Annotated in this window: 45 protein-coding genes, 6 tRNA genes, 1 rRNA gene and 1 pseudogene; 31 read left to right on the top strand and 22 right to left on the bottom strand. The window is 61.2% G+C overall.

The features are described from left to right. The first annotated feature begins 9 nt into the window (after window positions 1–9). The 4 genes from rrf to OO258_RS02310 all read left to right on the top strand — a co-directional run bounded on the left by rrf (window position 10) and on the right by OO258_RS02310 (window position 3,887). Window positions 10–125 (top strand): 5S ribosomal RNA (gene rrf, locus OO258_RS02325). 199 nt (window positions 126–324) lie between these two features. After that, window positions 325–984 (top strand): paraquat-inducible protein A, encoded by a 660-nt coding sequence (locus tag OO258_RS02320; protein ID WP_110747743.1) that lies wholly within the window; start codon window positions 325–327, stop codon window positions 982–984. Further along, window positions 971–1,594 carry a paraquat-inducible protein A gene (locus OO258_RS02315; RefSeq protein WP_186689420.1) on the top strand — a complete coding sequence of 208 codons (624 nt, stop codon included), beginning with the start codon at window positions 971–973 and terminating at the stop codon, window positions 1,592–1,594. The genes OO258_RS02320 and OO258_RS02315 overlap by 14 nt, the downstream gene beginning before the upstream one ends. After that, window positions 1,587–3,887, top strand: a complete 2,301-nt coding sequence (locus OO258_RS02310) for a PqiB family protein (RefSeq protein WP_110747740.1) — start codon at window positions 1,587–1,589, stop codon at window positions 3,885–3,887. Before OO258_RS02315 ends, OO258_RS02310 begins: the two co-directional genes overlap by 8 nt. A gap of 183 nt (window positions 3,888–4,070) precedes the next feature. Here OO258_RS02310 and rpsT read toward each other — a convergent pair whose 3' ends face one another. Next, a complete protein-coding gene (gene rpsT / locus OO258_RS02305; protein WP_003247625.1) occupies window positions 4,071–4,349 on the bottom strand; it encodes a 30S ribosomal protein S20 in 279 nt (92 codons plus the stop codon). Window positions 4,350–4,599: 250 nt separating this feature from the next. Here rpsT and murJ point away from each other — a divergent pair, with 250 nt between their 5' ends. From murJ to ispH, 6 genes are all read left to right on the top strand, one after another. Then, entirely contained in the window at window positions 4,600–6,138 is a 1,539-nt protein-coding gene (murJ, locus tag OO258_RS02300; protein WP_266028717.1) for a murein biosynthesis integral membrane protein MurJ, read from the top strand. A gap of 118 nt (window positions 6,139–6,256) precedes the next feature. Then, window positions 6,257–7,207, top strand: coding sequence for a bifunctional riboflavin kinase/FAD synthetase (gene ribF / locus OO258_RS02295; RefSeq protein ID WP_266028716.1), 951 nt, complete (start codon window positions 6,257–6,259; stop codon window positions 7,205–7,207). Further along, entirely contained in the window at window positions 7,204–10,035 is a 2,832-nt protein-coding gene (gene ileS / locus OO258_RS02290) for an isoleucine--tRNA ligase (RefSeq protein ID WP_110747732.1), read from the top strand. The genes ribF and ileS overlap by 4 nt, the downstream gene beginning before the upstream one ends. Next, complete coding sequence (gene lspA, locus OO258_RS02285) at window positions 10,028–10,543, top strand: signal peptidase II (protein ID WP_014589581.1); 516 nt, start codon at window positions 10,028–10,030, stop codon at window positions 10,541–10,543. The genes ileS and lspA overlap by 8 nt, the downstream gene beginning before the upstream one ends. Further along, window positions 10,536–10,973 carry an FKBP-type peptidyl-prolyl cis-trans isomerase gene (gene fkpB, locus OO258_RS02280; protein ID WP_003247607.1) on the top strand — a complete coding sequence of 146 codons (438 nt, stop codon included), beginning with the start codon at window positions 10,536–10,538 and terminating at the stop codon, window positions 10,971–10,973. Before lspA ends, fkpB begins: the two co-directional genes overlap by 8 nt. Before the next feature lie 14 nt (window positions 10,974–10,987). Further along, a complete protein-coding gene (gene ispH, locus OO258_RS02275) occupies window positions 10,988–11,935 on the top strand; it encodes a 4-hydroxy-3-methylbut-2-enyl diphosphate reductase (protein WP_110747727.1) in 948 nt (315 codons plus the stop codon). Between the two features lie 76 nt (window positions 11,936–12,011). Here ispH and OO258_RS02270 read toward each other — a convergent pair whose 3' ends face one another. Further along, a complete protein-coding gene (locus OO258_RS02270) occupies window positions 12,012–12,494 on the bottom strand; it encodes a GspH/FimT family pseudopilin (RefSeq protein ID WP_266028715.1) in 483 nt (160 codons plus the stop codon). A 109-nt stretch (window positions 12,495–12,603) separates the two neighbouring features. On the opposite strand from OO258_RS02270, the gene OO258_RS02265 reads away from it, so the two are divergent. The 5 genes from OO258_RS02265 to thiO are packed head-to-tail and all read left to right on the top strand — an operon-like array spanning window position 12,604 to window position 15,425. Further along, a complete protein-coding gene (locus OO258_RS02265; protein WP_266028724.1) occupies window positions 12,604–12,786 on the top strand; it encodes a prepilin-type N-terminal cleavage/methylation domain-containing protein in 183 nt (60 codons plus the stop codon). Continuing rightward, window positions 12,783–13,421 (top strand): PilW family protein, encoded by a 639-nt coding sequence (locus OO258_RS02260; protein WP_266028714.1) that lies wholly within the window; start codon window positions 12,783–12,785, stop codon window positions 13,419–13,421. The genes OO258_RS02265 and OO258_RS02260 overlap by 4 nt, the downstream gene beginning before the upstream one ends. Further along, window positions 13,418–13,882, top strand: coding sequence for a hypothetical protein (locus OO258_RS02255; protein WP_266028713.1), 465 nt, complete (start codon window positions 13,418–13,420; stop codon window positions 13,880–13,882). Before OO258_RS02260 ends, OO258_RS02255 begins: the two co-directional genes overlap by 4 nt. 1 nt (window position 13,883) lies before the next feature. Further along, complete coding sequence (locus OO258_RS02250; protein WP_266028712.1) at window positions 13,884–14,273, top strand: type IV pilin protein; 390 nt, start codon at window positions 13,884–13,886, stop codon at window positions 14,271–14,273. Between the two features lie 54 nt (window positions 14,274–14,327). Next, window positions 14,328–15,425, top strand: a complete 1,098-nt coding sequence (thiO, locus tag OO258_RS02245) for a glycine oxidase ThiO (protein ID WP_004577282.1) — start codon at window positions 14,328–14,330, stop codon at window positions 15,423–15,425. Between the two features lie 144 nt (window positions 15,426–15,569). Here thiO and OO258_RS02240 read toward each other — a convergent pair whose 3' ends face one another. From OO258_RS02240 to OO258_RS02195, 10 genes are all read right to left on the bottom strand, one after another. Further along, on the bottom strand, window positions 15,570–16,979 hold the full coding sequence (locus tag OO258_RS02240; RefSeq protein ID WP_266028711.1) for an amidase: 1,410 nt from the start codon (window positions 16,977–16,979) through the stop codon (window positions 15,570–15,572). A 1-nt stretch (window position 16,980) separates the two neighbouring features. Further along, window positions 16,981–18,258: a Zn-dependent hydrolase gene (locus OO258_RS02235; RefSeq protein WP_266028710.1), complete on the bottom strand. Its 1,278-nt coding sequence runs from the start codon at window positions 18,256–18,258 to the stop codon at window positions 16,981–16,983. Between the two features lie 152 nt (window positions 18,259–18,410). Then, window positions 18,411–19,106 carry an ABC transporter ATP-binding protein gene (locus OO258_RS02230; RefSeq protein WP_266028709.1) on the bottom strand — a complete coding sequence of 232 codons (696 nt, stop codon included), beginning with the start codon at window positions 19,104–19,106 and terminating at the stop codon, window positions 18,411–18,413. Further along, on the bottom strand, window positions 19,106–19,858 hold the full coding sequence (locus tag OO258_RS02225) for an ABC transporter ATP-binding protein (RefSeq protein ID WP_266028708.1): 753 nt from the start codon (window positions 19,856–19,858) through the stop codon (window positions 19,106–19,108). Before OO258_RS02225 ends, OO258_RS02230 begins: the two co-directional genes overlap by 1 nt. Beyond that, entirely contained in the window at window positions 19,858–20,877 is a 1,020-nt protein-coding gene (locus OO258_RS02220) for a branched-chain amino acid ABC transporter permease (RefSeq protein WP_266028707.1), read from the bottom strand. Before OO258_RS02220 ends, OO258_RS02225 begins: the two co-directional genes overlap by 1 nt. A gap of 1 nt (window position 20,878) precedes the next feature. Then, window positions 20,879–21,739, bottom strand: a complete 861-nt coding sequence (locus tag OO258_RS02215) for a branched-chain amino acid ABC transporter permease (RefSeq protein ID WP_266028705.1) — start codon at window positions 21,737–21,739, stop codon at window positions 20,879–20,881. 65 nt (window positions 21,740–21,804) lie between these two features. Then, window positions 21,805–23,007 (bottom strand): ABC transporter substrate-binding protein, encoded by a 1,203-nt coding sequence (locus OO258_RS02210; protein WP_110747695.1) that lies wholly within the window; start codon window positions 23,005–23,007, stop codon window positions 21,805–21,807. Between the two features lie 90 nt (window positions 23,008–23,097). Further along, on the bottom strand, window positions 23,098–23,862 hold the full coding sequence (locus OO258_RS02205) for a FadR/GntR family transcriptional regulator (RefSeq protein WP_110747692.1): 765 nt from the start codon (window positions 23,860–23,862) through the stop codon (window positions 23,098–23,100). Between the two features lie 268 nt (window positions 23,863–24,130). Beyond that, window positions 24,131–24,361, bottom strand: a complete 231-nt coding sequence (locus OO258_RS02200; RefSeq protein ID WP_016713394.1) for a PP0621 family protein — start codon at window positions 24,359–24,361, stop codon at window positions 24,131–24,133. 93 nt (window positions 24,362–24,454) lie between these two features. Next, complete coding sequence (locus OO258_RS02195) at window positions 24,455–25,474, bottom strand: outer membrane protein assembly factor BamD (protein ID WP_266028703.1); 1,020 nt, start codon at window positions 25,472–25,474, stop codon at window positions 24,455–24,457. A 147-nt stretch (window positions 25,475–25,621) separates the two neighbouring features. Between OO258_RS02195 and rluD the strand changes: the two genes are divergently transcribed. From rluD to OO258_RS02155, 8 genes are all read left to right on the top strand, one after another. Beyond that, window positions 25,622–26,584, top strand: a complete 963-nt coding sequence (gene rluD, locus OO258_RS02190) for a 23S rRNA pseudouridine(1911/1915/1917) synthase RluD (RefSeq protein ID WP_266028702.1) — start codon at window positions 25,622–25,624, stop codon at window positions 26,582–26,584. Then, complete coding sequence (gene pgeF / locus OO258_RS02185) at window positions 26,581–27,321, top strand: peptidoglycan editing factor PgeF (RefSeq protein ID WP_266028701.1); 741 nt, start codon at window positions 26,581–26,583, stop codon at window positions 27,319–27,321. Before rluD ends, pgeF begins: the two co-directional genes overlap by 4 nt. A 229-nt stretch (window positions 27,322–27,550) precedes the next feature. Beyond that, complete coding sequence (gene clpB, locus OO258_RS02180; RefSeq protein WP_266028700.1) at window positions 27,551–30,115, top strand: ATP-dependent chaperone ClpB; 2,565 nt, start codon at window positions 27,551–27,553, stop codon at window positions 30,113–30,115. A 439-nt stretch (window positions 30,116–30,554) separates the two neighbouring features. Then, window positions 30,555–30,630, top strand: a tRNA-Asn gene (locus tag OO258_RS02175). 3 nt (window positions 30,631–30,633) lie between these two features. Further along, window positions 30,634–30,710, top strand: a tRNA-Pro gene (locus OO258_RS02170). 6 nt (window positions 30,711–30,716) lie between these two features. Then, window positions 30,717–30,792, top strand: a tRNA-Lys gene (locus tag OO258_RS02165). 48 nt (window positions 30,793–30,840) lie between these two features. After that, window positions 30,841–30,917 (top strand) — tRNA-Pro (locus OO258_RS02160). Between the two features lie 5 nt (window positions 30,918–30,922). Beyond that, window positions 30,923–30,998, top strand: a tRNA-Lys gene (locus tag OO258_RS02155). Between the two features lie 115 nt (window positions 30,999–31,113). Here OO258_RS02155 and OO258_RS02150 read toward each other — a convergent pair. The 3 genes from OO258_RS02150 to OO258_RS02140 all read right to left on the bottom strand — a co-directional run bounded on the left by OO258_RS02150 (window position 31,114) and on the right by OO258_RS02140 (window position 33,429). After that, window positions 31,114–32,409, bottom strand: a complete 1,296-nt coding sequence (locus OO258_RS02150) for an NAD(P)/FAD-dependent oxidoreductase (RefSeq protein ID WP_110747811.1) — start codon at window positions 32,407–32,409, stop codon at window positions 31,114–31,116. Between the two features lie 84 nt (window positions 32,410–32,493). Beyond that, window positions 32,494–32,667, bottom strand: coding sequence for a DUF3094 family protein (locus OO258_RS02145; RefSeq protein ID WP_033744188.1), 174 nt, complete (start codon window positions 32,665–32,667; stop codon window positions 32,494–32,496). A gap of 132 nt (window positions 32,668–32,799) precedes the next feature. After that, window positions 32,800–33,429, bottom strand: a complete 630-nt coding sequence (locus OO258_RS02140; RefSeq protein ID WP_003247546.1) for a DUF1780 domain-containing protein — start codon at window positions 33,427–33,429, stop codon at window positions 32,800–32,802. A gap of 141 nt (window positions 33,430–33,570) precedes the next feature. Here OO258_RS02140 and OO258_RS02135 point away from each other — a divergent pair, with 141 nt between their 5' ends. Next, window positions 33,571–34,278 (top strand): energy-coupling factor ABC transporter permease, encoded by a 708-nt coding sequence (locus OO258_RS02135; protein ID WP_110747814.1) that lies wholly within the window; start codon window positions 33,571–33,573, stop codon window positions 34,276–34,278. 136 nt (window positions 34,279–34,414) lie between these two features. Here OO258_RS02135 and yacG read toward each other — a convergent pair whose 3' ends face one another. Genes yacG through OO258_RS02115 form a run of 4 tightly spaced genes read right to left on the bottom strand, consistent with a single transcriptional unit; the run spans window position 34,415 to window position 37,312 of the window. After that, window positions 34,415–34,615 (bottom strand): DNA gyrase inhibitor YacG, encoded by a 201-nt coding sequence (gene yacG / locus OO258_RS02130; RefSeq protein WP_266028698.1) that lies wholly within the window; start codon window positions 34,613–34,615, stop codon window positions 34,415–34,417. Next, complete coding sequence (coaE, locus tag OO258_RS02125) at window positions 34,612–35,235, bottom strand: dephospho-CoA kinase (protein WP_266028697.1); 624 nt, start codon at window positions 35,233–35,235, stop codon at window positions 34,612–34,614. The genes yacG and coaE overlap by 4 nt, the downstream gene beginning before the upstream one ends. Then, window positions 35,235–36,101 (bottom strand): prepilin peptidase, encoded by an 867-nt coding sequence (locus OO258_RS02120; protein ID WP_110747823.1) that lies wholly within the window; start codon window positions 36,099–36,101, stop codon window positions 35,235–35,237. Before OO258_RS02120 ends, coaE begins: the two co-directional genes overlap by 1 nt. 2 nt (window positions 36,102–36,103) lie before the next feature. Then, window positions 36,104–37,312, bottom strand: coding sequence for a type II secretion system F family protein (locus OO258_RS02115; protein ID WP_110747826.1), 1,209 nt, complete (start codon window positions 37,310–37,312; stop codon window positions 36,104–36,106). Between the two features lie 215 nt (window positions 37,313–37,527). Here OO258_RS02115 and OO258_RS02110 point away from each other — a divergent pair, with 215 nt between their 5' ends. The 4 genes from OO258_RS02110 (at window position 37,528) to OO258_RS02095 (ending at window position 40,326) form a co-directional block, all read left to right on the top strand. Then, window positions 37,528–37,938 (top strand): pilin, encoded by a 411-nt coding sequence (locus tag OO258_RS02110; protein ID WP_266028695.1) that lies wholly within the window; start codon window positions 37,528–37,530, stop codon window positions 37,936–37,938. 71 nt (window positions 37,939–38,009) lie between these two features. Then, window positions 38,010–38,085: transfer RNA gene (locus OO258_RS02105), tRNA-Thr, on the top strand. A gap of 468 nt (window positions 38,086–38,553) precedes the next feature. Then, entirely contained in the window at window positions 38,554–39,468 is a 915-nt protein-coding gene (locus tag OO258_RS02100) for a hypothetical protein (RefSeq protein ID WP_266028693.1), read from the top strand. A 408-nt stretch (window positions 39,469–39,876) separates the two neighbouring features. Then, window positions 39,877–40,326, top strand: coding sequence for a GNAT family N-acetyltransferase (locus OO258_RS02095; protein ID WP_266028692.1), 450 nt, complete (start codon window positions 39,877–39,879; stop codon window positions 40,324–40,326). Between the two features lie 72 nt (window positions 40,327–40,398). On the opposite strand, the pseudogene tnpC reads toward OO258_RS02095, so the two are convergent. After that, window positions 40,399–41,637: pseudogene (gene tnpC, locus OO258_RS02090) on the bottom strand (IS66 family transposase); the annotation flags it as partial. Window positions 41,638–41,936: 299 nt separating this feature from the next. Between tnpC and OO258_RS02085 the strand changes: the two are divergent. Then, on the top strand, window positions 41,937–42,167 hold the full coding sequence (locus tag OO258_RS02085; protein ID WP_266028691.1) for a hypothetical protein: 231 nt from the start codon (window positions 41,937–41,939) through the stop codon (window positions 42,165–42,167). 1,682 nt (window positions 42,168–43,849) lie between these two features. On the opposite strand, the gene OO258_RS02080 is transcribed toward OO258_RS02085, so the two are convergent. Continuing rightward, entirely contained in the window at window positions 43,850–44,239 is a 390-nt protein-coding gene (locus tag OO258_RS02080) for a tautomerase family protein (RefSeq protein ID WP_266028690.1), read from the bottom strand. Window positions 44,240–44,342: 103 nt separating this feature from the next. Between OO258_RS02080 and OO258_RS02075 the strand changes: the two genes are divergently transcribed. Then, window positions 44,343–45,185, top strand: coding sequence for a LysR family transcriptional regulator (locus OO258_RS02075; protein WP_266028689.1), 843 nt, complete (start codon window positions 44,343–44,345; stop codon window positions 45,183–45,185). 579 nt (window positions 45,186–45,764) lie between these two features. Further along, window positions 45,765–45,992, top strand: coding sequence for a hypothetical protein (locus OO258_RS02070; RefSeq protein WP_003247523.1), 228 nt, complete (start codon window positions 45,765–45,767; stop codon window positions 45,990–45,992). 64 nt (window positions 45,993–46,056) lie between these two features. On the opposite strand, the gene OO258_RS02065 is transcribed toward OO258_RS02070, so the two are convergent. Continuing rightward, the gene (locus OO258_RS02065; RefSeq protein WP_266028688.1) at window positions 46,057–47,442 is read right to left on the bottom strand and encodes a GntP family permease; all 1,386 of its coding nucleotides are present in this window, start codon (window positions 47,440–47,442) and stop codon (window positions 46,057–46,059) included. Between the last annotated feature and the right edge of the window lie 310 nt (window positions 47,443–47,752).

Raw genomic sequence — 47,752 nt, 5'->3', positions numbered from 1 at the left:
ACAGAATTTCTTGACGACCATAGAGCATTGGAACCACCTGATCCCATCCCGAACTCAGCAGTGAAACGATGCATCGCCGATGGTAGTGTGGGGTTTCCCCATGTGAGAGTAGGTCATCGTCAAGATTCATTTCGCAAAACCCCTATCTGCACATGCAGGTAGGGGTTTTGTCTTTGTGGTCTGAGAAACCTTCAAACCTCGCGCGCGTCTGCAACCTGGCACAGATCACTGTGGAGGCTTCTGCAGGTCTGCGTGCCATAGTCGCCTCCCACAATCCGAGCCAGACCACTAGAATAGGCTCACGCACCTATTCAGAAGCGCTATATGTCCAATTCTGTTGAACCTGAACCACTGGCCGAGTTGCCGCTGGACGAGCTTGTCGCCTGCCACGAATGCGATTTGCTGCTGCGCAAGCCTGTGCTTCAGCATGATGAAAAAGCCCAATGCCCGCGCTGCGGCTACGAGCTGTACGCGCATCGGCACAATGTGGTCAATCGCAGCCTGGCCCTGGTGCTGACGGCCCTGTTGCTGTTCATTCCGGCCAACTTCCTTCCGATCATGCAGTTGCACCTGCTCGGCCAGACTTCGGACGATACCGTCTGGAGCGGTGTGCTGGGGCTATACAACTCGGAGATGCGTGGCGTCGCCGCAGTGGTGTTTTTGTGCAGCATGGCCATACCGTTGCTCAAGTTGTTATGCCAGCTGACCGTGTTGTTGAGCATTCGCCTGAACATTGGGCGGGACTATGGGTTGGTGTTCTACCGCCTCTATCACCACGTGCGTGACTGGGGCATGCTCGAGGTCTATTTCATGGGCGTGCTCGTGGCCATCGTCAAACTGGTGGACCTGGCTGAACTGACCGTGGGCCTGGGGTTGTTCTGTTTTATCAGTCTGTTGTTGATCCAGGTGTGGCTTGAAGTAGTGATGTCACCGCACCAGATCTGGAGTGCGCTATCAGGGGAGGACCTGCATGCGGGCGATTGATGCAGGCATTCTGGTCTGCAATGAATGTCACGAGCTGAACCGGCAAGAGCCAGGCAGTACTTCGCAAACCTGTACACGTTGCGGCGCTATCGTGCATGCGCGCCGACCCAACAGCATTGTGCGTACCTGGGCGCTGCTGATTGCCGCCTCGATCCTGTACATCCCGGCCAACATGTTGCCCATCATGACGGTGAGCACCCTTGGTCAAGGCAGCCCGGACACGATCATGTCCGGGGTCATTACCCTGCTCAAGCACGGCATGGTGCCGATTGCGGCTGTGGTGTTCATCGCCAGTATTCTGGTGCCCACGTTCAAGCTGGTGGGCATTGGCTTGCTGCTGTACTCCGTGCAGCGCCGGCAACCGTTATCCGCCCGACAACGGATACTGATGTACCGCTTCATCGAGTTCATTGGGCGCTGGTCCATGCTGGATATCTTCGTCATTGCCATTCTGGTGGCGGTGGTGAATTTCGGCCGGATAGCCAGTGTCGAAGCCAACCTGGGCGCTGTCGCGTTCGCAACTGTGGTGATCCTGACAATGCTTGCCGCTTTAACTTTCGATCCCCGACTGATTTGGGATAACACGGAGTCGGATGACGACCATGAGTGACCTGCCAACGGCCAAAACCCGCCCAGCCTCGAACTGGTCGGCCATCTGGATCCTGCCTTTGATCGCTCTGATGATCGGTGGCTGGCTCGCGTGGCAGGCCTACCGCGATGCCGGCGTAGAAATCGAAGTCCGCTTCGAGTCGGGCGAGGGTATCGTCGCCAACAAGACCGAGGTGATTTACAAAGGCATGCCGGTTGGCAAGGTGAAGAGCCTGGTACTCGACGCCAAGGGTGAGAATCAGGGGGTGATTGCCACCATCGAGATGAACAAGGCCGCCGAGCCGCACCTGACCAAGGGCACGCGCTTCTGGCTGGTGAAGCCCAGTGTCAGCCTGGCGGGGATCTCCGGCCTTGAAACACTGGTGTCAGGTAACTACATTGCCGTCAGCCCAGGGGAGGGTGAGCGTACCAAGCGCTTCACTGCATTGAAGGTGGCGCCGCCGCTGTCAGACAGCGAGCCCGGTTTGCACCTCACTCTCAAGGCTGACCGCCTGGGGTCGCTCAACCGTGACAGCCCGGTGTTCTACAAACAGATCCAGGTTGGCCGGGTGAAAAGCTATCGGCTGTCCGAGGACCAGAGCACCGTAGAGGTCAAGGTCTTCATCGAGCCGGCCTATGCCAGCCTGGTGCGCAAGCACACGCGTTTCTGGAACGCCAGCGGCGTCAGCATCGATGCTTCGCTTTCGGGTGTGAAGGTACGCAGCGAGTCGTTGTCGAGCATCGTGGCGGGTGGTATCGCCTTTGCCACCCCGGAGTATCGCAAGGACAGCCCGCCCACCGACCCGAGCCTGCCGTTCCGCCTGTATGAAGACTTCGATGCGGCCCAGGCGGGTATCCGGGTCAAGGTTAAGCTGAGCGATTACGAGGGGCTGCAGGCAGGTCGTACGCCCGTCATGTACAAAGGTATCCAGGTGGGTTCGCTTAAAACCCTCAAGATGGAGGATAACTTGGGGAGTGCATCGGCTGAGCTGACGCTGGACCCGCTGACCGAAGACTACCTGGTCGAGGGCACCCAGTTCTGGGTGGTGAAACCGTCGATTTCCCTGGCGGGTATCACGGGGCTCGAGGCGCTCGTAAAGGGTAACTATATCGCCATTCGCCCGGGCGAGAAGGGCGCACGGCCCGAGCGGGAGTTCGAGGCTCGAGCCAAGGCACCGCCTCTCGACCTCAAGGCACCGGGCCTGCATATGGTCTTGTTCGCCGATACCCTGGGCTCGCTGGAGGTGGGCAGCCCCGTGATGTACCGCCAGGTGAAGGTGGGTAGCGTGCAAAGCTACCAGTTCGCCCGCAACAGCAGCCGCATCCTTATTGGTGTGCATATCGAGAAAGAATACGAAAAGTTGGTCAACGGCTCGTCGCGTTTCTGGAATGTCAGTGGTATCACCCTCACCGGTGGTCTGTCGGGCATCAAGATCAAGAGCGAGTCGCTCCAAACGCTGATGGCCGGCGGTATCGCTTTCGATACGCCGCGGCCCGACGTGGCGCTGAAGCGGCATATTCCGCGCTTCCGCCTGCATGACAGCCAGGAAGCGGTCAACCGCGCTGGCACGTTGATCACCATCCGCGTAGATCGTGCCGACGGCTTGAAGCCGGGTACGGCCATTCGCTTCCGCGGCCTGGATGTTGGCAGTATCGAAAGTGTCGACCTCACCGACGACCTGCAGGCAGTGCTGCTGCGAGCGCGTATTACCGAAGCGGCAGACCGCATTGCCCGGGCCGGTACGCAGTTCTGGGTGGTCAAGCCAGCGCTGGGACTGGTGCGCACCGAGAACCTGGATACCTTGATTGGTGGGCAGTACCTGGAAGTGCAGCCCGCGGCCAAGGATCGCGGTCCGCAGCGTGACTTCATCGCCTTGGCCGATGCCCCGCAGGTGGCAGGGCCTGAGGTTGGCCTGCCCTTGACGCTCAGCGCGCCGCGCCGTGGCTCGATCAAGCCAGGTGTGCCGGTAACCTACCGTGAGGTTGCGGTGGGCAAGGTCACGGGCTTCGAGCTGGGCCAGAGCGCTGACCGGGTACTGATCCATATCCTCATCGAGCCGCGCTATGCCACCTTGGTGCGTAGCGGCAGCCGCTTCTGGAACAGCAGTGGCTTCGGTTTCGACTGGGGGCTGTTCAAGGGCGCTACAGTGCGGACCGAGTCGGTGGAGACCCTGATCGATGGCGGTATCGCCTTTGCAACGCCGGAGGGTGAGCAGATGGGTAACCCGGCCCGGCCGCAGCAGACCTTTGCCTTGTTCGACAAGGCCGAAGATCAATGGCTGCAGTGGGCGCCGAAGATTCAGATAGCCAAGTAACGTAAAAGTAGGGCCGCCAAGCGCGGCCCCGCTCCCACAGGGATCGAGTCCCATAAGGTGCTGTGCCCGCAGTCATAAATCGCAGGCAACAAAAAGCCGACCCTAGGGTCGGCTTTTCGACAGTCATAAATCGCAGGCAACAAAAAGCCGACCCTAGGGTCGGCTTTTCGACTTGCGCGTCGCTTAGGCAGCTGCAGCTTCTTTCAGCGCCTTGATGTGGCCATTCAGACGGCCTTTGTGACGAGCAGCCTTGTTCTTGTGGATGATACCTTTGTCGGCCATACGGTCGATTACAGGTACAGCCAGAACGTAAGCGGCTTGTGCTTTTTCAGCGTCTTTTGCGTCAATGGCTTTAACTACATTCTTGATGTAGGTGCGGACCATGGAACGCAGGCTGGCGTTGTGGCTGCGACGCTTCTCAGCCTGTTTTGCACGTTTCTTGGCGGAAGGTGTGTTGGCCACCGTCGAGCTCCTCGAAAGACTTTAGGTAAATAGCAAACAAAATAGGCCGCGAATCATGCCGATCAGTCGAGCGGATGTCAAGGCCACCTGCAAGGTTCCGCCGAGCGGTGCGCCAACAAGCGGGAAAGATTCCTTTCTGCTGCGCGACCTGTACACTCGGGAATTTTTGGCTCCCCTGCGAAGGCGCGGGAGTATCGCACATTCGGACGCTGTCTGGCAGCGTCCTCTGTCATTGGCGTGAATCTTTTCGATGAACCTGCTCAAATCCCTGGCTGCAGTAAGCTCGATCACCATGATTTCGCGGGTGCTGGGCTTCGTTCGCGACACCATCCTGGCGCGTATCTTTGGTGCCGGCGTCGCTACCGACGCCTTCTTCATTGCGTTCAAGCTCCCCAATCTGCTGCGGCGTATCTTTGCCGAAGGCGCTTTTTCCCAGGCCTTCGTGCCGATCCTGGCCGAATACAAGACCCAGCAAGGCGAGGAGGCGACCCGCACCTTCATTGCCTATGTCAGCGGCCTGCTGACCCTAGTCCTGGCACTGGTGACCGCCATCGGTATCCTGGCGGCGCCGTGGGTGGTGTGGGCAACGGCCCCGGGCTTTGTCGACAGCGCCGAAAAATACCAGCTGACCACCGACCTGCTGCGGGTGACCTTTCCTTATATATTGCTGATCTCGCTGTCTTCCCTGGCCGGCGCAATCCTCAATACCTGGAACCGTTTCTCGGTACCGGCCTTTACCCCGACGCTGCTCAACGTGGCGATGATCGCCTTCGCCGTGTTGCTCACGCCGTACTTCAACCCACCGATAATGGCCCTGGCGTGGGGGGTACTGGCCGGTGGGCTGGCGCAGCTGTTGTATCAACTGCCGGCGCTGAAAAAGATCGGCATGCTCGTACTGCCGCGGCTGAACCTGCGCGATGCCGGGGTCTGGCGGGTACTGAAGCAGATGCTGCCGGCGATTCTCGGGGTATCGGTGAGCCAGATCTCGCTGATCATCAACACCATCTTCGCCTCGTTCCTGGTAGCCGGCTCGGTGTCGTGGATGTACTACGCCGACCGCCTCATGGAGCTGCCTTCGGGCGTGCTGGGGGTGGCCCTGGGGACCATCCTGCTACCGACCCTGGCCAAGACCTACGCCAACAAGGACCGCGAGGAGTACTCGCGGATTCTCGACTGGGGCCTGCGGTTGTGCTTCCTGCTGGTACTGCCGTGTACCCTGGCGCTGGCCATTCTTGCCGAGCCGCTGACCGTCGCGCTGTTCCAATATGGCAAGTTCAGTGCGTTTGATGCGGCCATGACCCAGCGGGCGCTGATGGCCTATTCGGTAGGCTTGCTGGCGATCATTCTGGTCAAGGTACTGGCACCCGGCTTCTATGCGCAGCAGAATATCCGCACACCGGTGAAGATCGCGGTCTTCACCCTGGTCTGCACCCAGCTGTTCAACCTGGCGCTGGTTGGCCCGCTCGCACATGCCGGTCTGGCATTGGCGATCAGCCTCGGCGCCTGCCTGAATGCCGGCTTGCTGTTCTGGAAGCTGCGCAGCCAGCAGTTGTTCGAGCCGCAGCCGGGCTGGGCCATGTTCCTGCTCAAGCTGGTGTTGGCTGTGACGCTGATGTCGGCCGTGCTGCTGGCGGGCATGCACTATATGCCGGCCTGGGAGCAGGGCATCATGCCTGAACGCTTCATGCGCCTCGGGGCGCTGATCCTGGCGGGTGTCGTAGCCTATTTCGGTTGCCTGTACCTGTGCGGTTTCCGGCCCCGGCATTTCGCCCGCAAGGCCTTGCACTAAGGCTTCGGGCGGGTCAGGCGTCGGTTTTTAGCATTCCACGCCGCCCTTGGGCGCTGCTGCCTGTCACCGGCGCCCGGGTGTGGTTATAATCGGCCACTTTATGAGCAAGAAGCGCGTTATGCAGCTGGTTCGAGGTCTTCACAACCTGCACCCCGAGCACCGGGGCTGTGTCGCCACCATTGGCAACTTCGACGGGGTTCACCGCGGCCACCAGGCAATCCTGGCGCGCCTGCGCGAGCGCGGCCAGGCCTTGGGCCTGCCGACCTGCGTGGTGATTTTCGAACCGCAACCACGCGAGTATTTCGCCCCCGATACCGCACCGCCGCGCCTGGCCCGCCTGCGCGACAAGGTCGAGTTGCTGGCCGCCGAGGGCATCGATCGAGTGTTGTGCCTGGCGTTCAACCAGCGCTTGAGCAAGCTCAGCGCCGATGCCTTCGTCAAGGCCATCCTGGTGGATGGCCTGGGCGTGCGGCACCTCGAAGTGGGCGATGACTTCCGCTTTGGCTGCGACCGCGCGGGCGACTTCGCCTTCCTGGTCGACGCCGGCAACCGGTACGGTTTCACCGTCGAGGCTGCCAACACGGTGATCCAGGACGGGCTGCGGGTCAGCAGTACCGAAGTGCGCACGGCCCTGGCCGAAGGCGACTTCGAGCTGGCCGAGCACCTCCTGGGCCGCCCATACCGCATTACCGGCCGCGTGCTGCACGGCCAGAAGCTGGCCCGCCAGCTCGGCACACCTACCGCCAACATCCAGCTCAAGCGCCGCCGCGTACCGCTGTCCGGGGTCTACCTGGCCAGCATCGAAATCGACGGCAAGGCCTGGCCGGGTGTGGGCAATATTGGCGTGCGTCCCACCGTTGCCGGTGATGGGCGCCCGCACCTGGAGATTCATCTTCTGGATTTTGCCGGCGACCTGTATGGCCGGCGTCTGACGGTGGAGTTCCACCACAAGCTGCGTGAAGAGCAGCGATTCGCCTCCCTGGAGGCGCTGAAGTCGGCGATCGATGCGGATATCGCCGCCGCACGTGCACATTGGCACGCTCAACCGCTAACGAAGAGCCTGAAATGACCGACTACAAAGCCACGCTTAACCTTCCGGACACCGCCTTCCCCATGAAGGCCGGCCTGCCTCAGCGCGAACCGCAGATACTGCAGCGCTGGGACAGCATTGGCCTGTACCAGAAGCTGCGCGAAATTGGCAAGGATCGTCCCAAGTTCGTCCTGCACGACGGCCCGCCCTATGCCAACGGCAAGATTCACATCGGTCATGCGCTGAACAAGATCCTCAAGGACATGATCGTCCGCTCCAAGACCCTGGCCGGCTTCGATGCGCCGTATGTACCGGGCTGGGACTGCCATGGCCTGCCGATCGAGCACAAGGTCGAGGTTACCCACGGCAAGCACCTCTCTGCCGACCGCACCCGCGAGCTGTGCCGCGAGTACGCTGCCGAGCAGATCGAAGGGCAGAAGACCGAATTCATTCGCCTGGGCGTGCTGGGTGACTGGGACAACCCGTACAAGACCATGAACTTCGCCAACGAAGCTGGCGAAATTCGCGCACTGGCCGAAATGGTCAAGCAAGGCTTCGTGTTCAAGGGCCTGAAGCCGGTGAACTGGTGCTTCGACTGCGGTTCGGCCCTGGCCGAGGCGGAAGTCGAGTACGCCGACAAGAAATCCCAGACCATCGACGTGGCCTTCCCGGTCGCCGACGAAGCCAAGCTGGCTGCCGCCTTCGGCCTGGCGTCGCTGGCCAAGCCTGCCGCCATCGTGATCTGGACCACCACCCCGTGGACCATCCCGGCCAACCAGGCGCTGAATATCCATCCGGAGTTCACGTACGCCCTGGTCGATACCGGCGAGCGCTTGCTGGTGCTGGCTGAGGAGCTGGTCGAGTCGTGCCTCAAACGCTACAACCTGGAAGGCTCGGTCATCGCTACCGCCCAGGGTTCGGCGCTGGAGCTGGTCAACTTCCGTCACCCGTTCTACGACCGCCTGTCGCCGGTGTACCTGGCCGACTACGTCGAACTGGGCGCCGGCACCGGCGTGGTGCACTCCGCGCCAGCCTACGGTGAAGACGACTTCGTTACCTGCAAGCGCTATGGCATGGTCAACGACGACATCCTCACCCCGGTGCAGAGCAACGGTGTGTACGTCGAGTCGCTGCCATTCTTCGGCGGCCAGTTCATCTGGAAGGCCAACCCGGCCATCGTCGACAAGCTGAGCGAAGTCGGTGCGCTGATGCACACCGAAACCATCAGCCACAGCTACATGCACTGCTGGCGTCACAAGACCCCGTTGATCTACCGCGCCACCGCGCAGTGGTTCGTCGGCATGGACAAGCAGCCAAGCACTGGCGAGCCACTGCGTGAGCGCGCACTGAAAGCCATCGAAGACACCAAGTTCGTCCCGGCCTGGGGCCAGGCGCGCCTGCATTCGATGATCGCCAACCGCCCGGACTGGTGCATCTCGCGTCAGCGCAATTGGGGCGTGCCGATCCCGTTCTTCCTGCACAAGCAGACCGGCGAGTTGCACCCGCGCACCGTCGAGCTGATGGAAGAGGTGGCCAAGCGCGTCGAACAGCAAGGCATCGAAGCCTGGTTCAAGCTGGACGCCGCCGAACTGCTGGGCGCTGAAGCCGACCAGTACGACAAGATCGCCGACACCCTCGACGTGTGGTTCGACTCCGGTACCACCCACTGGCACGTACTGCGTGGCTCGCACGACATCGGCCACGCCACCGGCCCGCGCGCTGACCTGTACCTGGAAGGTTCCGACCAACACCGCGGCTGGTTCCACTCGTCCTTGCTGACCGGTTGCGCGATCGACAACCACGCGCCGTACCGCGAGCTGCTGACCCACGGCTTCACCGTGGACGAAAACGGCCGCAAGATGTCCAAATCGCTGGGTAACACCATCGAGCCGGAAAAGGTCAACAACACCCTGGGTGCCGACATCCTGCGCCTGTGGGTTTCGGCCACCGACTATTCCGGTGAAATGGCGGTTTCCGAGCAGATCCTGCAGCGCAGTGCCGACGCCTACCGGCGTATCCGCAATACCGCACGCTTCCTGCTGTCCAACCTGTCCGGCTTCGACCCGGCCCGCGACCTGCTGGCCCCGGAAGACATGCTGGCGCTGGACCGCTGGGCCGTGGACCGGACCCTGCTGCTGCAACGCGAACTGGAAGAGCACTACAGCGAGTACCGTTTCTGGAACGTCTACTCCAAGGTGCACAACTTCTGCGTACAGGAGCTGGGCGGCTTCTACCTCGACATCATCAAGGACCGCCAGTACACCACCGGCGCCAACAGTGTCGCCCGCCGTTCCTGCCAGACTGCGCTGTACCACATCAGCGAGGCGCTGGTGCGTTGGATCGCGCCGATCCTGGCGTTCACCGCCGACGAAATCTGGCAGTACCTGCCGGGCGAGCGCAACGAGTCGGTCATGCTCAACGGCTGGTACCAAGGCTTGAGCGAGCTGCCGGAAGGCACCGAGCTGGACCGCGCCTACTGGGACCGCGTCATGGCCGTGAAGGCATCGGTCAACAAGGAGCTGGAAAACCAGCGCACCGCCAAGGTCATCGGCGGCAACCTGCAAGCCGAAGTGACCCTGTTCGCCGACGAAGGCCTGAGCGCCGACTTGGGCAAGCTGGGTGACGAACTGCGCTTCGTGCTGATCACCTCGGCCGCCAGCGTGGTGCCATTCGCCCAGGCCCCGGCCGAAGCGGTCGCCACCGAAGTCGAAGGCCTGAAGCTGCAAGTGGTCAAATCCGGCCACACCAAGTGCGGCCGTTGCTGGCACTTCCGCGCCGACGTCGGTAGCCACCCGGAGCATCCGGAAATCTGCGGCCGTTGCGTCGACAACCTGACCGGCTCGGGTGAGGTACGCCACTATGCCTAACCCTGCAGCGGGGCGCTTCGGGCGCCTTGCATGGCTGTGGCTGAGCTTGCTGGTCCTGGTCGTCGACCAGGCCACCAAGCTGTACTTCAACAACGCCCTGACCATGTACCAGCAGATCGTGGTCATTCCTGACTACTTCAGCTGGACCCTGGCCTACAACACTGGTGCCGCCTTCAGCTTCCTGGCTGACGGCGCAGGTTGGCAGCGCTGGTTGTTCGCCCTGATCGCCGTGGTGGTCAGCGCGGTGCTGGTGGTGTGGCTCAAGCGCCTGGGGCGCAATGAGACCTGGCTGGCCGTGGCGCTGGCGCTGGTGCTGGGTGGGGCGATTGGTAACCTGTACGACCGCATCGTACTGGGCCATGTGGTCGACTTCATCCTGGTGCACTGGCAGAACCGCCATTACTTCCCGGCCTTCAACGTGGCCGACAGCGCCATCACCGTTGGTGCGGTGATGCTGGCGCTGGATATGTTCAAGAGCAAGAAGTCCGAGGATCCGGTCCATGACTGACACCCGTATCGGCCAGAACACCGAAGTCACCCTGCACTTCGCGCTGCACCTGGAAAACGGCGACACCGTCGACAGCACCTTCGACAAGGCCCCGGCTACTTTCAAAGTGGGCGATGGCAACCTGTTGCCTGGCTTTGAAAACGCCCTGTTCGGCTTCAAGGCCGGTGATAAGCGTACGGTAGTGGTAGCGCCGGAGAACGCCTTCGGCCAGCCCAACCCGCAAAACGTGCAAGTCATGCCGCGGTCCAATTTCGAGGGCATGGAGCTGTCCGAAGGGCTGCTGATCATCTTCAACGACGCCGCCAACACCGAGCTGCCGGGTGTGGTCAAAGCGTTCGACGATGACCAGGTGACCATCGACTTCAATCACCCACTGGCTGGCAAGACCCTGACCTTCGAGGTGGAGATCCTCGAGGTGAAGGCCCTGTAAGCCTGGAGCCGATCATGCAAATCAAACTCGCCAACCCTCGCGGCTTTTGCGCTGGGGTCGACCGGGCGATCGAGATCGTCAACCGCGCGTTGGAAGTCTTCGGCCCGCCAATCTATGTGCGCCACGAAGTGGTGCACAACAAGTTCGTGGTGGAAGACCTGCGTAACCGTGGCGCCGTCTTCGTCGAAGAGCTGGACCAGGTGCCGGACGATGTCATTGTCATCTTCAGTGCCCACGGTGTTTCCCAGGCGGTGCGCCAGGAAGCCGCTGGCCGTGGCCTGAAGGTGTTCGATGCCACCTGCCCGCTGGTGACCAAGGTGCACATCGAGGTTGCCAAGTACAGCCGCGATGGCCGTGAGTGCATTCTCATCGGCCACGAGGGGCACCCGGAAGTCGAAGGCACCATGGGCCAGTACGACCCCAGCAATGGTGGCGCTATCTACCTTGTCGAAGACGAGGAAGATGTGGCCAACCTGCAGGTGCGCGACCCGGACCACCTGGCCTTCGTCACCCAGACCACGCTGTCGATGGATGACACCAGCCGTGTTATCGACGCCTTGCGTGCGCGCTTCCCGAATATCGGCGGCCCGCGCAAGGACGACATCTGCTACGCCACGCAAAACCGCCAGGACGCCGTCAAGCAACTGGCCGGTGAAAGCGACGTGGTACTGGTGGTCGGCAGCCCGAACAGCTCGAACTCCAACCGCCTGCGCGAGCTGGCCGAGCGTATGGGCACCCCGGCCTACCTGATCGACGGTGCCGAGGACTTGCAGCGCGACTGGTTCGACCAGGCCGCACGGATTGGCATCACCGCCGGTGCTTCGGCCCCCGAAGTGCTGGTGCGTGGCGTGATCGAGCAGCTCAAGGCCTGGGGCGCTACCGGCGCTGAAGAGCTGGACGGGCGTGAAGAGAACATCACCTTCTCGATGCCCAAAGAGCTGCGGGTTCGCTCGCTGATCTGACGGGGTGTACCGCCGCCCATGCAGGGGCTGCTTTGCAGCCCTTGCGCGACCCAAGACCGTTCCTGCAATGACCACGCTAGCAGCGGTCATTGCTCCGGTCCTGCGTAAGCACCCTGACTCTGCCGCTTGATGCCAACGCCACTTGATATCGGCTGCGAGCAGAGGCGCGTTCGCACATTTCCAGTGTCGCGCCCAACCAGCTGTTGCCCGGCGTCACTGGCACGCCCAGCGCACTGAATTTGAACTGCTCACCGCGATTGCTGGTTATTTTCAGCGGCTTTGCAAGGCGCTGTTCGCGTAGCACCTGGCGGTTATGCTCCAACACTACCCGCCAACCATTCCCCCAATTACCGTCCAGCGCCGACACCAGCACCGGCTGGCTTTGCAGCATGGCATGGCTGCGTGCACTGCGCAGCGCCTGCGCCAGATCACGGGCAGCCGCCGCCCGGTGTAGGTCATCGCTCATTCGGGCGTAGGCCGGCATGCCCAGCTGAGTCAGCAAGACCGCCACGGCCAAGGCCGACAACATTTGTATCAGTGTTACGCCACGTTGCTTCACCGTGCATTCCTTCCTGGACGTGCTTGGCTATAGCTTCCTGGCGGTTGGACAAGAGGTCCAGTCGCCCAAGTTGAAAGCAATGACGGGAAAAGTCGCAGGAGGTGCAGGGATGCACGCAAGGCAAGGGGGCATGACGCTTCTGGAGGTGTTGTTGGCGGTCGTGGTCGTGGCCGCAGGCCTGTTCGCAACGGCTGCGATGCAGTTGCAGGCATTACAGGCAGCGGACAGCGCGCGCCGGGATGCGCAGGCGGCGATGGCGCTGCACAGCGACCATGAGCGCAGGCGGCGATGAGGCGCTGCCAGGCAGGGTTTGGATTGCTTGAGATGGTGCTGGCGCTGGCGATCGGATTGGTGCTGCTGGCGGCGGCCAGTCAGCTTTTTGTCTCTGCGCACCAGACTTGGCGCCTACAAAGTACGGCAGTGCGTATGCAGGATGATGCGCGACTTGCATTGCTGCGCATGGCGCAGGATATCCGCATGGCCGGGATGTTCGGTTGCCTGCGCCTGGGCCCAGACGACTTTCTGGTCCCCGGGTCGGAGCAGGCCTTTGCCCGGCCCTTGGCGAGCGGCCCGTCAAGTTTGAGCCTGGTCGTCGCTGAGTTACCAGGGTATGCCGGCGACCCCGACTGGACCTTGCTGACAAACTGTATCAACAAGGTGGAGGTACACCAGGCGCGCGCGCAAGGTAGCGACAAGCTTATGGCTGTGCCTGTCAGCCGGCATCGCTATGTTCAGGTTGGAAGTACGCTTTACTTCGCGCGGCGCGGTCGCAATCAGCCCTTGGTCGATCACGTGCGCGAACTGCGTGTGGTGCAGGTGGCTGGAGAGCGCATCGATCTTCAGCTGACATTGTATGAGCCGACCTTGCAGCTTGAGCAGCACCATGCGCTGAGCGTGGCATTGCGTAACCCGGTGCCGGCTTCATGAACCGCCAGCGGGGTGTTGTCCTGTTGTTGGCGTTGGTGCTCAGCGTCCTACTGGGCCTGCTTGCCACATCTGCCCTGCGTGACGCGCTGGTGGAAACGCGGATGACCGGTTACCTGAGCGATGGCCTGCTGGCGCTGGAAGAGGCTGAGGCCACTTTGCTGGCCGGGGAGCGCGAACTTGAACGAGCGCCCCCTGACGATTGTAACGCGTGCCTGCCGCCGCCCAGGCCGCACGATCTGGTTGGGCAGTGGCAAGGTACCCAGACCGGCTTTTTCCAGCTGCAGAACCTGGGCGTCAGCACATGTGCCGCGCACATGCCCGAACGGCAGCCGGTTCGCCTGTTCCGGATTACCGCTGTCAGCAAGCAAAGCCGCTCAAGGCATGTACTGGAGGCGGTCTACGCAGTGGCAGGCAATCGAACCCAACGCATCACCTGGCGGCAAAGATTGCGAGGAGACTGACATGCAGCAAGGCTTGAGCCTGATCGAGTTGTTGATTGTGCTGGCCGTGACCGGCATTCTGGCAGCCATTGCCTACCCCAGTTACAGCGACCAGCTTCGGCGAGCCGCGCGCAGCGAAGTGGTTGGCCTGCTGCACGATGCTGCCCTGCGTCTGGAGCGCCACCGCGTGCGCACTGGCCAATACGCCGAGGGCGACCTGGTCTTGCCCGAAGGCACCCGCTACTACAGCCTGCAGGCCCAGCGCGACAGTGACACCTTCACACTGCGCGCCCGGCGGCTACCGCATGGGCTGATGGCGCAGGATGGCTGTGGCGATTTCCAGCTCGACCAGGCTGGCGTGCAGCGCAATCCGGGCGCTGTTGAGCACAGCACGCACTGCTGGGGAAGCTGAAGGTTCAATGATGCCCGGCGCATCGCGGTTTTACTTCAGGTGTTGGATCGACAGATGAGCAAGCAAGTAGTGGTGGTCGGCGGCGGGGTGATCGGCCTGCTGACGGCATTCAACCTGGCAGCCAAGGTCGGCCAGGTGGTGGTGTGCGATCAGGGTGAGGTTGGCCGAGAGTCGTCCTGGGCTGGCGGAGGCATTGTTTCGCCGTTGTACCCGTGGCGCTACAGCGCCGCAGTGACCGCTCTGGCGCACTGGTCGCAGGACTTTTATCCACAGCTGGGCGAGCGTCTGTTCGCCAGCACTGGCGTCGACCCCGAAGTTCACACCACCGGGCTGTACTGGCTCGACCTGGACGACGAGGCCGAAGCGTTGGCCTGGGCCGCGCGCGAGCAGCGGCCGCTGAGTGCCGTGGATATTTCGGCGGCCTACGATGCGGTGCCGGTGTTGGGCCCGGGCTTCAAGCACGCCATCTACATGGCTGGCGTGGCCAATGTGCGCAACCCACGCTTGGTCAAATCGCTGAAAGCGGCGTTGCTGGCGCTGCCAAACGTGACCTTGCGCGAACACTGCCAGATCACCGGCTTCGTGCAGGAAAAGGGGCGCGTGACCGGTGTACAGACGGCTGATGGCGTACTGGCGGCGGATGAGGTTGTGCTCAGTGCAGGCGCCTGGAGTGGCGACCTGTTGCGTACCCTTGGCCTTGAACTGCCTGTGGAGCCCGTGAAGGGCCAGATGATCCTGTTCAAGTGTGCTGAAGACTTCTTGCCGAGCATGGTGCTGGCCAAGGGGCGTTATGCAATCCCGCGACGTGACGGGCACATTCTGGTGGGGAGCACGCTGGAACACGCCGGGTATGACAAGACCCCGACCGGGGATGCGCTGGAAAGCCTGAAGGCATCGGCGGTGGAGTTGTTGCCAGAGCTTGAAGGCGCCACAGTGGTGGCGCACTGGGCGGGACTGCGGCCGGGGTCGCCAGAAGGCATCCCTTACATTGGGCCTGTGCCGGGGCATGAAGGGTTGTGGCTGAACTGCGGGCATTATCGCAATGGGCTGGTGCTGGCGCCGGCTTCGTGCCAGCTGTTTACCGATTTGCTGACAGGGGCCGAGCCGATTATCGACCCGGCGCCGTATGCGCCAGAAGGGCGTTTGGGCTGAGGGCCTCTTCGCGGGTGAACCCGCTCCCACACGAGCGGGTTCACCCGCGAAAGGGCCGCAGAGGCCAATACAGATTTCAGCCAGTAATCGGTGTGTGTAGGAGCGGGTTCACCCGCGAAAGGGCCGCAGAAGCCAATACAGATTTCAGCCAGTAATCGGTGCTTGCAAGTGCCGGCTCGGATAATGCTGCTCATACACCTTGCACACCCGCAGCACTTGCTCATCGGCAAAGCGCCCGGCCACCACCTGCAGGCCCACCGGCAACCCCTCGCGGGTAAACCCGCAGGGCACCGAAGCCGCCGGCTGCTGGGTCAGGTTGAACGGGTAGCTGAACGGCGTCCACTCCATCCATTGCGCCATTCCCGACCCAGGCGGCACGTTGTGTCCGGCTTCGAACGCCACCAACGGCAGCATCGGCGATACCAGCACGTCATATCGCTGATGAAAGGCATTCATCTTCGCAATCAATTCTGCCCGTGCCTCTAGCGCCTGGGTGTATTCGCCAAGGCTGATGTGTGCGCCTTGTTCGGCAATCCAGCGCAGCCCTGGGTCAAGCAACGCTTTCTGCTCATCGCTCAAGGCACTGGCCAATCGCGCAGCCCCGGCAAACCACAGGGTATTGAAGGTTTCCAGCGGGTCGCTGAAGCCCGGGTCCACTTCCTCTACCTGCGCACCCAACCGCGCCAGGCGCTGCACCGCTTGCGCCACCAGTGCCTGGATCTGTGGGTCGACCTGCACGTAACCGAAGTTGGCGCTGTACGCGATGCGCAGGCCGCTCAGATCTTGCTGCTGGCTGAGCCACGGCGCCTGCCGGGGCGCGCCGGCCAAACCGTCGCGGGCATCGGGGCGGGCTACGCAGTCGAGCATCAGCACCGAGTCGTCCACGGTACGCGTCATCGGCCCCAGGTGCGACAGCACGGTCATGGCGCTGGCCGGCCATTGCGGTACATAGCCGAAGGTCGGTTTGATGCCGAAGGTGCCGGTAAAGGCGCAGGGGATGCGAATCGAGCCGCCAGCATCGCTGCCCTGGTGCAGTACGCCCAGGTTCAGTGCCGCTGCTGCTGCCGCACCGCCGGACGAGCCCCCGGCAGTCAGCCTGGTATCCCACGGGTTGCGGGTAATGCCGTACAGCGGGTTGTCGGTCACGCCTTTCCAGCCGAACTCCGGCGTGGTGGTCTTGCCCACCAGTACTGCACCGGCTTCACGCATGAAGGCGCTGAAGGGCGCATCGATTTCCCACGGCCCGGTACCCGAGGTCGTACGCGAGCCCTTGCGGGTGGGCATGCCACGCGTCAGGGTCAGGTCCTTGATCGAAGCGGGCACGCCATCCAGTCGGCCACAGGGCTCGCCGCGCTGCCAGCGTTGTTCGCTGGCGCGGGCTGCGGCGCGGGCACCTTCGCCATCGACATGGCAGTAGGCGTTGACTGCCGGGTTATGCAGGTCGATGCGCGCCAGCACATCGTCGACCACTTCGACCGGGGACAACTGGCGGCGCTGGTACAACGCGAGCAGTTCGACGGCGGTGAACTCGCCAATCGCGGTTTTCTGGCTCATTTCAACGGGCTCCTGAGTTGGCGGCCTGGAACATGGCACGCAGCAGCACGTCGCAGCCGTCGGCCAGGTCCTGCGGCGCGGCATTTTCGATTTCGTTGTGGCTGATGCCACCTTCGCATGGCACGAAGATCATCCCGGCCGGGCCCAGCTCGGCGAGGAAGATCGCATCGTGGCCGGCGCCGCTGACGATATCCATGTGGCTCAGGCCCAGCGCACGCGCGCCTTGGCGCACGGCATCCACGCACTGCTCGGCGAAGTACAGGGGCGGGAAGTCGGCTGTCGGGGTCAGCTGATAGCTCAGGCCATGCTTCACCGTGCTGGTTTCGAGAGCTGCGCGCACTTCGCTGACCATGGCGTCGAGGTGCCCAGGGTCGAGGTGGCGCAGGTCGATGGTCATGTGCACCTGGCCGGGGATGACGTTGCGCGAGCCTGGGTGCAAGGTCAGGCAGCCGACCGTGCCGCAGGCATGTGGCTGGTGCGCGTGAGCAACGCGGTTGACCGCAGCCACCACCTCGGCAGCGCCGACCAATGCGTCCTTGCGCAAGTGCATGGGCGTGGGGCCTGCATGCGCCTCGACGCCGGTAAGGGTCAGGTCGAACCATTTTTGCCCCAGGCAGCCTTGGACCACGCCGATGGTGGTGCGCTGGTCTTCCAGCACCGGGCCTTGCTCGATATGCGCTTCGAAGTAGGCGCCCACGGCATGCCCGGTGGGCACGCGCGGGCCGGCGTAGCCGATGCGCTGCAGCTCGGCGCCGACCGACAGACCCTGGTCATCGACCTTGGCCAGGGTTTCCTGCAGGCCGAACTTACCGGCGAACACACCTGAGCCCATCATGCACGGCGGGAAACGCGAGCCTTCTTCGTTGGTCCACACCACCACTTCCAGCGGGGCGTCGGTGGCCAGGTCAAGGTCGTTGAGGGTGCGCATGACTTCAAGGCCGGCCATGACGCCATAGCAGCCATCGAACTTGCCGCCGGTGGGTTGGGTATCGATGTGGCTGCCGGTCATCACCGGTGCCAGGGCAGGGTTGCGGCCGGGGCGGCGGGCGAAGATGTTGCCGATGGCGTCGATGCTGACGGTGCAGCCGGCTTCTTCGCACCAGCGCACGAACAGGTCGCGCGCCTGGCGGTCGAGGTCGGTCAGGGCCAGGCGGCACACGCCGCCCTTGGCGGTGGCGCCGAGCTGGGCCAGGTCCATCAATGATTGCCAGAGGCGCTCGCGGTTGATCAGAGGGCCTTGGCCGAGCAGGTGCAGCGAGGGATCGATGCGGGTGTTCATGGTTCAGCTCTCCTGAAATTACTGGGTGGCTCGTACCGGCCTATTCGCGGGTGAACCCGCTCCTACAAAGGCCTCGCAGGGCTGAGGGTGGTGACATCTTTGTAGGCGCGAGTTTGCCCGCGAAAGGGCCGGTACAGGTAAGCACGGTCGGGTCAGGCGCTAAGGGCCAGGTAACGGTTCTTGATACTTGGGTCTTCGCGGAACTGCGCCGCACTGCCCTGGTAGGCGACCCGGCCCTGCTCCAGCACATAGTGGCGATCAGCAAGGGCATCGCAGACCATCAGGTTCTGCTCCACCAGCAGGATCGAAAGACCTTCGTCCTTGATCCGCCGCAATATCTTCACCAGTTCATCGACAATCACCGGGGCCAGGCCTTCGGTGGGTTCGTCGAGGATCAGCAGCTTGGGGCCGTTGAGCAGGGCGCGGGCGATGGCGAGCATCTGTTGCTCGCCACCGGACAGGGCAAAACCACCGTTGCGGCGACGCTCCTTCAGGCGCGGGAACATGCTGTACACGTCCTCCAGCTGCCAGCGGCTGGCCTTGCGTACGGCAATCTTCAGGTTCTCCTCGACGCTGAGCTGGCGAAAGATGCCGCGGTGCTCCGGCACCAAGGCAATGCCCTGCCGGGCGATATCGAAGATTTCGCGGCCGACCAGTTGCTGGCCGTTGAAGCTGATCTGCCCCTGCCGTGGGCGGACGATGCCGAGGATGCTGCGCAAGGTGGTGGTCTTGCCGGCACCGTTGCGCCCCAGCAGGGTCACCAGTTCGCCAGCCTCGACCTTGAGTGAGACACCTTCAAGCACATGGCTCTTGTCGTAGTAGGAATGGATCGAATCGACGTTGAGCATCAGGCGGCCTCTCCAAGGTAAGCGGTGCGCACGCGCTCGTCGTTGCGCACCTGTTCAGGGGTACCCTCGACCAGGATCTGGCCGTGGCTCATCACCGTGATGCGCTGGCTGATCGACATGACGATGCTCATGTTGTGCTCGATCAGCAGCACGGTGTGGTCGCGGCCAAGGTCGTTGATCAGGTCGGTCATCACCGGGATATCGTCTATGCCCATGCCCGAGGTGGGCTCGTCGAGCATCAGCAGGGTGGGCTTGGCGCAGATCGACATGCCCACTTCCAGCACCCGCTGCTGACCGTGCGACAGCTCGCCGGCAAGGGTCTCGGCGCGCCCCGTCAGCTTCAGGCGCTCCAGCACCTGGTCGGCGGTGTTCCAGTGGCTGCGCTTGTGCTCGACGCTGCGCCAGAAGTTCAGCGCGCCCAGGCCGTCTCGGCCCTGGGCAGCCAGGCGCAGGTTTTCGCGCACCGACAGGTTCTGGAACAGGCTGGTGAGCTGGAACGAACGGGCCATGCCCAGTGCCACGCGCCCGTGGGATGGCTTGCGGATGATGTCCTGGCCGTTGAACAGGATCTTGCCCGCGGTGGCCTGGCGCTCGCCGGTCAGGCAGTGGAACAGGCTGGTCTTGCCGGCGCCGTTGGGGCCGATGACCGTGTGGATGGTGCCGGCGCGCACTTTAAGGTCCACGCCTGCGACAGCTTTGAACGGGCCATAGGCCAGCTCCAGCTGGCGGGTTTCCAGGAGGTAGTCGCTCATTACAGGGTCTCCTTGGTCTTGGCCTGGGGTTTGTCATGGGGGTTACGGGTGGCCAGCAGGCGCTTGCCCAGGTCGGCCAGGCCGCCCCACAGGCCGCCGCGCATGAACACCACCACCAGGATCAGGATCACCCCCAGCAGCATCAGCCAGCGTGGCCACAGCTCTGACAGCACATCGCCCAGCAGCACGATGGCACCGGCCCCCAGCAGCGAGCCGAACAGCGAGCCAGTGCCGCCGACGATGGTCATGATCAGGATGTTCTCGCTCATCATCAGGTCGATGTTCGACAGCGGTGCAAAGTGCAGCAGCATGGCGTACAAAGCCCCCGCCAGCCCGGTAATGGCGCCCGACAGCATGAACACCAGAATCTTGAAGTGGCGGGTGTCGTAGCCGATGGCGGCGGCACGGGTCTCGTTTTCGCGGATGGCCAGCAGGGTGCTGCCGAACGGCGAGCGGATCACCCGCAGGGCGCCGGCGAAGATCAGCAGGAACAGCACGGCTACAAACACGTAGAAGTGCCTTGGGTCGGCCAGGTCGACCAGCACATGGCCGGCGATTTCGATATTCGGCCGTGGCACATCAAGCAGGCCGTTGTCGCCCCCGGTCCAGCCGCTGAGGGTATAGGCCAGGAAATAGGCCATCTGGCTGAAGGCCAGGGTCAGCATGACGAAGTAGATGCCCGTGCGACGGATCGCCAGTGCGCCCACCAGCAGCGCGAGGACGGCGCCGAACACAGCTGCCCCCAGCAGCGCGGCGAACATGCCCCACTGCAAGTGAATCATCAGCAGCGCTGCGCCATAGGCGCCCACGCCAAAGAAGATCCCTTGGCCGAACGACAGCAGGCCGGTGTAGCCGAGCAGCAGGTTGCAGGCCAGCGCGGCCAGGGCAAAGATCAAGATCTCGGTGGCCAGGGTGGCGGAGGGCAGCAGCAGCGGCAGTGCCACCAGGCTGGCGACCACCAGCAACAGCAGCGCCGGGGCGCGGCCCTTGGCGACCGGCAATGGGTTCTTTTCGCTCATCTCAGGCTCTCCCGAACAGGCCATAGGGGCGTACCAGGATCACCGCCGCCATGGCGCCGTAGATCATCAGGCTGGCGCCTTGCGGCCAAAGACTGGTCATCATGCTTTGCACCACACCCACCAGCAGGCCGCCGACCAGCGCACCGCCGAACGAGCCCATGCCGCCGATCACCACCACCACGAAGGCGATGCCGAGGATTTCCGGGCCGACGAAAGGCTGTGCACCGCGCAGGGGGGCGAACAGCACCCCGGCCACCCCGGCCAGGCCTACACCCAGGGCGAAGGTCAGGGAGAACAGGCGGAAGATGTTGGTGCCCAGCAGCGATACGGTTTCGGTGCTTTCGCTACCGGCCCGCACCAGCGCGCCAAAGCGGGTGCGCTCCAGCAGCAGCCACAGGCCAACGCCGATCAGTGCGGCGAAGCCGATCAGGAACAGGCGGTAGTAGGGGTAGATGAAATCACCGACGATCAGCACCCCACGCAGCTCGGGCGGCACGGCGATGTTCTTGCCCACCGGGCCCCAGATCAGCACCGAGGCCTCCTGGATGATCAATGCGATGCCCAGGGTGACAAGGATCTGGAAGGTGTGTGGCAGGTGGTAGATGCGTTTGATCAACACGCGCTCCACCGCCCAGGCCAGCGCGGCCACCGCCAGCGGTGCAATCAGCAGTGCCAGCCAGAAGTTGCCGGTGATGGCCACGGCGGTGTAGCACAGGTAGGCGCCCAGCAGAAAGAACGCACCGTGGGCGAAGTTGACGAAGTTGAGCAGGCCGAAAATGATCGTCAGGCCTACGGCGATGAGGAAGTAGATCATCCCCAGGCCCAGGCCGTTCAGCAGTTGGAACAGGTACAAATCGAGCATGTGCGTGCCCTCGACAGCGCGCTGGGCGGCTGCCTGTACGAGTGTGGGTGTCTAACGCCGCGGCTTCAGGCCAGGGCGCAACCGGTGTGGTCGACCTCGACGAACGAGCGGCCCGAGCTGATGATTTCGGCCAGGTCGTCCTCGTCGCGCATCTGCCCCTGGGGCTTGCCGCGCAGCAGGTAGTAATCCTTGAGCACCTGGTGGTCGCCTGGCCGGATCAGCTCTTCGCCGGTCGGGCCCTGGAAGCGCATGCCCTGCAGTGCTGCAGATACGGCGGCACCGTCCAGGCTGCCAGCCTTGACGATGGCTTCGAGCATGACCTTGGTGCCGATGTAGTCGGCGGCCAGCGGGTAGTTGGGGTTGATGCCATAGGCCTTGCGGGTGGCGGCGACCAGCTGCTTGTTCAGCGGCGTATCGACCTGGTGCCAGTACTGTGCACCCAGGTACACGCCTTCAAGCACGTCGCTGCCCAGCTCCTGAAACTGGTCGAGGCCGGCTGACCACACCATCAGCACTTTCATGCGGTCCTTGATGCCGAAGTTGACCGCCTGGCGCAGCGCGTTGGAGGCCTGGCTACCGAAGTTGAGCAGTACCAGCACGTCGGGTTTGGCGGCGATGGCGTTGGTGAGGTAGCCGGAGAACTCCTGCTCCTGCAGCGAGTGATAGCTGTTGCCGATATGTTCCACGCCAAGCTCCGCGAACACCTTGCGGGCGTTGTCCAGCAGGGCGTCGCCGAACACGTATTGCGGGGTGATGGTGTACCAGCGCTTGGCCTGCGGCAGCTGGCGGATCATCGGTACCAGGGTTTCGCGAATGGCGCCGTAGGTGGGCACCGACCAGCGGAAGGTGGATGCGTTGCAGTCTTTGCCAGTGATTTCGTCGGCGCCGACCGGGGTCATGAATACGCCGCCGGCCTTGTGGATTTCCTTCGACACCGCCAGCGCCGAGGACGACAAGGTACAGCCCTGGAAGAAGCGGGCGCCATCCTGGCCGATGGCTTCCTGCACCTTGCGCACCGCTTTGCCGGCGTTGCCTTCGGTGTCGATGACCTTGTACTTGAGCGGCTGGCCGAGTAGCTGCGGGTACTCGGCGATGGCCAGGCGCGAGCCCATGTCGGCGTACTTGCCGTAGCTGGCGAAGGCGCCCGACATGGACTTGAGCCCATAGAAGGTCAACGGTTGGTCGGCGAATGCCCGGTGCGCTCCCAAGGGGAGGCTACCTAAGGCACCCAGGGCAAGGCCTGCCTTGAGCAGGGTACGTCTTTGCATGAGTAACTCCTTGGTTGTGGTTATTAGGCAGGAGTGGCAATGACAAAGCGGGTACGGCTGGGCCTGTGTGCAGGCCTCTTTGCAGGCGCATCAGTGGTGGTGGTTGAACTCCAGCAGGAAGTTGCGGGCAACCTCGCCTTCCAGCGCGGTCATGTGGTGCTCGGCGTCGCACATGTGTTCGTGCATCAGCCGGCGTACGGCGGGTTCGTCGCTGGCGCGCAGGGCGCTCAGCAGTTGCTTGTGGTAGTCGATGTTGGCCGCGGCGAACTGCTGGCGCTTGGGCAGGTAGGCTTTTTTCAGCACCACCAGGTCGCGCAGCAGGTCGTTGAGGAACACCGCCATGAAACGCAGCAATGGGTTGGGGCAACGGTCGGCCAGCAGGGTGTGGAACTCCAGCTCTGCCAGGCGCTGTTCGCGCTGGCCCTCTTCGCTGTCTTCCGGCGCGCTGCAGAAGTCGATGTTGGCCTGCAGCGCGGTGTAGTCGGCTTCGCTCAGCTTGCCCATCACCGATACCGCCAGCTCTACCTCGATGACTTTGCGCAGCTGGTACACCTGTTCGCCGTCCAGGTGCTGAAAGTGCAGGTAGTTGCGCAGCGCACGGCTGGCCGGCTCGGTGCCCACTTCGTTCAGGTAGGCGCCACCGGTAGGGCCGGTGCGGGTGCTGACCAGGCCTTCGACTTCCAGCGCCTTGAGGGCTTCGCGGGCGGTGCCCTTGGAGCATTCGAAATGTTCCATCAGCTCACGCTCGGTGGGCAGGCGGTCGCCGGGATGCAGCGCTTCGGTGACGATCGAGCGCTTGACCGACTCGACGATCACATCGGACAGCTTTTGGCGCTTGCGTTTGGCTTTGAGCATTTCGCTATTTTTCATATTTATGCGGATAAATAGGATTTAGCGAATTTTGCCGGTGTGGGTCAATGCTGGCGGCGGGGGAGAGGTCGTAAATGGTGTGAAAGGGTCGGGGAGGGATAAGTGGAACACGAAACTGCAGATAAACACTGTGGGCGCGGGCGTGCCCGCGAACACCGGCGAAGCCGGTGCCATACACCGCGGTGCCTGCTTCGCGGGCAAGCCCGCTCCCACAGATTTCGAATGGGTTTTCAGGATTGAACAGACGTTGTGTTCAGCCTTGGCGGCCTGGGCCTTGCTGCAGGTGTGCCTGGCTGCAATACCACTCGTTGCCTTGCTGCAGCGCCCGATCGTTGGGCAGGTGCACGCCGCAATGGGCACAGCGCACCATCTTCAGCGGTGCGTCCAGCTTCGCCTCGGGGTGCGACTGCTGGCTGACTTTGAACTTGCGCCACAGCCAGAACGCGGCGGCGATCAGGGCGATCCAGAAAAGTAGGCGAACCATGGTGTCCAGCTTGTTGGTTGAAGAAGCGGACAGTCTAGGACGCGGCCAATAAAAAAGGGAGGCCCAAGGCCTCCCTTTCATTCACCGCTGAGGTCAGTCGAACAGACCAAAGGTCATGTAGCTGAACCAGGAGCGGTCTTTCTCGGCTTCCTTCGGGCCTTCCGGCACGATCGGGTTGCCGTTCTCGTCTTTTGGCAGCAGCTCTTGCGGCATCTCGTCGCGGGCATCCTGGAACTGCTTGACCACGTCCTGGTTGGCGCGGGTTTCGCCCGGCGGCAGCGGGGTGTCGGTCTCGATCAGGCCCAGGGTGGCCTTGGACAGCCAGCCGCGGCCGTCAGACTCGGTCTGCTTGGGCTGGAACTCGCCATCCACCAGGCTCGGGTGGTCCGGGTAGTTGAGCTTGAGGGTTTCCAGGCTGCTGGCCGCCAGTTCGTCCAGGTGCATCTTCTGGTACGCCTCGACCATGACCGCCAGGCCGTCGCCGACCGATGGGGTTTCCTGGAAGTTTTCTACCACGTACCGGCCGCGGTTGGCGGCAGCCACATAAGCCTGGCGGCTCAGGTAGTAGTCGGCCACGTGGATTTCGTACGAAGCCAGCAGGTTGCGCAGGTAGATCATGCGCTGCTTGGCGTCTGGCGCGTAACGGCTGTTAGGGAAGCGGCTGGTCAGCTGGGCGAACTCGTTGTACGAGTCGCGCGCGGCACCCGGGTCACGCTTGGTCATGTCCAGCGGCAGGAAGCGCGCCAGCAGGCCGCGGTCCTGGTCGAACGACGTCAGGCCTTTCAGGTAGTAGGCGTAGTCGACGTTCGGGTGCTGCGGGTGCAGGCGGATGAAGCGCTCGGCAGCCGACTTGGCAGCCTCGGGCTCGGCGTTCTTGTAGTTGGCATAGATCAGCTCGAGCTGCGCCTGGTCGGCATAGCGGCCGAACGGGTAGCGCGATTCCAGGGCCTTGAGCTTGTTCACGGCGCTGGTATAGCTGGAGTTGTCCAGGTCAGCCTGAGCCTGTTGATACAGCTCGGCCTCGCTGAGGTTCTCGTCGATGACTTCCTTATTCGAGGAACAGGCCGCGGTGAGCCCAAGGATGGCGATCAGCAGCAGGTGTTTCACTTGCATGGCGGCTTGCGTCCCTTTGACGGCCGCTGTTTTGGGCGGTGCCGTCCTGTTATGATGAGCGCCCCGGCCAACCCCGGGACAAAAGAAGCCGTATTTAACCACAAGCTCGCAGCCGAAACCAAAGGCTGTGCGCCCGCCGAATCGAGCATGTCCGAGATCATTCAACTTAGCGCAGAGGTACCGTCCGAACTGGGCGGTCAACGCCTCGACCAGGTCGCCGCCCAATTGTTCGCCGAGTACTCGCGTTCGCGGCTAACTTCGTGGATCAAAGAGGGCCGCCTGACGGTCGATGGTGCCGTCGTGCGCCCTCGCGACATCGTCCATGGTGGCTCGCAGCTTATCCTAGAGGCCGAGCAAGAGGCCCAGGGTGAGTGGGTCGCCGAAGATATCGAACTGGATATCGTCTACGAAGACGACCATATCATGGTGATCAACAAGCCTGCCGGGCTGGTTGTGCACCCGGCCGCCGGGCATGCCAGCGGCACCCTGCTGAATGCGCTGCTGCACCATGTGCCAGACATCGTCAACGTACCGCGCGCCGGTATCGTGCACCGCCTGGACAAGGACACCACCGGCCTGATGGTGGTAGCCAAGACCCTGCAGGCGCAGACCAAGCTGGTCGAGCAGATGCAGGCGCGCAAGGTCAGCCGCATCTATGAGTGCATCGTGATCGGCGTGGTCACCGCCGGCGGCAAGATCGACGCCCCGATCGGCCGCCACGGCGGCATGCGCCAGCGCATGGCGGTGACCGACGGCGGCAAGCCAGCGGTCAGCCACTACCGTGTGCTCAAGCGCTTCCGGTCGCACACCCATGTGCGGGTAAAGCTGGAAACCGGCCGTACCCACCAGATTCGCGTGCACATGGCCCATGTCGGTTTCCCGCTGGTCGGCGACCAGACATACGGCGGGCGCTTCCGCATTCCGCCGGCTGCCAGCCCAACCATGGTCGAGGCGGTAAAAACCTTCCCGCGTCAGGCCCTGCATGCGCGTTTCCTCGCCTTGGCCCACCCGATTACCGGTGAGATCATGAAGTGGGAATCGCCACTGCCGGACGACTTCGTCTGGTTGCTGTCGCTGCTCAACCAGGACCGCGAGAGCTTTATCGGATGAGTGGGCTGACGCAGTCGCTGCTGTTCCCCGACTGGCCGGCCCCGGCCTCGGTACGCGCCTGCGTCACCACCCGTCAGGGCGGCGTAAGCCTGCCGCCCTACGAAACCTTCAACCTTGGCGACCATGTTGGTGATGACCCTGCCGCGGTCGCCGAGAACCGTCGCCGCCTGAGCGATCAGTTCGCCATCCAGCCGGCCTGGCTCAAGCAGGTGCATGGGCTGGTGGTGGCAGATGCCAACCCGGCTGTGGTGGCCGAGGCCGACGCCAGCTTCACCGACCGGCCGGGTATTGCCTGTACGGTGATGACCGCCGATTGCCTGCCAGCGCTGTTCTGCGACCGTGCGGGTACCCGTGTGGCTGCCGCGCATGCCGGCTGGCGTGGGTTGGCTGGCGGCGTGCTGGAAGCCACATTGGACCGCCTGGCCCTGGCGCCCGAAGACGTGCTGGTGTGGTTGGGGCCGGCGATTGGCCCCAAGGCATTCGAAGTCGGGTTGGAAGTGCGGGACGCCTTTACTGCCGTGCACCCCGAAGCGGCCCGGGCCTTTGTCGACGGCGAGCGGCCGGGCAAGCTGATGGCGGATATCTATGAACTGGCGCGTATTCGCCTGGCTGCCCGTGGAGTGACTGCTGTTTATGGCGGTGGTTTGTGCACGGTCAGTGATGCGCGGTTCTTCTCCTATCGCCGTACCCCGCAGGGTGGGCGTTTTGCATCGTTGGTCTGGCTGGACCCGCGCTAGCCTGTACCGGCCTCTTCGCGGGCACGCCCGCTCCCACAGAGATTCGTGTACCTGCGGGGGCGGGCATGCGCGCGAATGGCCCTCGTTAATCCAACAGGTTGACTTCGGTCAACCCCGCTACGCTTGAATCTTCCAGAATCAGCCTTATCTATAAAGTCATCTCAGGCAGGTTTCTTTATAAACAGGCGCTGTCCATCGCTCCGACCTGCCCTTTAAAGGAAGGTACACCATGCGAATAGACCGTTTGACCAGCAAGCTGCAATTAGCAATTTCCGATGCCCAATCCCTGGCCGTTGGCATGGACCACCCAGCCATCGAGCCCGTGCACCTGTTGCAGGCCCTGCTCGAGCAGCAAGGTGGCTCGATCAAGCCCCTGTTGATGCAGGTAGGTTTCGACATCAACAGCCTGCGCCAAGCGCTGGTGAAAGAACTCGACCAGCTGCCGAAAATCCAGAACCCCACCGGCGACGTGAACATGTCGCAGGACCTGGCGCGCCTGCTCAACCAGGCCGACCGCCTGGCCCAGCAGAAGGGCGACCAGTTCATTTCCAGCGAGCTGGTGGTGCTGGCCGCCATGGACGAGAACAGCAAGCTTGGCAAGTTGCTGCTGAGCCAGGGCGTAAGCAAGAAGGCCCTGGAAAATGCCATCAACAACCTGCGCGGCGGCGCGGCGGTGAATGACGCCAACGCCGAGGAGTCGCGCCAGGCCCTGGACAAGTACACCGTCGACCTGACCAAGCGTGCCGAGGAAGGCAAGCTGGACCCGGTGATCGGCCGTGACGACGAAATCCGCCGTACCGTGCAGGTGCTGCAACGCCGTACCAAGAACAACCCGGTGCTGATCGGTGAGCCTGGCGTGGGTAAAACCGCCATCGCCGAAGGCCTTGCCCAGCGCATCATCAACGGCGAAGTGCCCGACGGCCTGAAAGGCAAGCGCCTGCTGGCGCTGGACATGGGCGCGCTGATTGCTGGTGCCAAGTACCGCGGTGAGTTCGAAGAGCGCTTGAAAAGCCTGCTGAATGAACTGTCCAAGCAGGAAGGCCAGATCATCCTGTTCATCGACGAACTGCACACCATGGTCGGCGCCGGTAAAGGCGAGGGCGCCATGGACGCCGGTAACATGCTCAAGCCGGCCCTGGCCCGTGGCGAGTTGCATTGCGTTGGCGCCACCACGCTGAACGAATACCGCCAGTTCATCGAGAAGGACGCCGCCCTGGAGCGCCGCTTCCAGAAGGTGCTGGTCGAAGAGCCGAGCGAGGAAGACACCATCGCCATCCTGCGTGGCCTGAAAGAGCGCTATGAAGTGCACCACAAGGTGGCCATCACCGACGGTGCCATTATCGCTGCGGCCAAGCTCAGCCACCGCTACATCACCGACCGCCAGCTGCCGGACAAGGCCATCGACCTGATCGACGAAGCGGCCAGCCGCATCCGCATGGAGATCGACTCCAAGCCGGAAGTGCTCGACCGCCTTGATCGTCGCCTGATCCAGTTGAAGGTGGAATCCCAGGCGCTGAAGAAGGAAGAAGACGAAGCCGCTAAAAAGCGCCTGGAGAAACTGACCGAGGAAATCGAACGGCTGGAGCGTGAGTATTCCGACCTGGAAGAAATCTGGGCGTCGGAGAAGGCCGAAGTGCAGGGCTCTGCGCAGATCCAGCAAAAGATCGAACAGGCCCGCCAGGAGCTGGAAGCCGCCCGTCGCAAAGGCGACCTGAACCGCATGGCCGAGCTGCAGTACGGGGTTATCCCCGACCTGGAGCGCAGCCTGCAGATGGTCGACCAGCACGGCAAGACCGAGAACCAGTTGCTGCGCAACAAGGTGACCGAGGAAGAAATTGCCGAAGTGGTGTCGAAGTGGACCGGCATTCCGGTTGCCAAGATGCTGGAAGGCGAGCGCGAGAAGCTGCTGAAAATGGAAGAGCTGCTGCACCAGCGCGTGATCGGCCAGGGCGAGGCAGTAACTGCCGTGGCCAACGCCGTGCGCCGCTCGCGGGCCGGGTTGTCCGACCCGAACCGGCCAAGTGGTTCGTTCCTGTTCCTTGGCCCGACCGGTGTGGGCAAGACCGAGCTGTGCAAGGCGCTGGCCGAGTTCCTGTTCGACACCGAGGAGGCGATGGTGCGCATCGACATGTCCGAGTTCATGGAGAAGCACTCCGTGGCTCGCCTGATCGGTGCACCACCAGGCTATGTCGGTTATGAAGAGGGCGGTTACCTGACCGAGGCTGTACGGCGCAAGCCTTACTCGGTGGTGCTGCTGGACGAGGTGGAAAAAGCCCACCCGGATGTGTTCAACGTGCTGTTGCAGGTGCTGGAAGACGGCCGCCTGACCGACAGCCACGGGCGCACCGTGGACTTCCGCAACACGGTGATCGTGATGACCTCCAACCTGGGCTCGGCGCAGATCCAGGAGCTGGTCGGTGACCGCGAGGCACAACGTGCGGCCGTCATGGATGCCGTGGGGGCGCACTTCCGTCCGGAGTTCATCAACCGCATCGACGAAGTGGTGGTGTTCGAGCCATTGGGCCGCGAGCAGATTGCCGGCATTACCGAAATCCAGCTGGGCCGCCTGCGCAGCCGTTTGCTGGAGCGCGAACTGTCGCTGAGCCTGAGCCCAGAGGCGTTGGACAAGCTGATTGCCGTGGGTTACGACCCGGTGTACGGCGCACGGCCGCTGAAGCGGGCGATTCAGCGCTGGATCGAAAACCCGCTGGCGCAGCTGATTCTGGCAGGCAAGTTCTTGCCGGGTTCGGCGATCACCGCCAAGGTCGAAGGCGACGAAATCGTCTTTGGCTGATTCCGTTGCACCATGAGCCCCGCCTTGGCGGGGCTTTTTTTTGCCGCTTTCACAGGTATCTGCGCTTTCGCTGAGCCTGAGGCAGGGCCTTAAGGCGTCAAACCGCCGCGAAGAGGCAGGCACAGCCCCAGCAAATTCGGGCGTTTCAGACGTGCAGGGATAACCTGCTGAAATTTTTGAAATTTCTGCTTGCATCAAAAAACGAGTGCCCCTAATATACGCCGCGTTGTCAGGCACTAAGCGAATCACCAGCAACAACGGTGACCGCAAAACAACTTACAAATCAGTAAGTTGAATGAAAAAAAGTGGTTGACAAGCAAAACGAAGAATGTAGAATAGCCGGCCTCAGCAGCGACAAAGCGAAAGCAGCGAAGCTCTAGAGTCCGAAGCGAACACAGTCTTCGGAGTAGCAAATCGGAAAGTAGTACCGAAGTTCAGTTCCGCGATAGCTCAGTCGGTAGAGCAAATGACTGTTAATCATTGGGTCCCTGGTTCGAGTCCAGGTCGCGGAGCCATCTCGGGGTGTAGCGCAGTCCGGTAGCGCGCCTGCTTTGGGAGCAGGATGTCAGGAGTTCGAATCCCCTCACCCCGACCATTTTCCGGGTCGTTAGCTCAGTTGGTAGAGCAGTTGGCTTTTAACCAATTGGTCGTAGGTTCGAATCCTACACGACCCACCATGTAGAAAAGGGCATCTCCAATTGAGATGCCCTTTTTTTTGAAGCACTCGGGGTGTAGCGCAGTCCGGTAGCGCGCCTGCTTTGGGAGCAGGATGTCAGGAGTTCGAATCCCCTCACCCCGACCATTTTTGGGTCGTTAGCTCAGTTGGTAGAGCAGTTGGCTTTTAACCAATTGGTCGTAGGTTCGAATCCTACACGACCCACCATGAACAAAGGGCATCTCGCATGAGATGCCCTTTTTCTTTTGCCCCGGGAAAAATCCCGAAGGTTACCCCTGTGGTAACGGGTAAACCCGCTCCCACAGGGTTTACCCGTTGCCTGTCAGTGCAACTTCAGGCGCGGCTCGGTGCCCCGGCCAATCTTGCTGCCCAGCATCATCAAAGCCGTGCGGAAGAACCCGTACAGCGCCATCTGGTGCATGCGGTACAGCGACACATAGAACATCCGCGCCAGCCAGCCTTCAAGCTTTACGCTGCCCATCAGGTTACCCATCAGGTTGCCTACCGCCGAGAAGCGCGACAGCGACACCAGCGAGCCATAGTCCTTGTACGCGTAAGTCGGCAAGGCCTTGTTCTCTAGCCGGGCCTTCAGGCTTTGCGCCAGCATCGATGCCTGCTGGTGCGCCGCCTGTGCGCGTGGCGGCACGTTACGGTCGCTGTCAGGTTGCGGGCAGGCGGCGCAGTCGCCGAAGGCGAAAATATCGTCGTCGCGGGTGGTCTGCAGGGTGGGGCGTACCACCAACTGGTTGATGCGGTTGGTTTCCAGGCCGTCGATGTCTTTCAGGAACGCGGGTGCACGGATACCCGCCGCCCACACTTTCAGGCTGGCCTGGATCACTTCACCGTCCTTGGTTTTCAGGCCATCTTCAGTCACTTCACTGACGGCTGCGTTGGTCAGCACCTTCACGCCGAGTTTTTCCAGGGTTTTGTGCACCGGTACGCTGATGCGCTCTGGCAGTGCCGGCAGCACCCGCGGGCCCGCTTCGATCAGGGTGATGTGCATGTCCTTGGGCTGGATGCGGTCCAGGCCGTAGGCCGCCAGTTCGTGGGCCGCGTGGTGCAGTTCGGCCGCCAGCTCCACACCGGTGGCACCGGCACCCACGATGGCGACGCTGATCTGCTCGCTGGCCACATCGCCGGCGTGGGCCCGCAGGTAATGGTTGAGCAACTGCTGGTGGAAGCGTTCGGCCTGCTTACGGGTATCCAGGAACAGGCAGTGCTGCGCTGCGCCCAGGGTGCCGAAGTCGTTGGTGTTGGAGCCCACGGCGATGACCAGGGTGTCGTAGCCCAAGGTACGCGCAGGCAGCAGCTCGCGGCCATCTTCGTCGAGGGTAGCGGCCAGCTGGATCTGCTTGCCTTCACGGTCCAGGCCGCTCATGCGCCCCAGCTGGAAGTTGAAGTGGTTCCACTTGGCCTGGGCCACGTAGTTCAGTTCGTCTTCCGAGGAGTTCAGCGAGCCGGCCGCCACTTCGTGGAGCAGTGGCTTCCAGATGTGGGTGAGGTTGGCGTCGACCAGGGTGATTTCGGCCTGCTTGCGCTTGCCCAGGCTTTTACCCAGGCGGGTCGCCAGTTCCAGGCCGCCGGCGCCGCCGCCGACAATCACGATGCGATGAGTCATGGAAATATCTCATAAGGTTTACGGAATTCGTGCCCCTGTGGGGCGGCCGCAAACTGCACGAGGGGAGGGCGAGCGCGAAGCAGCTCATAGCACCAGTCCACTCAGCAGGCGGCTGACAAGGCCCAACCCGATGGTCACGGCCACCACCAGCACAAGGAGCAGCCATGGCCGGAAGGGCCGGCGCTCGACTTGGTGCTGGGGGGCGCGCAGATACTCATCGACACGACGCTGATCTTCCGGGTTCAGGCGGCTAGTCATGGTGGGCCTCGTCAGGTAGACGTCTGTGACTGCGCAAACGCTACAGCGTTCGCGCAAGCGCTTGAAACAAATGATAATGCTTTCTATCCCTGGCGCCGAGTGTACGCCATCGCAAACAATCGCTGCACTGGATCAAAGACTGATGCCCACGTCGAAGACGATGCTGCGGCCCAGGTTGCCGCGCAGGAAGTCCGGCGCGTCGGGGTGGGCGAACAGCACCCGGGCAAATGTCGGCCCCACCAGCGACAGCGAGCGCCAGCCCTGGCGCAGGTATTCAGTGGGCGGCGGGAAGTGGGTGTTGAGGTCGAGCACTTCGCGCTTCAGGCTGGAGAAGGCAATGATGTCCAGCTCGTTCAGCTCCAGCCCGCGCTCCCGGTAGTTGTGCGCTTTCTTGCGCAAGGTCGGCGCCAGGCGCCCGAGCAGCTCGGTGGCACTGATGCGCCGCGGGCGCGCTTCGCGGCGCACCAGCTGGGCCAGGGAAAACGCACTGCGTCGACGCTGCAGTTCTTCGCGCCACTCATCATTCAGACGGCGGCCCTCGTCGAGCACGAAAAACACTTCGAACGCGGCATCGCGGAACAGCACGTCGGGCGGCTCTTGCCCGGCCGGGGTGAAGTCCTCGCTGCGGTAGGGGATGTTCAGCCCCTGCAACAGCCGCTGGCACACCCACCGCTCCCGCTCCCACTTGCGGGCGTTGGAGAGAAAGGCATTGGCTTGTTCGGCCTGGATGGTAAGCAGGCGCAGGTAATCTGAGTCATCCATGCAGACAAGCTTAGCCGCTAATCGATGACGGTAAGATGCTGTTCAAGCGTAGAAATCAGCAATGCTCCCAGCATCGAACGAGGGCGCCAGCCCGCCGCAGCCGAAGGAAATGGAGAAAGGGTGTAAACTCGACTTATCCACATGGCGGCAGGGGGTATTGCCCAGGTGATCAGCGCGCAGGTGTTGTCCGGCACCACCCTTACCCTTGGTTGGCTGGGTTACGTGCCGTTGCTGATCTGGGCGGTCAGCCGGGTTCGCTGGGTTGAGCTGTTCACCGACCGGCGCCGTCAGCATCTGCTGTTTGGCACGGTGTTCTGCCTGTTTGCGCTATGGCTGGTGAGGCGCGATTTCGATACCGGGGTGTCGTACCACTTTATCGGCATGACCGCGGTTACTCTGTTGCTGGACTGGCCGCTGGCGGTGCTGGGCGGGTTCATGGCCCAGTTGGGCTTGCTGGCGTTGGGGCGTCAGGATTTGGCGGCGCTGGGGGTGAATGGCCTGTTGCTGGTGGGCTTGCCGGTGCTGATTACCGAGGTGTGCGCGATATTGGTCGAACGTGCGCAGCCACGGAACCTGTTCGTTTATATCTTCTGCTCGGGGTTTTTCCCTGCCGCGCTGACGGTGCTTGTCTGCGTGCCGGCAGCGCTGGGGGTGTTATGGCTGGACGGGCGCTTTGCCCTGCCGGAGTGGCTCAGCGACTTTGTCGGTTACCTGTGGCTGATGATGTTCCCGGAGGCGTTTATCAACGGCATGGTCATCAGTGCGCTGGTGGTGTTTTGCCCGGAATGGCTGGAAACCTTCAACCGCACGCGGTATTTGCAGGCGCCGTGGAAGGAAGATGAGCGGTGAATGTATTGTGGCTATGCCGGCCTCTTCGGGGGTAAAGCACAGCACTTAGAGGTTGCACTCTCACTGAGGGAGCGGGGTTGCCCGCTCCCACAGCTACCGCGCGGGTTGTGGGCCCGCGTTGTATGTGTGCATCAGGTCAATGCCGCGGCTCGAGGTCCCCCGAATAAAGCTCATCCTCGGAATCTTCCGCCCCAGGAATCTTGTGCTCCTCAGCCGCCCAGGCACCCAGATCGATCAGCTTGCAGCGATCGGAACAAAATGGGCGGAACGCGCTTCTATCGGTCCATTCCACAGGTGCGCCACAGGTCGGGCAATCGACGGTCAATGGCTGGCTCATGGCTGGCCTCCTTTCAAAGTCAGGTAAAAGTGGTGCAGGCGGTCAATCTGCTCGTGCAGCGCGGCCAGGCCGCCATCATTGACCACCACATCATCGGCGTGGCGCAAGCGATCTTCACGGGCCAGCTGGGCCTGCAGAATGGCCTGCACCTGCTCGGCACTGGTGTTGTCCCGCGCCAGGGTGCGCGCCACTTGCAGCTCCTGGGGGGCATCGATCACCAGCACGCGCTGGGTCTTGTGGTATTGCCCAGACTCGATCAGCAGCGGCGACACATAGACCGCATAGGGCGATTCGGCCTTGGCCAGGTAGCTGAAAATCTCTTGCCCGATCAGCGGGTGCAGCAGTTGCTCCAGCCATTTGCGCTGCGTTGGGTCGGCGAAGATCAGCTGGCGCAAGGCCGCACGATCAAGCTGGCCGTCTGCCTGCAACACGCCCGCGCCAAAGCGCTCGACAATGCTGGCCAGGGCCGGCCGGCCGGGTTCGACAACCCAGCGCGCCGCCTGGTCGGCATCGACCAGGTGCACGCCAAGCTCGACGAAGCGCTCGGCAGCGGCGCTCTTGCCGCTACCAATGCCGCCGGTCAGGCCGAGAATCCAGGGGGTAAAGGCCGCAGTGGTCATCAGTATCCAAGCAGTTGCATGTAAGAGGCGTATATTTCATCACCCCAGAGCACGGCAATCCAGCCCGCAATCGCCAGATAAGGGCCAAACGGCATGGCTGTGCCCAAGGCATGCCGGCGTAACCGCAGCAGGCACAGGCCCACCAATGCACCCACTACCGACGACAGCAGCAGCGTCAACGGCAGCACCTGCCAGCCGCCCCAGGCGCCGATCAGCGCCATCAGCTTGAAGTCGCCGTAACCCATGCCGTCCTTGCCGGTGACCAGCTTGAACACCCAGTACACCGACCACAGGCTGAGGTACCCGGCCACCGCGCCCCACAGCGCGTGACTTAGGGGCACATATACGCCAAAGGCATTGACGACCAGCCCCAGCCACAGCATCGGCAGTACCAGCACATCCGGCAACAGTTGGTGGTCGGCATCGATAAGGCTCAAGGCCAGCAGGCACCAGGTCAGTGGCAATGCCAGCAAGGCTTCTGCCGTAACGCCAAAACGCCAGGCCACCACCAGCGACAGCAGCGCGCAGGCCACTTCCACCCCGGGGTAGCGCGGGCTGATGCGGGTTTTGCAGGCTGAACAGCGCCCACCCAAGGCCAGGTAGCTGATGACTGGAATATTCTCCCACGCGCGAATCTGATGCGCGCAATGCGGGCAACGCGAAGCGGGCAGGCACAGGTCGAAGCGCTCGTGCTGCGTGGTCGGCAGCCCCAGTACCTCCTGGGCCTCACGCTGCCATTGCCGCTCCAGCATGATCGGCAAGCGATACACCAGCACATTGAGAAAGCTGCCCACCAGCAGGCCCAGCACCGTGGCCAAGGTGAAGAAGTACGCCGGCTGCTCAGCCAGTAAAGTCCATAAAGTCATGTTCAGATCAAACTACCCAACTGGAAGATCGGCAGGTACATCGCCACCACCAGGCCACCGACCAGCAGCCCCAGGATCAGCACGATGGCCGGCTCCAGCAGGCTGGTCAACTGGTCCAGCGCCTGGCTGACCTGTTCCTCGTAATGGCTGGCGGCTTTTTCCAGCATCTGGTCCAGCGTACCGCTGGATTCACCGATAGCCGTCAGCTGCACCAGCAAAGGTGGAAACAGCGGTTCAGCCCCCATCGCCTGGTTCAGCCCCTGCCCATTGGCCATGCCCTGGCGCAGGCGCAACACCGCCTGCTCGTGCAAATCGCCGCCCGTTACCCGTGCCACCGTACCCAACGCATCCAGCAACGGCACGCCGGCCCCATAAGACGTTGCCAGGCTACGCGCAAACCGCGCCAACGCCGCCTGCCCCAGCAACGTACCGAACACCGGCAGGTCCAGCACCCGCTGAGCTATCCACAGGCGCGCTGGCGCGTGCTGCCGGTAAAGCTGGCGCACCGCAAAACCTAGCAACACCGCCATCACCAGCAACAGCGGCGCGAACCGGCTAAGCCCTGTGGACAAGTCGATCACCCACTGGGTAAAGGCGGGCAGCTGCGCGCCCATGCCCGAGAACATGCCCTCGAATTTCGGGATCACCTCCAGCAACAAGATCGCCGACACGCCCAGCCCGGTCAGTAATAGCAGCAACGGATAAATCATCGCCTTGCGCACTTTCTTGTGCAGCACCCGCCGCTGTTCCAGCATGCCCGCCAGCTGCTCCAGCTGGCGGTCCAGCGTGCCGGACTGCTCACCCACCCGCACCAGGTTGCAGTACAACGCATCGAACCAGCCCGGGTGCCGTTGCAACGCGTCCGCCAACCCCAGGCCCGACGCCACATCCTGTTTCAATCGAGCCAGCAGCGCTGTCAGCGCCGCATCGCCACCACTGCGCCCCATCACCTCGAACGCCTGTAACAGCGGCACCCCGGCCTTGAGCAAGGTTGCCAGCTGCCGGCTGAAACCTGCCGGGTCGGCCTTCTCCCGCCGCTTGGGCAAACTGAACGTCAGCCCACTGGCCGGCCGCAAACTGGCGACGGTAATGCCCTGGCGAATCAGCCCGGCCCGTACATAGGCCGGGCTGCGCCCAGGCGTTTGGCCACTGACCGGCACGCCGTTGGCGTCGGTGCCGTGCCAGTTGTACAGCGATGTGGGTGTGGTCATGCGAAGGTCCTTGTTCTGCCCGTGCGACAAGCCTGGAAACAGCTTGCCGCGTCCATGCCAGGGCGCGCGTCCGTGATGCTCACTAGAGTAGATCAGCGAAGATGACGCCCAAGCGGGCAGGGGTGACAAAAGGTGTCTGTTCAGGCCTACTGCGCCGCTGCCGGTTGGGGCGAGATTGACCTCAACGAGTACGCGTATCAAAAAGGAAACTGTTCATGAAAGGGCAACGCGGTATCACCCTGATCGAACTGATGATCGTCGTGGCGATCATCGGCATTCTGGCAACCATCGCCTTACCGATGTACACCAACCACCAGGCCCGCTCCAAGGCCGCGGCCGGGTTGCTGGAGATCAGCGCGCTGAAAACGGCGATGGATCTGCGGCTGAATGATGGAAAGGATGTGGCCGGTGTCGCCGAGTTGGGTGGCCAGCCGGCGACGGCCCATTGTGCGATCACGGCCAGCGGCAAGGCCGCAGATAGCAGCGGCAGCGTTGTCTGCACCCTGGTGGATGCCCCGGCCAACGTGCTGGGCAAGGCCCTGACCCTGACGCGTTCGGCCAGCGGCTGGGCGTGCACGACTGACATCGAGGAAGACCTGGCACCCAAAGGGTGCAAGGGGGCTTGAGGGCAGGGCAATAAACCAGCGGAAACAGGGGTTTGCGTTGCGGGTGTGAGCAGTGGTACGTTGCGCTACACGCCGGTGTAGCTCAGTCGGTAGAGCAGCGCACTCGTAACGCGAAGGTCGCAGGTTCGATTCCTGTCTCCGGCACCAGAATCAGTTGGCCTATGGCGATTTATCGCTACCTGGCACCAATAGAAGCCCGCCTTGTGCGGGCTTTTTTGTTCCCGTTTTTTCCCCACGGATCTGCGTGTTTTTGACTTAACGGTTCGCAGTTTTCCACTTAGGGTTGGACGTATTTTTAGATAATGGTTAGCTGTCGATCAGGTTTTGGCCAGTGTTTACGGGGTGAGAGCCGAAATTTTTCTAGATAATGGATTTCCCGTTTAGGGATAATTTTGAGATGCCCCAATTTTCTGAATCATTCTCCGGGCTACTGCCCCTTCTCATCGGGGGCGGTCAACTTCCTCAACTGTCAACTATCGTCAACCGGCCAGCCGCTAGCAAGACGGCGCGGGTTTCTAACCCCGTGCTTCTAAAAAACCACAGGGTCTCCAGGGCTTTTGTCATTCCCAGACGACGTGATAGGTTACGGCGACGCTAGGAACGAAGAGGCGCTACATGGAGTCAGCACGTAACAAATTCACCAGAGAAATTGTGGAGGCCGAAGAGCTATGGCAGCTTCCTTCGGTAGATAGAAACGGCTACGAATGTGGTAGCTGCGGTATGGACGTGTATCCCGCCTCCTATCAAAAAAACAACCTGAAACGACCGTACTTTAGCTTGTTTCACTTTACTGATCACCGCGATGGTTGTGACGTTGAAGGCAACAAAAAGACTGTTGCAAAGGGGCGGAAAGGCAGCGTGCGCGACGAGTTGGAAACAAGCCCAGGGCTATCTCCCTCAAGGTTGACCCTCCGAGACGAGCGCGTTGCAGTAGATCCAACACTGCCTGTTTCTAGCACTCAAACCAGCAGTACAAGAAGTGTACGAAGTGATGCACATGAAGAGAAAGCCAGACCTGTAGGTCGAAGGGCTGCTAATACGATCCGCCCCATCTGCCGGGCATATCTAAACTTCCCATATGATAGGAGTATGTCGCTCGACGTCCCCGGTATCGATGGCAAAACCTATCTGAGTGCGTTTAAGAAATTGGGTGCTGGAAACAAGGGTATTGAGCAGTTTGCTCGAGCACAAATTTTCTACGCTGAGCTTGCGTGGCCAAAGGCACACGAGGATGAAGAGTCTTTGCTCATCCCACTCTCGGCAGGAGAGTGGAGTCAAGAGCGCAAATTGGTGCGCCCATACAGTGTTCGTGTCTGCTGGTCACAATGGTCAAAATACAAGAAAACTGTAGTTAGAAACGAGATGGAGGTTGTGCGAGAAGAAGGGATAAAAGCCAAGAAGAAAAATCCCAAAGATCGCGCTTATGTATTTTTCATCGGTGAGCAAGATGAATCAGACCCCACCGTTTTCAACGTCAGCGATCACAGGCTGATTTGTGGATTGCTAGGCACCCTAATTTTCGTCTCTTGAGACGTACTAGCAGCGTCCATGCTCGTTGAGCCCGAGAGGAGTGGGGCGGTGAGAGGGCAGGGAGCTACTGGCCAAATTTACAAACGGTCGGAAGCTTGCGTACTCCTCTGCAGCGATAGTGGATTTTTGTTTTGGGACACGTTTAGGGATGCGTTTGTCTATAGGCTTTCACAAATTCCTTATATTACGTGGCCTGTAGGTGGCATATTCGATTCCTGTCTCACGTTCGGCCGATGGTGATTTTTTGCTATCGGGCCATCAATGTAAGCCCGCCTAGTGCGGGCTTTCTTGTGCCTGTCTTTTCTCAGCAGGCCTGCGAACCTCGGATTAGGCTGTTCCAACGTAAGCGTCCGGGGAAGGCACATCGCGATGCGCTAAGCTCTAATCCTTTAGGATTGAGGTCTCAGCATGGAATGCCACGTTCGTCCCGCCACGACCAGAGATGCAGCAGCGATAAGCCGCGTAGTTATAGCCGCCCTGCGTGAGGCAAATTCACAGGACTATCCGCCTGATGTGATCGCTCAGGTTGAGCAGAGCTTTTCTCCTGAAGCCATCACCACACAGCTTACGAAGCGTAGGGTCTTCGTAGCCTTATTGGGCGAAAACATTATTGGCACTGCCGGTCTCGACGGTGACGTCGTCAGAAGTGTTTTCGTTGACCCAGCTCACCAGAAAGGCGGTATCGGGCGGCATTTGATGGATGTCATTCATAAAACTGCTGCCAGCGTAGGAGTTGGAGCTGTACGTGTTCCATCGTCGATTACAGCTGAAAGGTTCTATACCGCGTTGGGTTATCAGAGAATCCGCGACGAGTTTCATGGGGCGGAACGCACCATCGTTATGGAGAAGCGACTGTAGGATTATTCCAGACTATTTACCCACTTGAGCAGCAACAAATCAGTGATCTCACTGGCCCGCTGCGTGGGCAGCCAAGCTGTAATCCAAAGCCTTGGCCGTAGCCGATCCTTCGGGCACAAGCTCGCGCTGAGCCAGCATCCACTCATGCAATTTATTTGCGATGGGTACTGCCATTTCCTGGCGTAATCGCCTGCGATCTTGATCATTCATTTCCTTGGCTTGCCGCTCGACTTCGTACAGGCCGCCAATCGAGTGCAGTGCCTGCTCCGCCAGTTGGCTTTTGTTCGCCACATGCAAATCGAAGAACTTACGGCGTGCGTGGGCCATGCAGCCGATTTCTATGATGCCCAGCTCGAAGCTGGCCTTGTAACCCGCGAAGTCATCGCAGACCAGCTTGCCACTCCACGTGCCCAGGAAGTTGCGCGCATGTTCGTCAGCGCGGCTGGGGCTGAAGTCGTAAACCACGGGTTTCAGTGCGGAAAATGGTGTGGTGCAGTAGGCTCAGACATAAGCGCGGTGCGTTTTCCTCTCGCCCGGTGCCAACATCTGTACGGGCGTTTCATCGGCATGCACGACTCGCTGGGCTAGCACCGCTCCGCGCAGTGCATCAACCAACGGCTGGAGCTGCACGCCAGTTTGTCCGACCCACTGAGCCAGCGTTGAGCGCGGGATGGCCAAGCCTGCTCGGCCAAAGATCTTTTCTTGGCGATACAGCGGCAGATGATCGGAGAACTTGGCCACCATCACATGGGTTAGCAGGCCGGCTGTAGGGATGCCTTGTCGATGACCTTGCGCGGGCACCGGTGCCTGGGTCAGTGTTTCGCACTGACGGCAGGCCCACTTTCCACGCACGTGCTGCTCGACGGTGAACACGCCTGGTGTGTAATCCAGTTTCTCGCTGATGTCTTCGACGATACTCTGAAGCCGGCAGCCGCAAGCGCACTGGGTGTGCTCTGGCTCGTGACGAATGACGGTACGTGGGAATTGCGGCGGTAACGGCGCACGCTTGGGCTTTTGACGATTTTCGTCCGGCGTTGGGGCAGGACGAAGTGCGTTTAGTTCAGCCTCAATGGCTTCAAGGTCAGTATTGAGCAGGTCATCCAGCAAGTTGCCTTGCGCTGGGCTGATTTGCTCACTCCGCTTGGCGAACTTGTGGTGCTTGAGGATGGCAATCTCGTGAGAGAGCTGCTCGATGATGGTCTCGTCACGATTGATCTTTCTGCCCATGGTGTCGACCTTCGATAGCAACTGCGCAGCGAGCGATCTGGGCTTTGAACAGTTTGGGATAAGAGGTGCGCTGACGCATGAGATTCCTTGTCTCAAGGGCGATGGTGTCCACGTATTTTTAGGTGGACACCATCGCCCTTAATTCGGGGAATCTGAAGGTGTGTTCGCCAGACGGTTACGTTCCAACCCCTGTTGGAGCGGGTTTACCCGCGATCACGGGCGAAGCCCGTGCCATCCACCACCTATCCAACGCAAATAAACATTGTCCTATAACCCATAGGCCGAATCACTGGCAGTTCCTGCGTCCCCGGCGCAGCAACGACCTCTAGCACCCTCCCGCACGCTGTGAATGCATAATCGTTAGTGTGATGGTGGTTTTACCCGTGCTGAAGCTTTTAATCGGAAAAATAATGCCGGTTTCTGCCGTGCGCACGATGTTAATCAGCATTCAAATGCTGATTAATAGTGTCGCGATGGCGCTCAGACTCACGATCCAGGCTTTATCCGATGGTGCATGGTGCGATGCAGCGACACTCACGGTTGAGAACCCCGAGCGTGTTGCTGATGGAATGTGCCTTGTCGCCTACGACGCCTACATCATCGCGATCTGCTGAACCGCATCCTAGGGAACACCGATAACCACGGCCGCAACCCCTCCATCATGATCTGCTGACCGATGCACCCGAATCGACGCCCAATGCCGCCTCTCTACCCGTGAATAACCTGGATAAACGACTGGTGGAGTGGGGACTGCGATGAAACAACCACAGCCTGAAGAGCGCGCCCAGCTCGCAGAGGATATCGTCAAGCGCAACGCGCTGCGGTACGCAGCCAAGTACGCACTCTGACGCTTGTGCTGGGCCAGCCCGGACCAGTGCCTGTTGCACGGGTTCGCGACCCTCCATGTTGCCAACCTGGCGTTTGTCCTGAGGCGGAGAACCCTCAGTTGTCCTGGGTGTAAATGACTTTGATAATCGGGAGCCCAATTGCGAAAAGTGCAGAAAAGAATAAAAATAAGAGGGGAGGGGTGTTTGTTTTTTTAATGGCTGAAAGGTAGAGGAGACCGCAAACGGCGAGCTGTGCTGCTATGTAAATAAAAAAGAACCTGTATGAAATTTCAATTTTTCTGTCAGGGATCATGAGTTGTATTGCGATCACGGCTAAGCAATATGAAAATAAAAGAGACTTGATTTTAGGCATAATGCTAAGTCCTAGCTGCGCGACTGTAATTGATGATGCGATTTATGCGTGGTGTCAAGATAATGCGCATCAGTCAATGCTAGTGCTCCTTATGAGTTATTGTGCACCTATCAAGCGCCAGTACCACTCTGAAAGTAATCATAAATCCCCGCTCCTATTTCGCTTCCAATGGCCAGTCCTGCGAGCCCTCCGACCGCGCCACCAATCAGAACTCCGGGTGGCCCTCCGGCAGCTCCAAATGTTGCACCAAGCTCTGCACCAACCAAGGCCCCTGCTCTTCCTCCTGCCGCGGCTCCAAGTGAGCCTACAGCTATTGCTGCGTCACCCCGGTCTGCACCTGATACCATCAGTAAATCTTGTTCTGTCAGTTCACGCATGAGTCTCTCCTTTCTTAGATACAGCTAACGATCAAATATTCCCGGTTGAAAGATTTGCGATTGAATGGCGCTGTCGTGCCTCTGTCTAATGCTTGGCCGAGAAGAGCTGTCGCTCACTACCGGCGCCTAATTGAGTCCAGGTATCAACCCCCAGTGGCGTAGAGGTGCGATCCAATATAACAACTGTCTGCTAGTGCTCGATTGCGAATGCGAGCCAGTAGGCATCGTACATTTGTTTGGGTTACGTGTGTAATAGCGAGGCACGATACTACTAAACCTTAATGCTTGGATACCCTACAGGCGTAGGGGAGGCAAGGCGTCAGCTTGTGCATTTGGAGCTCACTGCTCTCGCGGTCAGCGATGTGGAGTAGGAGGCTTATTTTGAAGCATGATAATGCAAGTGATTAATAAATACATTGCTTGCACTCAAATGGCGCGTGCTTTTAGTTGGTTACAAGATTGGTTTTACCTAAGTTTGGCCGCGTTGAGTTTGAATCAATGATTGAGGTCATGCTGGGGGGGCACCTCAGGCGGGTAGTCCTGTACCTTAGACTCCCGCAGAGCGGCTAGAACCATGGGGTTAACCGCTGCAGCATTTTTCGCGTGGCGGGGGGAACGTGGCATTCCATATTGAGACCAATATCCTGCAGAAGGCGCCTGCTGCCCAATGCCTTGCCGGTTAACTATCGATCAAAGCATCCGTCCCTTGTTTTCCTATTTCAGCCCCATAGCTTCGCCGCTTGCGGAGCCCCGCCATAGCCATAGGCCGTAGCGCGCACATCTATGATGTGTACGTTCGAATGAGGGTGCACATTCCCGATGCGCCCCGAAAGCAAATCATACGACTCACGCTGATACCGCCGTTTCTGCTCCGCTGTCGTCGTCTCGTCGGTGATCGTCACCTCCAGGCGAAAGCTATTTCGCCCCAAACCCTCAAGCGATTCACTGTCGATGAACCACAAACCAGAATCGACGAACCGAACGATAACCATCGTTTGGGATGGCTGCTTGTCCAGTACGCGAGCAGTCAGTTCAGTCAGCTCATGGCTGAGACGGGACGCCAACGCAGCATCTGGTGCGCCGGATAAAGTAAGGGTGATACCAGGCATTTCGTTAATCCTCGTGAGTGATTGAGCCTGTAACTTAGCCTTTGAACATGATCCTAAAAAGCGGGAAAATCAGCGCTCATCTTCCTGCTTATCCGGAATCTGCATGTACCACTTTGACCTTGCACAGCTCCACGTCTACCTCGCGGTCTGTGACGCAGGCAGTATCTCTGCAGCCGCTCCCGCCTTGTTTCGCTCGACCTCCGCCATCAGCGAACAGCTGCGTAAGCTGGAAGATGCCATTGGCGTCGAGTTGCTCATCCGAGGCAAGCAAGGCGTTCGTCCCACCCCGGCTGGTGAACGACTTTTGCGCCACGCCCGGCAGATCCTCACCATGGGCGAACGAGCGCTGTCCGATGTTCGAGGCGAACAATTCGAAGGCGAGATACGCTTGGCGATCACTGATTACTTTCGCCCCGACGACATTGCAGGGCTCCTGAAAAAACTCCGTGAATGGCACCCACGGCTTCGACTACATGTAGTGATGAAAAAGAGCCTGGAAATCGATCAGGCAAGTGAATACCTGGACATTGGCTTGGCCATGCGTTTTAACGAGCGCGTGTCCACATCCAACACCTTTGAGGTGAGGCAGGAACCCCTGCAATGGTTCGCCGCTGCAGGCTGGGTGCCAGAGCCTGGGCAGCCGCTACCACTACTGGCGATTAGCGGATGCGGATTGTCGGAGTACAGCTGCCAGGTGCTGGAACGCGCCCATGTCGAATACGAGATCGTTTACTCGACGTCAGGGGTGGCGGGTCTGCAATCGGCATTGAGGGCAGGGCTTGGAATCGCGTGTCTTAACGCAAGTGCTGTACCGCATGGCGTGGAGCCCTACCGAGGTGGGTTGCCGGCATTGGCGCATGCCAGGTTCCTGCTGCTTCCACCGCGCAAGGGCGAGTCTTCACTAGTGGAAAATGTGCGTCGGTTGTTGCAGGGGTATCTCGCGTAGGGCTCCGTCGACACCCCGAGCGTACGTTTTTGGTTGTTTGCACATTACCGTGTCGTTTTTACGCAGTTCATCACCGAACTTGTATGGATAACCTACGAGGTACACCAAAAAAACCACCAAATTCCAGCCCCGCGAGAATCAGATCTCATGGCCAACATTGCCTACAGTTTTCTGCGACGATTCATACAACGGACAACCTTGCTTTAGAGCCCCCACAGCGATACCGTGTTCCAGTCGCGGCCAACTCCGCGACCGGGTTTGGCGACCCGAACGAAAAGGCGCATCGGCGCCCCCGACCACGATTGCAGGCGCTTTTTTTGCGTCCGCAGTTTCGTGTAATGGCGGCTGTGCGTGGGAGACCTTCGGGTCTGCCGAGTTCCTTTTCCTCGGTTCGCCAACCTGCGTACAGCTGCCACCCTAATCGTTTGGCGACGGTCAGCGTGGTGCTTCAATCGAAAAGGACCGCATGCATGCTCATCTCAAGTCCATCCAGGATCCTCGCATCCGTTCTCCTCCGCCGTTCCTCAACGGCCCCCAGCTATTTCACCCTCAGCAAACCCCGCCAACCGGAGGCCCGCCATGTCTGACCAAGAACGCCTCTCCACCATCCAAAGCTACGCCTGGACCCTCGAACTGCTAGGCGAGGCCCTGGTCCAGCACGACGAAATGCTCGAGTGCGAACACAACCCGCGGCTGAGTTTTCGCAACACGGCCGGTATCCATCAGGCGATCCGGATCATCAGCCGGTTGGCCAGTGAGCAGTGTGGGAAGGTAATGGAACGAAGCGAGCAGGATCTGGAGCGTTAGGCCAGTTCGTTGCTCGAGGGTTGGGCCAGATTGGGGCTGCTGTGCAGCCCCCATTGACTCGAGTTCAACCTATGGTGATGGCCGCATTCAACATCAACACCACCATCAGCCCGACCACCGCCACGATGGACTGCACCACCGAGATGGTCTTGGTGGCTTCGCCCATGGTCATGCCAAAGGATTCTTTCACCATCCAGAAGCCTGCATGGTTCGCATAGTTGAAGAACAGCGAACCGCAGCCGATGGACAAGGCCAGCAATGGCAGGTTGAGGCTGGGGTCTGCACCTGCCAGCGGTGCCAGCAAGCCTGCAGCACCCACGATACCGACCGTGGCGGAACCGGTAGACACCGAGAGCAACATCGCGATCAGCCACCCCAGAATCAGGGGAGGGAAGGCAGATTGCTGGGTCAGGTGCACAATGGCATCGCCAACCTTGGCGCTGGTCAGCATCTCCTGGAAGGCACCGCCACCGGCAATGATCATGATGATCGAGGCGATCGGCTTGAGGCTTTTGCCCAGTGCATCGCGCAGCTGTTCGGCGTCGCCGCCGCGCGCAAGTACCAGGCTGGCGCCGGCGAACAGCACGCCCAGCAGCATGGCGATCAGCGGGTTGCCCAGGAAACTGGCCAGTTCCAGCAGCGCATTGCCTTTGGGCAGCAGCATCTCGGCGACGGCATGCACCAGCATCAGGATGGCCGGCAGCAATGCGGCCAGCATGCCGACCATTACCCCGGGGCGGGGTTGGCCATCGGCTTTTTCAGCCAGTGTAAACTGGTCCAGCAATGCCTGATCGGGCCGCGTGTTCATGCGCGGTGAAATGAACATGCCGTACAGCGGGCCGCCCAGGATCATTGCCGGAATGGCGGCAAGGAACCCATACAGCATGGTGGGCCCAACCGAGGTCTTGAGCACGGCGATGGCGGTCAGGGGGCCAGGGTGCGGCGGTACCATGCCGTGCATGGCGGCAAGCGCCGAAATGACCGGCACACCTACATACACATACGCCGAGCCTTTGAAGCGCGCCTTGCTTTCCAGTTTGCGCGCCACGCTGAATATCAGCGGCAGCATGATCACCAGGCCGACTTCGAAAAACATGGGGATGCCAATGACGAAGGCAACCAGCATCATGGCCCAAGGGATCATGCGGTCGGAGGTGCGCTTGAGGATGACATCCGCGACCTGTTCAGTGACGCCAGCGTCAGCCAGGATCTTGCCGAGCATCGCACCCAGCGCAATCACCACCCCCACTGCGCCCAGTGTCTTGCCGGCGCCGGTGAGCAGGTGGGCGACGATGCTGCCTGGCGCCATATGCGTCGCGAAGCCCACGCCAATGGACACCACCAGCAAGGCCAGCAGCGGGTGCATTTTCAGGCGCGAAACGATGAGCGCCACCAGCACCAGAACACTGGCCAGTGCCGTCAGTAATAGCTGTATATCTAAGGGGGTCATTCAAAGAATCTCGGTTGGGCTGGCGCTCGGGCTGCACTCAGGGTTTAAAGGCGTGACGGGCGTTTCCACGGGGCATGCCCAGGTGGCTGCCGTTGTGGCTGCTACGGTTGCGAGGAAGGGAACGCGGCGTTGCGCTAGCTGCCGCTCACAGGCGGGCGCCTGGTAACGGAAGATGGGCAGCAGGGAGGCGTGGCGCTGAGGCCGGTGGGCGGTGGTGTGGCGACGGGGCGCTTGGGCAGCATGTTCATTGATTGATTCACCTTGTTGTATGGTCATCTATATGAATCTGGCCAAAGTATTCGCGCTGCCA

The sequence above is a fragment of the Pseudomonas sp. DCB_BI genome, from assembly GCF_026240995.1.
Classification (GTDB): domain Bacteria; phylum Pseudomonadota; class Gammaproteobacteria; order Pseudomonadales; family Pseudomonadaceae; genus Aquipseudomonas.
This window is presented reverse-complemented; position numbering and strand designations above follow the sequence as displayed.

Coding starts and splice junctions, on each gene's coding strand:
- OO258_RS02320 (WP_110747743.1), top strand. CDS start 325: ATGTCCAATTCTGTTGAACCTGAACCACTGGCCGAGTTGCCGCTGGAC.
- OO258_RS02315 (WP_186689420.1), top strand. CDS start 971: ATGCGGGCGATTGATGCAGGCATTCTGGTCTGCAATGAATGTCACGAG.
- OO258_RS02310 (WP_110747740.1), top strand. CDS start 1,587: ATGAGTGACCTGCCAACGGCCAAAACCCGCCCAGCCTCGAACTGGTCG.
- murJ (WP_266028717.1), top strand. CDS start 4,600: ATGAACCTGCTCAAATCCCTGGCTGCAGTAAGCTCGATCACCATGATT.
- ribF (WP_266028716.1), top strand. CDS start 6,257: ATGCAGCTGGTTCGAGGTCTTCACAACCTGCACCCCGAGCACCGGGGC.
- ileS (WP_110747732.1), top strand. CDS start 7,204: ATGACCGACTACAAAGCCACGCTTAACCTTCCGGACACCGCCTTCCCC.
- lspA (WP_014589581.1), top strand. CDS start 10,028: ATGCCTAACCCTGCAGCGGGGCGCTTCGGGCGCCTTGCATGGCTGTGG.
- fkpB (WP_003247607.1), top strand. CDS start 10,536: ATGACTGACACCCGTATCGGCCAGAACACCGAAGTCACCCTGCACTTC.
- ispH (WP_110747727.1), top strand. CDS start 10,988: ATGCAAATCAAACTCGCCAACCCTCGCGGCTTTTGCGCTGGGGTCGAC.
- OO258_RS02265 (WP_266028724.1), top strand. CDS start 12,604: ATGCACGCAAGGCAAGGGGGCATGACGCTTCTGGAGGTGTTGTTGGCG.
- OO258_RS02260 (WP_266028714.1), top strand. CDS start 12,783: ATGAGGCGCTGCCAGGCAGGGTTTGGATTGCTTGAGATGGTGCTGGCG.
- OO258_RS02255 (WP_266028713.1), top strand. CDS start 13,418: ATGAACCGCCAGCGGGGTGTTGTCCTGTTGTTGGCGTTGGTGCTCAGC.
- OO258_RS02250 (WP_266028712.1), top strand. CDS start 13,884: ATGCAGCAAGGCTTGAGCCTGATCGAGTTGTTGATTGTGCTGGCCGTG.
- thiO (WP_004577282.1), top strand. CDS start 14,328: ATGAGCAAGCAAGTAGTGGTGGTCGGCGGCGGGGTGATCGGCCTGCTG.
- OO258_RS02240 (WP_266028711.1), bottom strand. CDS start 16,979: ATGAGCCAGAAAACCGCGATTGGCGAGTTCACCGCCGTCGAACTGCTC.
- OO258_RS02235 (WP_266028710.1), bottom strand. CDS start 18,258: ATGAACACCCGCATCGATCCCTCGCTGCACCTGCTCGGCCAAGGCCCT.
- OO258_RS02230 (WP_266028709.1), bottom strand. CDS start 19,106: ATGCTCAACGTCGATTCGATCCATTCCTACTACGACAAGAGCCATGTG.
- OO258_RS02225 (WP_266028708.1), bottom strand. CDS start 19,858: ATGAGCGACTACCTCCTGGAAACCCGCCAGCTGGAGCTGGCCTATGGC.
- OO258_RS02220 (WP_266028707.1), bottom strand. CDS start 20,877: ATGAGCGAAAAGAACCCATTGCCGGTCGCCAAGGGCCGCGCCCCGGCG.
- OO258_RS02215 (WP_266028705.1), bottom strand. CDS start 21,739: ATGCTCGATTTGTACCTGTTCCAACTGCTGAACGGCCTGGGCCTGGGG.
- OO258_RS02210 (WP_110747695.1), bottom strand. CDS start 23,007: ATGCAAAGACGTACCCTGCTCAAGGCAGGCCTTGCCCTGGGTGCCTTA.
- OO258_RS02205 (WP_110747692.1), bottom strand. CDS start 23,862: ATGCTCAAAGCCAAACGCAAGCGCCAAAAGCTGTCCGATGTGATCGTC.
- OO258_RS02200 (WP_016713394.1), bottom strand. CDS start 24,361: ATGGTTCGCCTACTTTTCTGGATCGCCCTGATCGCCGCCGCGTTCTGG.
- OO258_RS02195 (WP_266028703.1), bottom strand. CDS start 25,474: ATGCAAGTGAAACACCTGCTGCTGATCGCCATCCTTGGGCTCACCGCG.
- rluD (WP_266028702.1), top strand. CDS start 25,622: ATGTCCGAGATCATTCAACTTAGCGCAGAGGTACCGTCCGAACTGGGC.
- pgeF (WP_266028701.1), top strand. CDS start 26,581: ATGAGTGGGCTGACGCAGTCGCTGCTGTTCCCCGACTGGCCGGCCCCG.
- clpB (WP_266028700.1), top strand. CDS start 27,551: ATGCGAATAGACCGTTTGACCAGCAAGCTGCAATTAGCAATTTCCGAT.
- OO258_RS02150 (WP_110747811.1), bottom strand. CDS start 32,409: ATGACTCATCGCATCGTGATTGTCGGCGGCGGCGCCGGCGGCCTGGAA.
- OO258_RS02145 (WP_033744188.1), bottom strand. CDS start 32,667: ATGACTAGCCGCCTGAACCCGGAAGATCAGCGTCGTGTCGATGAGTAT.
- OO258_RS02140 (WP_003247546.1), bottom strand. CDS start 33,429: ATGGATGACTCAGATTACCTGCGCCTGCTTACCATCCAGGCCGAACAA.
- OO258_RS02135 (WP_110747814.1), top strand. CDS start 33,571: ATGGCGGCAGGGGGTATTGCCCAGGTGATCAGCGCGCAGGTGTTGTCC.
- yacG (WP_266028698.1), bottom strand. CDS start 34,615: ATGAGCCAGCCATTGACCGTCGATTGCCCGACCTGTGGCGCACCTGTG.
- coaE (WP_266028697.1), bottom strand. CDS start 35,235: ATGACCACTGCGGCCTTTACCCCCTGGATTCTCGGCCTGACCGGCGGC.
- OO258_RS02120 (WP_110747823.1), bottom strand. CDS start 36,101: ATGACTTTATGGACTTTACTGGCTGAGCAGCCGGCGTACTTCTTCACC.
- OO258_RS02115 (WP_110747826.1), bottom strand. CDS start 37,312: ATGACCACACCCACATCGCTGTACAACTGGCACGGCACCGACGCCAAC.
- OO258_RS02110 (WP_266028695.1), top strand. CDS start 37,528: ATGAAAGGGCAACGCGGTATCACCCTGATCGAACTGATGATCGTCGTG.
- OO258_RS02100 (WP_266028693.1), top strand. CDS start 38,554: ATGGAGTCAGCACGTAACAAATTCACCAGAGAAATTGTGGAGGCCGAA.
- OO258_RS02095 (WP_266028692.1), top strand. CDS start 39,877: ATGGAATGCCACGTTCGTCCCGCCACGACCAGAGATGCAGCAGCGATA.
- OO258_RS02080 (WP_266028690.1), bottom strand. CDS start 44,239: ATGCCTGGTATCACCCTTACTTTATCCGGCGCACCAGATGCTGCGTTG.
- OO258_RS02075 (WP_266028689.1), top strand. CDS start 44,343: ATGTACCACTTTGACCTTGCACAGCTCCACGTCTACCTCGCGGTCTGT.
- OO258_RS02070 (WP_003247523.1), top strand. CDS start 45,765: ATGTCTGACCAAGAACGCCTCTCCACCATCCAAAGCTACGCCTGGACC.
- OO258_RS02065 (WP_266028688.1), bottom strand. CDS start 47,442: ATGACCCCCTTAGATATACAGCTATTACTGACGGCACTGGCCAGTGTT.